The sequence below is a fragment of the Rhodothermales bacterium genome, assembly GCA_040221055.1.
Lineage (GTDB): Bacteria > Bacteroidota > Rhodothermia > Rhodothermales > UBA10348 > 1-14-0-65-60-17.
In genome coordinates, this window is sequence record JAVJVN010000004.1 from 288,047 (window position 1) to 345,031 (window position 56,985).

Here is a 56,985-nt window from a genome sequence, read left to right on the forward strand (position 1 = left end):
CCGAAAAGGGCGAAACCGAGTCCATCATCGACCTGAATGAAACCGAGCCCGCATCCGTGCGCATAGCCCGCGACCGGCTGCTCGTACTCGTGGACCGGCTCGCCACGCGGAAGGACGATGAGGACGCGGAATCGCGACTGGCCGATTCCGTGGAGCAAGCCTTCTCCGAGGGGGGTGGGCGCTGCCTCATCCTGCGCCCGGGCGAGCGGGAGGCCCGGGCGTACAGCCAGCATTTCGAGCGGGACGGACGCATTTTCGCGGAGCCCACGCCGCACCTGTTCTCCTTCAACTCCCCGGTCGGTGCCTGCCCGACCTGCCAGGGGTTCGGTCGCACCGCCGGACTGGACCCGGATCTTGTCATTCCCGACCCGGCCCTGTCCATCCGCCAGGGCGCCATTGCCCCGTTCCGTACCGAATCCTGGAGCCAGTACTTCCGCGCCCTCATCCGCGTGGCCGCCGACGAACGGATAAGCATAGACAAGCCATACCAGGATCTCACCGGGAAGGAACTGGACATCATCTGGAACGGCAAGGCCGACTATGCCGGCATCCACGGCTTCTTCGACTACCTCGAATCGAAGAAGTACAAGATGCACTACCGGATTTACCACGCCCGCTTCCGCGGATACACGTCGTGTCCCTCCTGCAAGGGATACCGGCTCAGGGACGATGCGCTCTTCGTGCGCGTGGCCGGCCACCACATCGGCCAGGTATGCGAACTCACCATAGAAGATGCGTCGCGCTTCTTCGCGGAACTCTCCCTGAACGACCATGAAATGGCCGTTGCCGGCCGGGTCCTGGATGAGCTCCGGCGGCGGCTCACGTACCTGGTCAAGGTGGGACTGGAGTACCTCTCGCTGGATCGCCTCTCCCAGAGTCTGTCCGGCGGGGAAAGCCAACGCATAAACCTGGCCACGTCGCTCGGCTCATCACTCGTAGGCAGCCTGTACGTGCTCGATGAGCCGTCCATCGGGCTGCATCCGCGCGATACGCACAGGCTGATCGACATCCTGGAGCATCTCCGGGACATCGGCAACACGGTTCTCGTGGTCGAACACGAGGAGGACATGATGCGCCGCGCTGACTGGATCGTGGACCTGGGACCGGGCGCAGGCCGCAACGGCGGTCATGTCGTGGCCCAGGGCCCACCCGTCGACGTGGAAGCACACCCCGATTCGTTGACCGGCGCCTACCTGAGCGGACGGAAGCGGATTCCCGTGCCCGCCGAGCGCCGCGCCATCAATCCGAAGGATGTCATCCGGCTGGAAAATGCCCGCCAGCACAACCTGAAACGGCTGGACGTGGAATTCCCGCTCGGCATGCTCGTGTGCGTGACGGGGGTTTCCGGGTCGGGCAAGTCCACGCTGGTCCACGATACGCTCTACAATGGACTCGCCAAGCTGAAAGGGGTGGCCGCGGGCGACGTCCAGGCCGGCCGGCACGACGCCATCCGCGGCCACCCCCTCATTGACACCGTCGAACTCGTGGACCAGACGCCCATCGGCCGATCACCACGGTCCAACCCGGCCACTTATGTGAAGGCCTTCGACGGCATCCGCAAGTTGTTCTCCGACACCTACCAGGCACGGATCCAGGGCTATGCGCCCGGGTATTTCTCGTTCAACGTGCCTGGAGGCCGGTGCGAGACGTGCCAGGGCGAGGGCGTGGTCACCATCGAGATGCAATTCCTGGCCGACCTGTACCTGGAATGCGAAGCCTGCAAGGGGCGTCGCTACCGACAGGATGTCCTGGAAATCCGCTACAAGGGCAAGTCGATTGCCGACGTCCTGGACATGACCGTGGACGATGCCGTGGACTTCTTTGAGGACGATGCGCCGACGCAACGCAAGTTGCAGGTCCTGGCCGACGTGGGCCTGGGCTACCTCAGTCTGGGGCAGCCCTCCAACACGCTGTCCGGCGGCGAAGCCCAACGGATAAAGCTGGCGTCGCACCTCGGAAAGACGACCCGGGAGCGCACACTGTATATTTTCGACGAGCCCACCACCGGTCTGCACATTGACGATATCCACACGCTGCTCCAGGCCTTCCAGGCGCTCATCCAGGAAGGGCACTCCGTGATCGTGATCGAACACAATATGGAAGTCGTCAAATGTGCGGATCATGTCATCGACATGGGTCCGGAAGGCGGCGTCCGCGGCGGATTCGTCGTGGCATCCGGAACCCCCGAGGACGTGGCCGGCGTGGCGGAGAGTCATACCGGTCGGTTCCTGAAAGCCCTTCTGGACGCATGAGCCGGCCACGCAAACGCATCGCCCTGTTCACCGGGGCATACAACCACATTGCCGACGGGGTCAGCCTGACGTTGAACCGGCTGGTGGGCTATCTCCTGGATCACGGAGCGGAGGTCCTGGTGTTCGCTCCGACGGGTGAAACGCCAGCCCTTGCCCATGCGGGCCGGATGGAAGCGCTGCCGTCCGTGGCCATGCCCGGCCGGCCGGAGTACCGCATTTCCCTGGGGCTGTCAACAGACAACCGCAGTGTGCTGGACGAATTCGACCCGACCATCGTGCATATTGCCACACCGGACATCGGTGGCCTGCAGGCGCTCGCGTGGGCTGAACGGCGCGGGTTGCCGGTCGTCGCATCGTACCATACCCATTTCAGCTCGTATCTCAACTTTTACCGGATGGCCGGATTGGAGCGGATGATGTGGGCCTATTTGCGGTGGTTCTACGGGCATTGCAGCCACGTCTATGTACCTACGTCCTCCATGGCCGATGTCCTGGTATCGCACGGCATCCGAAATGGCCTCGAACTGTGGCCGCGGGGCGTGGATACGGAGCTGTTCCATCCGGGCCGCCGATCGGCGGAGTTCCGCCGCAAACATGGCTTCCAGGACACCGATGTCGTCGTCAGCTTCATCAGTCGGCTGGTCATCGAGAAGGGACTGGATGTCTATGCGGATACGGTAGCGGCCCTGCGCGACGAAGGATGTCCGGTGCGGGCCCTGGTCGTGGGTGACGGTCCAGCGTGTGACATGCTGCGTGAGCGCCTGCCCCGTGCGGTTTTTGCCGGACACCTGCGCGGACCGGAGCTCGCTACGGCTTACGCCTCCTCCGACGTCTTCCTGTTTCCCTCTGAAACCGAGACCTTCGGCAATGTCACCCTCGAAGCCATGGCATCGGGCATTCCGACCGTGTGCGCCAATGCGACGGGCAGCAAGTCGTTGGTGGTGGACGGCGTGACCGGTTTCCTGGTGGAGCCGCGCGACAGCGAGGGCTTCACGACCGCGCTGCGTACGCTGGTCATGGATGCCGGGCGCCGTCAGGCCATGGGCGAGGCCGCCCATGCCGAGGCGCTTACCTATACCTGGCCGTTGATCCTGGGTCGGATCAATGCCTTCTACGATTCGGTGTTGCCATGAACATTCTGTTCGTCACCCACTCGTTTCCGCCTCCCGACCGCCCGCTGGACAATGTGGGCGGCATGCAACGCGTGGCGTTTGAGCTGGATGCGGCCCTCCGCCGGCAGGTTGCACGTGGCGACGCCTCCTTTTCCTACGAAACCCGCGCGCTGGTGAGTTCCTGGCGGTGGGTCCACGTAAAGGTGGTCCCGTTCCTTTTCGGCACATGGCGGTTGCTGGCCCGGCAGATCCGCCGGCGTGACGTGGACGTGGTCGTGTTCTCGAGCATGGTCACGGCCGCACTGGCCGTACCTCTTTCAGGACTTCTCCGGAAGCACGGCGTGGCCACAGCGGCCATTGTCCATGGCCAGGATGTCACAAAGCCTGTCCGCGCCTGGCAGGGCCTGGTGTCCCGGGTCTTCGAGGCGGTCGATGTGGTCATGCCTGTCAGCGGAGCCACCGGCGAGGCCTGTGTGGAACGCGGGTTGCCCCCGGAAAAGGTTGCCGTGGTCCACAACGGGGTGGACCTGGACCGGTTCAATGCCGTGCTGGACCGGTTGGCCGCGCGCGGCACACGGATTTCCGCGGACCGGGCCCGATTGAATGAATCCAGCGCGGAATCCACCGACGCCTCTCCCCTCCTCCTGTGCAGCGTCGGCCGGCAGGTGAAGCGCAAGGGGTTTGCGTGGTTCATCCGGAACGTCATGCCGGCCTTGCCTCCCCATGTCCACTATTGGCTCGGGGGCGATGGACCGGAGCACGACGACATCCAGGCCGCCATCCGCGAAACCGGACTCGAAGCGCGGGTTCGCCTGCTGGGCCGGCTCGACGAGGACGAACTCATTGATCTGTACCGTTGCAGCGATCTGTTCATCATGCCGAACATCCCGGTTCCGGGCGACATGGAAGGATTCGGCATTGTCATGCTGGAGGCCGGCCTGTCCGGACTGCCGACCGTGGCCGCACGCCTGGAAGGCATCCGGGAAGTGATCACACCCGGAGAGAACGGGTACTTCGTGGAATCCGGGGACGCCGCTGGATTCGCCGATCGTATTTCGGCGCTCGACGCCGATCGATCTGCGCTCGCCGATCTCTCGGAACGAACCGTTGGACACGTCCGGTCCACCTTCGGTTGGGATGCCGTGGCCGGAAACTACCTCGCCGTACTCTCCCGCGTCTCCAACCACTGAAGCAGGGCCGGCAGGAAAAACAGGGCCGCGGCCAACGTGGCCCCGATTCCGATGACGGCCAGCTGTCCGATGGACGACAGGCCCGGGTGGAAACTCAGGAGCAGCCCGGCGAATCCGACCATGGTGGTCAGTGATCCCATGGCCACGTGTTCTCCGGTGGACCGCAGCATGGCCCGGATGGACCCGGGTCCCAACTCCCGGTATCGGTGCACCAGATGCACGCCCGCATCGTTACCTATGCCCAGCACCGCGGGCAGCACGATCAGGTTGTAGAAGTTCAGCTGGGCACGCATCAACTCCATGATGAGCAGCATCCACAGCACCCCGACTACCAGGGGCAGCACGGCCAACAACGTCCATCGGACCGACCCGAAGTTGACGTACATGAGCAGCAGTACGATCAGGAAGGTGGCCAGAACCATCCACGGGGCCTCGCCGCGCATGAGCAGCAACATGTCGGCCGCCACGAGGGAGGTGGACCCGGCATGCCACGTGGTGCCGTCTTCACCCACCAGCGTACCCACGTCCTCGGCGAAGGCAATCGACTGACGGCCGTCGGACAGACCCACCGACGGATAGATGATGACGAAATTCCCCAGTTCACCGGTTTTCGACGTGAACTGCTTGCGCAGGAATTCCGGAACGTCCTCGAGCGCGATGGGCGCACGCGTCTGGGCCGCGGCATTCAATCTGTCCACGTCGTCCGACGCCTCGTCCTCGATGAACGGATCGGCCAGCATTTCCCGGATGGTTGCCAGCCGGGCCAGTCGTACGGCCTGTGCCTCGGGTGTCATCGGAAACCGGTCCTGGAGGGATTCCACGCGGCTGATGGTGGGCGACAGGGTATCCACGCGCATGCGCTCGTTCACGGCCGCCACGACACGCGGTACCTCATCGGGGTGGTCCACGACGACATACGCCGGATTGCGCTGGCGACGATCGTTGTAGACTTCGCGGATGATTTCCCGTCGGGCCTCGTATTCCTCGTAGCTCGGCTCCAGTTCACCGAAGCGGTACTCGAATCCGACCCGTCCGGAAAGCACGAGCGAGGCCACGACGGCCAGCAGGCTCAGCACCAGCACGGTCCGGTACGCGGGATACGGCGCACGCGACGCGGCAACGGCCGGTTTGTCGGGATTGCGCGCATCCATGTTGAGCAGCCGCAAGCGTTCGAACACGGTCAACATGGCCGGCAGCACCACCAGCATGGCCACGAGCGCGAAAATGATTCCGGTGCCCGCCATGAATCCGAACTGGGAGAATCCCTTGAAGTCGGCAACGACCAGGACGTACAGCGCCAGCGCAGTCGTCAAGGCACCGATGGTGATGGCCTGGCCCGTCGTGGCGAACGTCTGCTCCGCGGCATCCACCACGGAATTCCCGAGCGCCCGTTCCTCGGTGTACCGCGCATAGAAGTGGATTCCGAAGTCGATGCCGAGGCCGAACAGCACGAGCCCCAACGTGGAGGTCATCAAGTTCAATTCATCGTACGCCAGCCAGGCAATGCCAAACGTCCAGGACAGGCTCATGGCCAACGGCAAGCCGATGGCCAGCGCCATGATGGGCATTCGGAGGATTTGGGTGGCCAGCGTCCGGGCGGACCAGTGATGGCCCACCCGCGCTGTATAGGACTTGTACAGGAAATACAGGACAACCATCAGGAGGACGGCCCCGGCCCCCGATCCGAACGAACCCAGGACGTCCTTCTGGATGGTCTCGATCTCGATCATCTGCCGCATGAGCCGGCCCGCCGTGGTCACAGCCATGTCCGGGTGGTACGATGCCGGATCCAGTTCGGCTATTATGCGGTCCAGTCCGTTGTAGGCGTCCCGGATGAAAGCGATGTTTGAGGAGGCCTCGACCGGAAAGAACCGCAGCACCATGGTTGTACTGTCTTCTGAAACCGGGTATTCCCGCGACACGATCTCGTTGTAGATGGCCTGCAGCTCCTCGCCCACGGAATCCGGCTCCGCCTCCATGTCTTCATCGTCTTCCAGGTCGAAGTAGAAGGGATTGGCCTCCAGTTTGGCCTCCTCAATCCGGTCACCGAGCCATGTTTCGAGCATGTCCAGCTCGGCCGGCGTCGCGAAATACAGCGCGTTGTTCTTCAGGAACGTGACGTCTTTACGGTACTCCACCCGCTGGAAGAACGGCTCGTCGTACCCGGGTCCGCTCATGACGAGTACGCGCTCAATCAAATCCTCTGCGAACGCCTTGTTGGCCGCGAAGGACGGACTCTGGATGCCGATGGCCGCTTCGCTCTCGCCGCCCACGGTATCCCTCAGGCGTTGCAGGGCCACCGCGCTCGGATAGTCATCCGGAATGAGGTTGGCCAGATCCGTATCGATGGACAGCTTCATGGATGCGCGGACACCCAGGAACGTCAACCCGACGGAAAGGATGAGCACGAACGGTGCAAACCGGACGACCCCCCTGATGAATGGACGGAGCGCGTGGAACAGGCGATCCATCAAAAGGCGGCTCGGTTGACTCATGGGGTCTCGCGCTTCAATCGGATGTTGTCAAAATCGGCTTCGGCTTCGCTGCCGGTATTGTCGGAGTCGCCCCACAGACGGATGGAGATGGGTCGCTCCGGAGGCTCGTCGCCGAACACCGCCCGGTAATCTTCAACCACATTCCGCTCGACCCGCTGCCATTCGCCCATGGTCGAGGAAGACACCACAATCACCTTCAGTTTGCCGTAGGACACGACCGTTCCCTCGGGCAAGGCACTCGAATAGACATATTTGATGGTCTTCGGGCGCTTTACAATGAAGCCTTCAAACGAAAACACGACATAGATGCCTGCCGCGGAATCGTTCAGGCTTTCATTGTCCTCGCGAGCGCCGGGGGGCAGTTTGTTGGCCCGCCAGTCCCACGCCAGCACGGGATGCGTGGTCAGGTCCCAATCCATGTGGGGCTGCTCGTTCAGCAGGGTCAAATGGACCGCTTCACCCTTCGTGTACACGCGCAACACCCGGTTGCGTCCATCCTGGACGACCGTGAAGCGTTCGTTTTCCCGCATGAAGGCTTCGGTCAGGGGCTGCAGGGTCCGGTCGTGCAGGTAGCTCCAGCGTACCGGCAGGCCGCCCGTTTCGTACGATTCGAAATCGTCCAACATCCGGGCATCGGGGCGATTGGCTTGACCCTGCGCGGCACCGGGCCATACAGGCAACATCAGGCCAATCAGCAGGATTCGGAGCAGGGGCATGGTGTGGTGTTGGATCATGACGGCCCGAAGATCACAAATCGGGCCACAATGGCAGGAGCGTACGTACAGGTCACGCAGAGGCTCCCCGGCCGGGTTTGACCGGGTATCCGGGCGGTTCGGTGCGCGTCGGGTGTCCATGAAGCTGGACGATCACACAGCCGCCATGGGCAGCGGAATCGTCACACTCCGCAACGTAACCCGCACTGTGTCCGCGGCGTAACCATCTGGAATTCAACTTTCGAATATGTCATGCCGTGTTCCGAATCCGTAGGTTACGCGGCGACTCGCACCTGGAATCCCGCATGAACCCGAATACCTACGAAGCCCTCGAAGTCGGACAGTCGTACACCACGACGCGTCACTTGTCCGCCAAGGATGTACAGATCTACGCCGACTTGACGGGCGACGACAATCCCATCCATATCAACGCCGAGTACGCGGCCGGAACCCGTTTCGGTCAGCCCATTGTGCACGGTACCTTCCTGCTCGGCATCATATCGAAGGCACTTGGACGTGATTTTCCGGGTCCGGGCAGTGTGGCGGTATCCATATCGTGCCGGTTCCTTCGGCCCGTTCCCGTGGACTCCGAGATCACCGTGGAAGTCCGCGTGGCCGAGAAAATCGAGAAGTACCGGCACATCCGGATGAAGGTGTACATCTACCGCGACAAGAAGACGGTGCTCGGCGGTGAGGCGGTCCTCATCCCGCCCGGCGAAGGCGCCCTATAAGGCCCGGTCATTTCAGGGATTTGTAGAGCCGTCCGGCCGATACCATCGAATCCAGGTTCAACTGGTTGATGATGGCCATGGTCTCAGCCGTCGTACCCGGTGGCAATGTGGCCGGGACCACGTTCCGGAACGCTCCCGGCTGACGCACCGTGGCCAACTGCATCCGGTTCGGCTGGATGTTCAGGATGGCGGGGTCGGTCAGCGGCCGAAAATTGTTCGTGGACTGCGCGAAGATCGATTCATACGCCGGATACTGCTGCTGCGTGGTCACGCCGATGAACCGGTAGACCCGCCCCCCATGGTCAATGAAGTGGGCGCGGATGCCCAACACCTGGCCGTTTTCCTGTGTGGCATTGGCCACCACGACCCAGCCCGACAGTCCATTCGTCTGTCCGAGGCCCGCCTGCACGACCGTCAGGCCCTGCTGCTGGCGAAATGCATCGGACGCCGCCCGTGCGGAGGCATGCTCCGACTCGATGGTCATGACGAGATAGGCCTCCTGGCTCTCGGGGATCATGACCACCTGCGTGGGTTGGTTGATGACCTGGAAGCCGGACGGTACCGGAAACTGGAAGGCCAACTGCGGATGATGGAACCACCCGTCCCGGGAGAACCCCTGACGCGGATCCTCACCCCAGACGACCCCGTCCACTCGGCGGAGGTAGGGCTCGCGCACAATCTTGTTCGTCGGCATGGTGGCGGCCCATTCCCCGGCCATCCGCTGGATGGTCTGCTCGCGCTCACCCGGATCGGGGTGCGTGGACAGGAAGCTGGGGAGATCCTGACCGGCCTGCTCGCCGAGCCGACGGAGTGTACGGAAGAACTCGGATCCTTCCGATGCATCGTAGCCGAGGAAGCTGGCATATTCAACGCCCAGGTCATCCGATTCCCGCTCGTCGTCCCGGCCATAGGACAGGAACAGCAATTGCGTGGCACCGCTTCCCAGGTTGAGCACGTTTTCAGCGGCGTTTCCGCCGAACAGGGCCTGGCCACCGACGGCACCGGCCAACAGGGCGGCCTGCCCGAACATCTGGTTCATGGCCCGTTTGGATCCATGACGCCCCGCCACGTGCCCGATTTCGTGCCCCAACACGACGGCCAGCTGCGCCTCGTTCTCCAGATGCGCCATCAAGCCTCGCGTCACATACACGAACCCGCCCGGAAGTGCGAACGCATTCACGACCGGGGAATCCAGGACGCGGAACGTGAACGGCGTCGTGGCCCACTCCGGGTCGGCCCCGGGGCGGCGAAGGTGGCTGACTTCCAGCAGGGCCTGGCCCAGCGAGTCCACGTATCGGGCCATGTCCGGGTCGTCATACTCGCCGAATTGAGCCACGATCTGCGGATCGGCGTCCCGGCCGATGGCGATTTCCTCCTGCCAGGTATAGGCGTAGGCGCGACGGTTTCCGGTGACGGGGCTCGTGGAAACGGCACATCCCTCCAGAACAAGGACGGCAACGAGCAGCAGTGGGTAGATGGAGCGCATATACATGGCGGCGGTGGGATACCGAGTTGGATTCCTGTCGGCGGAAGGCCGATCCGGACTGAGTCAGGGCATTGAAACCGGCGGCCCGACGCGCCCTTCCGACTCCACTGTCATGGTCGTGCAGGGCCCTCCGGGAAAGTGGTCGTGAACGATTTCGCGTCGCGCTGCCGTAGTAATGCTCTGTCCAACGGCATCGGACTGCAAAATGTTCAAAAAAGCCCGTATACGGCCCGGATCGAGGTTGTCGAACACGTCGTCCAGCAACAGGACCGGCCGCTCATCCAGGGCCTCGTGCAGGTAATCGTACTGCGCCAGCTTGAGCGCCATGCCGAACGTCCGGTGCTGCCCCTGCGAGCCGTACCGCCGCACCAGATGCCCGTCCAGCAGCATGTCCAGTTCGTCCCGGTGTGGACCGGCCTGCGTGGACCCGCGCTGTCGCTCGGCCTGTGCGTTCCGCTCCAGCGCCTCCCGGAAAGCTTGCTCCACCTGTCCCGCAGCCCCTTCCTGCTCCGCCCGGAATTCCTTCTCCGCTTCCCCGCTGCCCAGACCCGGAAACGGAGCATAGGCCATGGACGGCCGCTCGGCGACCTCCGCTATCCGACCATACGCCGTCTCGAGGTGACGATTGAACGCCGCCACGAACCGGAGTCGGGCGTGCACCACCGGAACCCCGTATTTGATGAGCTCTTCCGTCCACGCATGCAGCATGTCAGCGTCGGCCGCCTGCCTGCGCCGCCTGCCGCTCAACAACAACTCGTTGCGCTGCTTGAGTATACGACGATACGCCACCAGGTTTTCCAGATACGTCGCGCTGGATTGGCAGAGCAGCGAGTCGAGGAAGCGGCGCCGCTCGTCCGGCCCCTCGGCCGTAATTCGCTGATCGTCCGGCGCGAACACAACGACCGGTACCCGTCCAACAAGATCCGTGAGCCGCTCGAGCGGCGCCCCGTTCACCTGTACCCGCTTGCCGCCATCCGGCTGATACGCCACGCGCACCCGCACTTCCTTTCCGGCATCGGATGTGAACCGCCCCTCCACTTCGTAGTGGCCGGCCCCCCGCTGCAGGACGTACCGGTCATTGTGCGTCAGAAAGCTCCGGCTCAGGCAGGCCACATGAACGGCTTCGAGCACATTCGTCTTCCCGGCCCCGTTGGGCCCCACCAGGAGGTTTATGCCCTCCCGGAAGGGGACCGTCGTGGACGTGTGCGCACGAAAGCCGTTCAGCCTGATTTCATTGATCTGCATGGATCATGAGGGGACATCAAATCGGTCCGCGTCCATCACCTTGGCCCAAGCCGCCACGAAATCCCGGACGAACTTCTCTCCGGCATCCGCCTGGGCATAGACTTCGGCCAGGGCCCGCAGCTGCGAATTGGAACCGAACACCAGGTCAACCCGCGTGCCCTTCCATTTCACGGCGCCGGTCTGCCGATCCCGACCCTCGAACTCGCGGGCGCCCTCAGACGTGGGGGTCCAGACCGTACCCATGTCCAGCAGGTTGACAAAGAAGTCGTTGGTGAGCGTACCCGGTCGCGACGTGAATACCCCGTGCTCGCGGCCGCCATGATTGGCGCCGAGCGCCCGCATACCGCCCACGAGGACCGTCATTTCCGGGGCCGTCAGCGTCAGGAGCTGGGCCTTGTCCACCAGCAGCTCCTCCGCGCGGACCGTGTAGGCGGCCTTCTCATAGTTCCGGAATCCATCGGCCAGGGGCTCCAGGACGTCGAACGACTCCACGTCCGTCTGCTCGGCCGTGGCGTCGGTCCGGCCCGGTGTGAACGGGACCTCCACGTCGAACCCGGCCTTCCGGGCGGCTTCTTCCACCGCGGCGCATCCACCGAGCACAATCAGATCGGCCATCGAGATCGCCGGGACTTCAGAGCGAATCCCCTCCAGCAGGGTCAGCACCCGCTTCAGTTGATCGGGTTGGTTGGCCTCCCAATCCACCTGCGGCTGCAGGCGGATACGGGCGCCATTGGCTCCGCCGCGCTTGTCCGAACCCCGGAAGGTAGAGGCCGACGACCAGGCGGTGTAGACCAATTCACGGATCGTGAGACCGGAGGCCAGGATTCTCTTCTTCAAGTCGGCAATCGCCTGGGCGCCCAGGGGCGCACCGGTCGGTGCCGGAATCGGGTCCTGCCAGATCAGATCCTCGGACGGGACATCGGGGCCCAGGTAACGGGACTTCGGTCCCATGTCCCGGTGCGTCAGCTTGAACCAGGCCCGCGCGAATGCATCGGCGAATTCCTCGGGGTTCTTGTGGAAGTGGCGCGAGATCTTTTCGTAGGCCGGATCCATCTTCATGGCCATGTCGGCCGTGGACATCATGATGGGCACCTTCTTGGTGGGATCCTCGGGGTCGGGTGCCATGTCCTCTTCCTTCAGACCGATCGGCTGCCACTGATGGGCGCCGGCCGGGCTCTTCGTGAGCTCCCAGTCATACCCGAAGAGCACATCGAAATAGGTCATGTCCCACTTCGTCGGTGTCGGGGTCCAGGCACCTTCCAGGCCACTGGTAATGGCATCCCGGCCTTTTCCGCTGCCGTACGTGCTCAGCCAGCCGAAGCCCTGGGCTTCCAGGGGGGCGGCCTCGGGCTCCGGTCCGACGTGCTTCACGTCGCCGGCGCCGTGGGTCTTCCCGAACGTGTGACCACCCGCCGTCAGGGCCACCGTTTCGTAATCATCCATGGCCATCCGCTTGAACGTCTCGCGGATGTCCTGGCCGGATTTCACCGGGTCAGGCTCCCCGTTCGGGCCTTCCGGGTTGACGTAGATGAGCCCCATCTGGACCGCGGCCAGCGGGTTATCCAGGTCGCGCTCGCCGCTGTAGCGTTTGTCGCCCAGCCACTCACTCTCCTTGCCCCAGTAAATGTCTTCCTCGGGCTCCCAGATGTCCTCGCGTCCGCCGGCGAAACCGAAGGTCTTCAGCCCCATGGACTCCAGCGCGACATTGCCGGCCAGGATGAGCAGATCGGCCCAGGAAAGGGCGTTGCCGTACTTCTGTTTGATGGGCCACAGCAAGCGCCGGGCCTTGTCCAGGTTGCCGTTGTCCGGCCAGCTGTTCAAGGGCGCGAACCGCTGCGATCCCGAACCGCTGCCACCGCGGCCATCCCCCGTCCGGTAGGTACCGGCGCTGTGCCACGCCATGCGGATGAACAGCCCGCCATAGTGCCCGTAGTCGGCCGGCCACCAGGGCTGCGAATCCGTCATGAGCGCATGCAGGTCCTTCTTGACGGCGTCCAGGTCGAGCTTCTTGAATGCCTCGGCATAGTCGAATGATGCTCCGAGCGGGTTCCCCTCAGACGTGTTCTGATGCAGGATTCTGAGATTCAGTTGGTTCGGCCACCAATCCTTGTTGGTGGTTCCGCTGAACCGATGCGTCGCCATGCCGCCCGTCACCGGGCATCCACCGTTTCCACCTGTGTTGCTGCCTGAATTGTTGCCTGTATTTCCACCTGTATTTCCACTCATGGGGAAGCCTCCGAAGCGCATTTGATCGTGTCTGTTGCGAATTGAATGCATGATCGCGCCGCCGGGCATGGTGGGCAAGAAAGGCCCTCATTTATTACGCAAGATTCACCCGAAAGCGTTCGCGGGCTGGATCGGCGGCGCGGAGAGCGTCAGAGCGCCGCCACCGCTTCGAGCTCGATCTGGTAGCCGTGGTGCAGGTCCCGGACGGGCACGATGGCGCGGGCCGGTCGGTGGTCTCCGAAAAATGCCGCATACTCCTCGTTCACGGCGCTCCAGAGGTCGATGTCCGACACGTACACGGTGACTTTCACGACGGAGGATCGCGTGCAGCCGGCTTCCTGGAGGATGGCTTCGAGGTTGAGCAGCACCCGGCGGGTCTGCTCCCGGATATCCGCCGCCTTCCAGGATGGATTGTCGGGATGGATGGGAAGCTGGCCCGATACGAAGAGCAGTCCGGCGTGGGATACGGCCTGGGCGTAGTGGCCCGCCGGGATGGGGGCGTTCGGCGTCTGATAGGATTTCATGCGCCCAATATAGGCCCCGGTTCGGTTCAGGACGTACTGAACAGGTCCGGCTGACGCGGGGCGGGGCTGTCGGCACCCTGTTCGAGCCCCAAGAGAGCGCGCTTCCGCCAGAGTCCACCGCCGTACCCGGTCAGGGAGCCGTCGCTGCCCACGACACGGTGGCACGGGATGAGGATGGACAGGCGGTTGTCCCCGTTGGCACGGGCGACGGCGCGGACCGCCGTGGGGCGTCCAATGGCGGCGGCCTGCTCGGCGTATGAGCGCGTTTTCCCGTACGGGATGGTCATCAACCCCTGCCAGACGGCTTCCTGGAACGCGGTACCTGCCATGTGGAGTGGTACATCGAACGCGGTCCGTCGGCCCTTGAAGTAGGCCTCCAGCTGCTCTTCAAGCCGGTCCGTGAGGTCCGTTCGCCCCGGCACGAACCGGGCCGTGAGGCGCCGCTCCACGGCGGCGAGCTGGGTTTCGAGCATGCGCCGGTCCACGAATTCCAGCAGGCAGACGCCCTGATCGGTGGTGCCGGCAAGGACCGGCCCCAGTGGCGTCGTGAAACGGCTCAGATGGACCAGCGTCACCGCACCGCTTTTTCCGGCCGGCCGGCCCGTCAATTTCTGCATGGCCTCCCGGAAGCCACTCAGGGATTCATATCCGTGATCATACGCGACCTGCGATTCCGGCTCCCCCGACTGCATGCGGCCGAGCGCCATGCCCAGACGCCGAAGCCGCAGGTAGCCCTGGAAGGTCATGCCATGGTGGGCCTTGAACCACCGCCTGAGGCGGGCCGGATCCACACCGGAAACGCGGATATCGGCGTCCTTCCAACGACGACCGGGGTCGGACTCCACCTCGTCGAGCACGTTCGTCATCCAGGCGGGCGTACTCCCCAGTGGTTTGAGTGGCTGGCACCGCTTGCACGGGCGGTATCCGGCCATCAGGGCCTCCCTCACCGTGCGGAAGTATTCCACGTTCTGCGGATGCGGCTTCCGGGCCGGGCACGTGGGCCGGCACAGGATGCCGGTGCTCGTGACCCCGACCACGAACACGCCTTCATAGGACGCATCCCGCGCCACAAGCGCCTGGTAGAGTTCGTCTTCGGGGGGCATTTGACGTTGCATGCTGTATCGTACGAACACCGGACCGAGTGCATCCACCGGAAAATGAACACGGATGTCGATTGGAATGTGTAGATTCCGGGGACGTACCGACCAAACCGGACCTGCCCGCCTGTTCAAACGAGCTACTACCTTTTCCACTCAACGCGAGGTGAACCATGGCTCGTTTCATTCCCATTCTCCTGGCAGGCATCCTGGTCTTGACGGCCGCGCTGCCGGTCCACGCGCAGCAGCCAACACAGCAGCCAACACAGCAACCCACGCTGAACGTCCCGTCCATCAAGGCACGTTCCGTCCTCTCCGATCCCGACCATACGGATGCCGCCCTCAATATGCGCGTGGCCATGCTGTTCCGGGACGAACTTCGGGTGCGGGGCATCCCGCATGACGGGCCCGGCCTGGATGTCCGCTTCCTGGCTCAGACACATACGACGGCGGCGGGGACCGTCGTCATGCTCAGCCTCGTTGAAGGGATGACCCTCAGCGAGCCCGTCCTGGATGCCGCCGCCAGGCACGAGATCTGGTATGCCGGCCGGGCCATTCCAGAGAATGCCGAAGAAGGAAAATTCGTACGCGAGTACATGACCCGCGAGGTCCTGGAAGGCCATGTGCAGGTCATGAATATCGTCCAGCATATCGTGACCGAAGCGGAACTGCCCGGCGTCGTGAGCAGCTACCTGGACAGCGTTACGCGTCGCCGGCGCTGAATGGAATGACCGACGTATTCCACTTCGATGATCATGAGTTGGACGTACCCAACCGCCGGCTGTCGCGCGATGGTCGCCCCGTCGAGCTGAATGCGCGGTATTTCGATGCGCTCGTCCTGCTCGTGCGTGCGCAGGGGCAACTCATCCCGAAGGACCGCTTCTTCGAGGAGGTCTGGGGCGAAGTGGTGGTCAGCGACAGCGCCCTGACACAGTGCATAAAGGACATCCGGAAGGCTCTCGGGGATGATTCGTCGAACCCCCGGTACGTACAGACCGTGCCGCGCCACGGGTATCGGTTCATGGCAGAGGTACGGGCGGGGGCGCCAGCTGCCAACGGCACCGTCCAGGTCCCGGCCGACGCCCCGACCGTCTCCGTGGCTGCCACCGAATTGTTCGCCGGTACGGTGGGAGGCGGTGTGGCCGGGATCTGCGGAGGGTTGCTGTACGGTTTCGCCCTCACGAACGCATCGGGCAGCGCGGAGCTCGGCACGCTGTCCATTCTCCTGGTCATGATGACCCTCACCGGGTTCCTGGGCGTTCTGGGCGGCTTCGGCGTCAGCATGGGCCTGGCCGTTTCCGGCTGGCTTGCCGCGCGGCAGCGGGCCGCGAGACCCTGGGCGTGGCGGATTGCGGGAGCCGCGCTTGGCGGGCTCCTGGTCGGGAGCACCACCAAACTGCTGGGATTGGATGCCTTCAACCTGCTCCTCGGCAGGACACCGGCTGGAATGACCGGTGGTATTGAGGGTGCCTGCCTCGGCGCAGCCCTCGCCGCAGGTGCATGGTTGGGTGGTGGATTCCAGGCGCGCAAACGATGGCACCCGGTCGCCGCGGGTGCGGCGACCGGGTGCGCGGCCGGCGTGCTTATTACGCTGGCTGGGGGGCGTCTGCTGGGGGGCAGCCTGCAACTGCTGGCCGATTCCTTCTCCCAGTCACGACTGGAACTGGATGCGCTTGGTCGATTCTTCGGGGAGCTTCAGTTCGGCACATTCTCCCAGGTCGCGCTGGGTGGCCTCGAGGGAGGACTGTTCGGCGCTGGTGTGATCGGCGCACTCGTCCTGGCCAGCGCGCTTACTCAGACGCATCGTCAGCGGCATGATTGAACAGTAGCGCCACGCCGGTGAACAGGACCACGAACATCGCATTCACGGCAATGATCTCCACGGGGCTGTAGCCCGGGGCACTGCGCTCCACCACGAGGGCCACGGCACCGATAAGGGCCGTCGCCCCGGCCATCGTAAAACCCGTCCTGGCCATGCCGCGCGGCTTCAGGCGACAGGCCGTCGCGCCCAGGAAGCCCAGCGCCAGGACGCCGAAGTAGGCGACGTTCAACAGGTTGTCCTCGTTGCCGACAATACCAACCGCGCCGTTTACCCAGATCATGAAGAATCCTGATCCCACAGCACCCACCGCTGCTATCCGGTACATGGTCTGTCCTGACGTGCGGAGGGCCAGTTCGAACGCCCCGCCGGCTCCGAGCAGCATGGCCCCCATGACCATGAAGTCGGATGCTGTCCAATTCACCTCCTCCGTAAACTGCATGGCAATCAGCGGCAAGAGCAACAGGAACGCAGCCCCTGACCAAGCTGCAATCCTGAACCTGTTCCACGCGGTGTTTTCGTGCTGGGTTGTTTCGCGCGTCGCGTTTTCGTGGGTTGCTTTCATGCCTGCACCTCCTTCGCCGCTGCGGCCCCAATCCGGGCGCGTGTAATGAAGAACCACGCCAGCCCGCCGATCACCAGTGCGAGGGGGAGCGCTCCGGGTTCATCTTCCACCGTAATCATATAGGTCAGGAGCAGCACGCCCACTGCTGTGATTGCCAGGGATATCACGCGTTGGGCCTTCAGCCCGCTTCCTGCTCCTTTTGTTGTTTCAGCCATGGTCTCGTCCGGTTGGTTATGAGTGACGCCGAAATATGGCGTACCGAACGCGTGAGGGACGTGAGCATGGTCTGATGTTTGCGTGAGATCTCTTTCTGCGGAGCCTCTTTCTGCGGGATCAGGCTCTTACGGTCACATTCCGCTCAATCCACCACCCCCAGAGCGGCAACAGCCACATCGACAGGCCCACGACGGCAATGGCAGTCGTGCCCGGAGGCGGTGGCGAAAACGGCTGGCTCGCCCAGATGAGGACGCACAGGCCGACCAGGCTCCACAGCGCCAGGTGACCCTGCCGGCCCGGCACGTCGACCACGCGAAAGAACACCACCAATGCGGCGACCAGGAGCAGGCCTTCCACCGCCAGCGTACCCGGTACGGAATGCCACAACCCGAGACCCGTCTCGACCCCGCCCGGCCACAGCGGGAGGTCCGGACCATGCGTGATCCAGTCCAGCACCCAATGGCTGACGAGGACCAGCGCCGACACCGACGCCACGCGGCGGGACCCGCCGGCCATGCGGACGACCCCCGCCAGGAGCACGCCCCAGACCACCACCATCAGGAGACTGTGGCTCCACGGATACCATGCGAAGTCCAACGCGGTGAATGCCGTATTTCCGGGATCCACCACTACCGTTTCCGCGCCCACCAACAGCAGCACCGGCCAGAGGATGTCAATGCCGAACGATGCACCGATCAGCAGCGGAAGCGGCGCTTCCCGCGCGACCGTCTTTGCACCGAGGGCGGCTGCAAGGTGTCCTACGAACATGTCACCCCTTTACTTTTTCAACAGCCTTCTAAAAGGCTTCGTCCTTCTTCTTCAGCAGGAACAGGCCTTCCTGGAGGCTGGTGACCAGGACCGTGCCGCTCTCGAAGAACGGGTACGTGCTCCACGCGCCGCTGAAACCGGGACCCTCGTGGTACGGCGACGTATCGAAATAGCCGACTTCCACGGGGTTCTCCGGGTCGGCAATATCCAGCACGTGCATGCCGTACCGGTAGTTCGCCTGGTACGCATATCCATCCTTCAGATACAGGTTGTGCGCGCTGGCCGGCATGGATCCCATGAACTGGGTCACGAGCACCGGGTCTTCCAGGTCCGTCAGATCCCAGATGAGCGTACGCGTGGTTTCCACATTCCCGCGGATGACATCCGATTCGTCATCCTGGTAGAAATACCGTTGATCGTCGGTCAGCCATCCCTGGTGGATGTAGGCGGCATTGGGTGAAGACGCCGTCGACAGGTGAACCGGGTTGGCCCGATCGGTGACGTCGGCGATCTCGAAGACCGATCCGTTCGAGTTCAGGCAGATTTCCCGGCCCGTGTAGCGCGTGTCCGGTCCGCGGTAGGTCACGCACTGGGAATCATGCGTGCCGCGTTCGCCCTTGACGCATCCCTCGAAAACCGGATTCAGCGGCTCCTCGATGTTCATCATGTAGAGTCCGCCGCCACACGTGCGGGGGTCCACGGCGTAAGCGTACCCGCTCTCCTCATTGATGATGACGTTGTGCGAACTGCCGAATCCGCGGTAATGCAGATCGGGCTCGAACAGGGCAGGGACGTCGGTCACGGAGCGCAGCCGGGTCAGGTCGAACACCTGCATGCCGTGATCCCCGGCGCCATCGGCCACGATGTAGGCATAGTTCCGGTAGGTCTTGATGTCACGCCAGAGCTGCGACGGTGGCGTTCCCCACGGCTTGGGCAGGTCGCCGATGAGTACGGGGTTGGACGGGTCGGTGATGTCGATGAACGACGTGCCGTCATTCCGGCCCACAAGCGCATATTCGCGACCGGTGTCGGGGTCGGTCCAGCCCCAGTTGTCGTTCGTGCGCACGCCGCGGGAGTGCTCCGGTGCACGCAGGATGGAGGTCGGGATGAAGGCCAGCAGTTCGACTTCATCACAATCGAACGGGCCGATCTTTCCGTCCTCACACTCCCGCTTTTCGCCCAGGATGGCACCCAACGCATCGGGCGGACTGACCAGCCATTCGCCGCCAGGCGCATCTTCCGAATAGACAATGACCGCTCCCGATTGATGATGCATGCCGGGCGCGACTACGGCCACCGCACCGGCGTCTGCCACAATCTGCCGCCCGAACGCGTCCCGTTCGACCGTATTCTCCAACTGGATGCGCCGTGGAGCGCCGACCGCCGAGCCCTTGTCATCCAACGTGTAGACGAACGTGGAGCCGATTTCGTACTCCCGGTCGGTCGGGGCGCCAATCCACAATTCGCTGTCCGCCACACCGATTCCACTGCCGAAGCGATCGCCGGTCTGGCCATTGTCGAGCGCAATCCGGCCGCTGGAACGCCAAGTCGCGGAAGCATTGGCCCGCGTGAACACGTGTACGGCACCCTGGCTCTCGTTCCATCCGGGTGCGCCCACATACAATCGGTTGCCGTTCTGGGCGATGGATGTCCCCAGATTGGCGGCCGACTCGGACGGGGCGTTCAAATGGCCGCGTTCCGTCCACGTGTCGCCCTGCAGGGCATATTCCGTGACCCGTCCGGCCACATCGTGGCCCTCTGCTTCGTTCATCCACCAGGGGGCGGCAATCAAGGCCCGCCCGTTCTCCAGGTGGATGACGTGGCCGAACCGGTCCGCTGCGGTCCCGCCTGCCGGCTGAAGGCGCACGCGCTCGGTCCACTGGCCGTCGGCACCCCGGTGGTAGGCGAAGACCGCACCCGGTTCCTGCACGGCTTCATCGCCACTCGTGCGGCGGGACGGCAGGGGGCCCGGAGCACCCACCAGGAGCCAATCGCCCTCGGCCGCCAGGGCAATGCCGAAATCCGTGCCACAATAGCCGTATTGGCCACATCCGGGGTCTTCCCCCTTCGTCCCGTTGCCGGACAGCGTGCCGGAATGGCTCCATGTGCTCCCGGTCTTCTCGAAAATGTGGATGGGGCCGCCCCGCTGTCCCGCGAACAGCGTGTTTCCAGTGCGTGCCAGGACCGACCCGAATCCGTCTGCCCGTTCGGCATTTGGAGCCGTCAGCCGCTGGGTCTGTACCCATTCCCCACCGGACTGCGTGTAGACGTAGACCGATCCCTCACGGAAATTGGTATTGGGCTCCCCGACCAGGAGTTCGCCGTCTTCGAGCACGACCGATACGCCGAATGAACCGGACTGGGCAAGGGCAGGAGCCACGAAGGCAATGCTGGCGGCCAACCCCGTGGCAATAACGGCGATCAAAGAAAACGATGTACGCATGGGAAATGTGAAACGCATGGCTTCAGAAGGCAGGTGGTGGAACGGGTGGAGTCCTGAAATCTCGACGCTGGTGGCAGCATTGTCAACTGAAATCAGTCCGGGACGTGCCGTACCCAGATGTCAGGGTACATGTCCCGGAATGGCACCCAGGTGTCCCGCTCCACGCGCGGGTGATTCCAGCGGGCAATATTGAGCGAGGTTTGCAGGTTCTTGAGCGCGGTATCGAAGGTGTTTTTCGTGCAGCCCGTCTCCAGCATGGCGGCCTTCCGCAGCGCTCCCGTTTCCCTGGGCTCTATTTCGACCTGCGCGAAAACAAACTGCGCAAGGTCGTTCAGGTCCGTTACCGGGACGTGGGCTTGCGGAAAGTGCACGTTTGCCAGATGGGTCATGTCCATGAGAACGGCCGTGCCGCATCCGATCTTGCCGTAGAAGACGTCGGTCGGATACTCGGTCGGGAGTTGATTCTTCCACGTCCACACGGCGCCCATCCGCTGGCCCCATCCCTTTTCACCGGGCTGCTTTTCGGGGAGGTCCACCTGGTCCCACAGCGAGGGCAGGCCCGACGCATCCTTGGCGAAAATCGAGCAGACCTTGACGTCCAGCACGAATTGCCGGGCTTCTTCAAGTGTTTTGATCATGGTTCCATCACGCTGAAAGGAAATCATACCACATGGATTCGTACAGATCCTGTTACGGAGGGAGAAGATATCCATGACGTGTCCTGGCCGCAATCCAACGGGTTTGTAACAATCCGTCAACCCACGCCGTACTTCGATTAGTTCTGCGAAAACAAAACTAATACCTGGTTTGGATCAGATCAGCGAATTGGAGGAACTCGTCCTGATGGCCGCGGCCGCCCTGGGAGACGATGCCTACGGGTTGGTTGTGCGCGACCTGCTGGACCGGGAAGGCCGCTCGGCGACGCTCGCAACCATCCACTCGGCGTTGTACCGCCTGGAGAACAAAGGGCTGCTCCGCTCCCGACTCGGCGGCGCGACGGAAGAACGGGGCGGACGCAGCAAGCGGATTTTCGAACCGACATCCACCGGATTCGCCACACTTCGTGACCGGCGCGCCCTCCGGAATGGCCTGTACCGATTGATACCGGGTATCTGACATGGCAACGCCGAACCCGAAACCACCCCGGCCCGCGCTGACTTTCCTGCGTGTGTTCTGCCGACCGGACCTGTTCGACGAACTGGCCGGTGATCTGGAAGAACAGTATCGATCGCGATACCGACGGATGGGCGCGCTGCCCGCCGGGCTGCTCCTGTGGAAAGACGTCCTGCTCTTCCTGCGCCCCTGGGTCATCCGTCGTGGCCCGTTCCCTGAACTCACACCGTATTCCAGCATCATGTGGAAAAACCACGTCCGCACCGCCGCGCGCCACATGAGGCGCCACAAAGTTGTTACCGGCATCAATATCCTGGGCCTCGGAATCGGGATTGCCACAGCACTGCTCGCCCTGTTGTTCATCCAGGACGAACGGGCCTTCGATGCCTTCCATGAACAAGCGGACCGGTTGTACCGTGTGCGGACCGACCTGCAGAATGCGGAAGGTCGTCAGTGGCGCTTTCCGGGCGTCGCATGGCCGGTGTCGCCCATCATCCGGGATGAGTACCCCACCGTGGAGCATATAGTCCGGATGCTGGACCATGACGACGAAGTCCGGCTGGGCAACGAGCGGTTCCACGAGCGCGTGTTTGTCGCCGAAGATGGCTTCTTCGAGCTGTTCAGCTTCGAAATGATCCAGGGATCCGCGTCCACCGCGCTGGCCGAACCCTACACCGCGGTCATCACACAGGCGGCGGCGCAGCGGTTGTTCGGGACGTCCGATGTGGTGGGAAGAACCATCATGCTGCAGGATTCGGTCGCCCATATCCTTACCGCGGTGGTTGCCGATCCTCCCCGGCGGTCGAGCATCGACTTCGATATCCTCGTCTCGTACAGCACGTGGGATGCCGGTAATACGGAAGCACCGGAGGATCACTGGTTGGATCTGAACATGTACGCCTTCCTGCTGGTCAGGGATGATGCGGATATTACGGCCCTGCGGACACGCCTCTCCGGACTGTACGAGGACCACGCCGGCAAAATGCTGGCCGACATCGGATACGAGGCCACGGCACGGCTCGAACCATTGCGTTCGGTGTATATGCGCTCGGAAGCCGGTAATCCCTTCGGACCGTCCAGTGACGTGCGCTACCTCTATCTGCTGGGATGCATCGGCGCACTCATGCTGCTCGTGGCCGTCATCAATTTCATCAATCTGGCGACAGCCCGTTCTGCTGAACGCGCCCGGGAAGTCGGCGTACGGAAGGCCGTCGGCGCCACGCGCAGCCCCATCATCCAGCAGTTCATGAGTGAAGCCCTGCTCATGGTGTTCGTCGCCCTCGGTCTGGGCTGGGGCATGGCGGCCCTGGGCCTCCCGTATTTCAATCATCTCACACAGAAGGCGCTGCCGGCGGGTGCGCTGGTGACTCCGGAGTTCATGGCGTTGGGACTGTTGGTCGGACTGGCCGTGGGTGTCCTGTCCGGCTTGTATCCGGCCATCGTGCTGTCCCGCCATCATCCGGCCCGGGTACTGAAAGGGGGCGGCCAGGGTCAGCCGGGCGGTCGCACGTTGCGCCGTACCCTCGTTGTGGGTCAGTACGGCCTGGCCTGCGTCCTTATGGTGTCCACGCTCGTGGGAGCCAAGCAGATTGATTTCATGCGGTCCACCGACACGGGATTCCAGCGGGAGAATGTGCTGGTCATCGATGCCTGGCGCGTTCCGTCCTGGACCCTGTTCGACGCCCTGCCTGTCCTTCGTAAGCGGCTGGGGGGACACCCGGGCGTGGAGTGGATGACCGGCACCAGTGCCGTACCCGGACGTGACGGCTGGCGCAGCATCCTGGTGTTTCCCGAGGGGCGCGAATCGGACGACGGCCTGACGCTCGAATTCATCGCATCCGATGCCGGATTCGTGCCGACGTTCGGGCTTCAGATGCTGGCCGGGCGCAATTTCGACCTGGATCGGCCGGCGGACGCCGACGAATCCATCCTCATCAATGCATCGGCCGTCTCCGCCATGGGCTACGAGTCACCCGAGGATGCGGTGGGACGCTTCGTCCGGGCGCCGAACCGGAATGCCCAGGGTACCATTGTGGGCGTGGTCGACGATTATCATCACCATGGCCTCCAGGAGCACATCCAGCCCATCATCTATGGCGTCAAGCCCCATCCGCGATTCGTGGCCATCCGGACCCGCGGGGAGGTGCCCGCGCTCGTGTCTGAAGCGGAGCGCGTGTGGTCGGACACCTTTCCCGGATATGACTTCGACTACTTCTTCCTGGATGAGGACTACGACCGGCAGTACATGACAGAAACCCGACTGACGCAGGTCTTCATGACATTCGCCGTGTTGTCCATTTTCGTGTCGTGCCTGGGACTGTTCGGATTGTCGGCCTACACCATTTCCCGCCGGACCAAGGAAATCGGCGTGCGGAAAGTGCTCGGGGCCACGCGATCCCAGATCGTGGGCACCGTTTCGCGTGAGTTCCTCCTCCTCGTGGTCGTCGCCTTCGCCCTCGCTGTGCCGGTTTCGTGGATCCTGGTGAACAGTTGGTTGGCCTCGTTCGCGAACAGGACCGACGTGGGTGCGGGCGTCTATGCCCTGACCGCAGTGCTTGCCGTTTCCGTCGCGCTCCTCACGGTCGGCTACCACGCACTGCGGGCCGCCAACCTGGATCCCGCGCGGTCATTGAAGTACGAATAACGGACTGCTGGACGGATGCCACCGCGATTTGCTCAATTGCCGCGCTCTACCATCAACGGTCGTTTCCCGGTCTTGACGGTCAGCGAGAACACGTCAGGACGGGCATAGTGACCCGCCGTGTCCAATTGCCAACGGGGTCCCTGGATTTCATCGTTGGTAATGGTTGCGTGGAGAATGGTTTCGCCCTCCGCGGGACCCGCCACGATCTTGCCGTCCGGATCCACGATCACGCTCAGGCCCGGATTGAGGATGTCACTGTTCCGGGGCAGGAAGGCGGACTTGAACGACAAGTCGTCCGGAATGTCGGACATGCGGACATGTTGGCACACACCAACAGTCAGGCACCGGCTTTCTTTCGCGAGGTGCCGCATGGTGGAAATCCATGGCTCTCCCCGGTCCCAGGTGGGAGCGCAGTGGATGTGCTGTCCCATGGCCGCAAGCGTATGGCGCGCCAGCGGCATGTAATTTTCCCAGCAGATGAGTCCGCCTACCTTGAACGCATTCATGTTGTACACGTCAAGGTCGCTGGACCTTGCCTGCGACCATACCAGCCGCTCCCCCGCCGTCGGAATGAGCTTACGGTGCTTGCCCAACAGCCGCCCGTCCGACCCCAGATAGACCATGGTATTGTAGAGCGACGAGCCGCTTTCCTCGGTATTGATCTCATTCACACCCATGACCACATTGATCTCATGGGTGGCAGCCGCCTCGGCCAGGCGGGTTATATGCGGGCCGGGCACCTCCACGGCATTCTCCAGCAGGCGGACGTACAGTTCGCGGAGTGCGTGGGTCTGTCCCGACGGAATGTACCAGACCCACAGCGGATAGGCCGGAATGAATGCTTCCGGAAACACGACCAGATGGGCTCCGTCGTGGGCGGCACGGGCAATCAACCCGATGGCTTTCTCCATGGTGGCCTCCAGATCCAGGAAAACCGGACTCGCCTGTACGGCCGCGACACGGAATGACGTAGACATGATGGATGGACCCGGGTTCGTGAACTGAAAAGACGTGGCATGCCGCTATATACGGCCTTTGGCCTCGATGAATTCAACGCATCTATTCGCGTACGAGCCCACCCCGGACGTGCTACGGTACGAATAGGTCGTTACGAACCCTGCGTTCGCGTGGAGCGCTCGGCCGCCCAACCGCCGAGGTAGCCCATCGGGATATACGCACCGACCAGGTCGAGAACCATGAACCACACCGGCCCGCCGAACATGACGACGGCAGCTATGCCGCCCAGCAGATAGAAGACACCGATTCCGAGGCCGAACTTCATCCGGCTTCCGGTTGCCAGTCGGGCCGCGACAAAGGCTCCGACCAGGGTGCCGAGCGCGTGGGCAAGGAACGGGAAGACGAAATGGGCCGGCGTGAACAGGTCCATGCTGGCCTTCAGGCCTTCGGCGGTGGACGTGTCGGCACCCGCAGGCAGCGGAATGATCATGGGGCCGAGTTCGACCAGTCCCATGTTCACGACACTGCCTGCTAGGACCCCGGCAACCACGGCCAGGACGTTTCGTGCTGTGGTTTTCATGGCCGGACCTACTTCTTCCGGCCGCCGACCACCAATAGGACCCCACCAACCACGATGGCGCCCACACCGGCCCAGACGGGGATATCAACCGACTCCTTTTCCTTGATGGACAGCTCGAGAGGACCCAGATTCCCTTCGTGGGTCTCTTCGGTGTAGGTCACGCTCCCGTAGACCAACCCCAGGATCCCCGCCAGGATGAGAATGCCTGCTACGACTCGGATGGTGTTCATGGTGTCAACCTCGTTGTTCCGGTGTGCCCGAAGGTACAACACCGCACCGCACTCATTGCAGGCACCCCCGCGCGTACCGCACATCCACCACAGCACCGAGTTGCGTCATCATGCTGAGCAGGCCCACCAGCAACCGGTTCACGAACACGAAATGATGCGATCCGATGGGTCGGCGATGCTTGAAGGCTTCGCGCCCGGTCAGGCGGGGCATGATTTCCTGGAAGCGGGCCAGCAGCTGCCCCGAACGGAAGTCGTACGTATCCTGCACATACATGCTCTGGATGATGCCTCCGAACACGTCCAGGATGTCCGTCAGATACGCGCGCTCTTCCTCTCCCAGGTCGGCCGGCATCATGTCGAGGGCCTCGTACGCCCGCAGTTGGGCGTCGGTGTCGCCGGCCATGCGGGCCCGGTAGAGGTCCAGCAGATGATCCCGGAAGTCACGCGGAAATACTTTGATGCATCCGAAATCCAGGATGCCCAGCGTGCCGTCCTCGCGGAACAGGAAATTGCCCGGATGCGGATCGGCATGGACGGCCAGATGGTCCGATGCCACCTGTTCGTGCACGGTATCCCACAGGAGTTGCCCGAAATGATTGCGTCGCTCCTGTGACGGCTCCGAAGCGAGGAATGCCTTCAGATGCTGCCCTTCCAGGAAGGTCATGGTCAGGACCCGCTCCGTGGTGTGCGCTTCCACCCAGCGCGGTGTCACGATCGCTGAGCCCGCGTACCGCGCGGCAAACTGTTCAATGTTGCGGCCCTCATTCAGGTAGTCCGTCTCTTCCATCATGCGCTCCCGGACTTCCTCTACATACGGGTCGACCAGGTCGGCGTCCACGAAGCGGCCGGCCAGGGCACGAGCCATCTTCAGGTCGGAATCCACGCTTTCGCGCACATTCGGGTACTGGACCTTGACCACGACATCCGTTCCGTCGTGCAACCGTGCGCGGTGCACCTGGCCCAGCGACGCCGCTGCCATGGCCGTCAGGTCGAACGCGGCGAAGGCTTCCGACGGGGGCATACCAAACGCCTGTGTCACCAGCCGGTGAACCAGGGCCGGTCCCATGGCCGGGACCTCGTAGTGCGCTTTCGACAGGATATCCGCGAACTGGCTCGGCAGCATGCCAGGCTCCATGCTGAGCCCCTGGGCCAGTTTCAGGGCCGTTCCCCGCAGCTTCGACAATTCGGTGAACAGGTCTTCCGCATTACGCGTGTGCAGGTCCGCGCGCGCCTCGTCCCGGTCCGTCCCGGTGGCGCGGCGCGACAGGTAGCGCGCATAGTTGGCCCCGACCTTGAGTCCGGTCTTGGCCGCAATCATGCCGCGTTCCCGCGCTCCACCCGGCGGTGAGCCGGAGCCTTCCCCTCCCTCCTCTTCCATCACGGTTTCCACCGGAGATAGCCCGCTTCCATCGCGTATCGCACCAGGTCCACCGTCTTCGCCGGAACCGGATTCGTCACCATGGCGGCCGCCCAGGCCAATGTCTTGTCGGCCAGTGCCGCCGACCGCTCACGGCCTTCCGATGCATCGGCCAGGGACGTGGAAAGGAGTTGGACCAGGACTTCGGCCACGGCGAATCGAGCGGGCGTTGAATCGGTCACGAACCGGTTCACGCCGGGCACATCCACCGCATCCAGTACCTCCTCCAACTGCGCACGCAACGCCTCGTGGAATTCAGAGCCGAATCCCGATGCATCCCGGTTGAAGCCGGATGCATCCACCCCCGCCCCCTCCAATCCGTCGAGCAGCATGAAGAAAAACGCGGTCAACCGCTCCTGGACGGGCCACGTGTCGGCCCCGTCCACAGAGGCCAGCATGGCGCCGGCAGACTGGACCAGCGCGGACCACGCCGGCGCGCCTGACGAAGACGAGGGAGTTGAAGATGTGGATTCCATGGGCCCGATTACGCCGCACGGATGCCGTTGTTTGCCAGCGGCTTCCAGAAGATCCACGTACGCGCCCTCCACCAGATCGGCCGCATCCACGCCGAGCTGCGCCATAAGCGCGTGGGCTTCGCGCACGCCTTCGTCGGGGGATTCCCCGTCCTTGAGCACGACCTCGAGCTCCAGGAATGAGCCCAGCCCTTCCACGTCGTCCAGATGAACCCGCGTCCGGCCTACCAGGAACAGGGTCCGCCGCTTGACGACGCGACCCGCCTGCCCGTACGCCTGGGTCAGTGCGGCGCGCATGACGGCCGGCTCGGTGGTCGTGGAGCGGAGATAGAACGATTCCTTGGGGCCAGCCGCGTCGGCTCGGCGGTAGTAGATGAGCTCGCCGTGGTCGGGGGCAAACGTGCGCAGCTTCAGCCGGCCGTTCGGGCACGGGAAGAACGTATCGTCCTGCGCTATGGCAATGGGACCCTCATCCGCCAGTGACGCTGCCCGTTCCGCGAGCGCATCCACACCCGGAATGCGGGCCTTGATCTCGATATTACTGGGCATGTGCGTTCCTGCTCCAAATCCGGTGTCGAATCGTCGAATGTACGCCGAAGTCGAGGACCAGCGACCGTTCAGTAGCGGTAAATCGCGGCTACACCGGTTTCTGTCGGTATCCGCTCACGGGGCAGGACGAACACCTGGCCGCCCTTCTTCAGGACCATGCTGGCCAAATCATCGAGCACGTCTTCCACTTCCGGGTCGGCCGGATTCTCGCGGAAGGCTTCTATCATGAGTGTGTCCACGCGGCCGAGCGTGGTCTCCCGAACCACATCCTCAATCCGGTCCGTGCCATTGCCCTTCGACGCGGCCTGCTTGAATTCGTCGACCATCTTCGTCCACTGCGCCGAAACGTGGGGCTCCATTACGCGCCATACATGTTCCTGCAACGCATCCTCCGTTTCGAACGATTCAGGATGGATGTCAATGCCGTCCTCCATCAGATTCGGGTTGCTGCTGATTTCGCGGAACACGTGTTGATGCTCAGGGAGGGCCGCAAGTATCAATGGTAAGCCCCCGGGTCGGGAATGATGCTCAACAATGCCTTTGTCCACGGCGCGGAAGAACCGCTCCGTGTCTATGCCCACCTGATCCTTCTTGCCGCCGTGCCCGTGTTGCATGGGCGCCTGGTAGTCGGCCGCTCCTCCGTAGGAGGCGACGGTCCGATGCGGATCGGTCAATTCAGCACCCAAGGCCTCGGTAAGCGTGGACGGAACGTCTTCGTGAAGATGAACCCTGGAAACGGCGTTGTGATTGCCTTCAAAAAGCGTGGCCTGTTTCCGGTCCAATCCTAGCACGTGGAATCGGTCTGCTGACTGGAAATGGCTAAGCAGCGGCTTGATATGGAATGAATTTGCCGCAATGGCAAGGTCGGGCACCGTGCGCGGGAGGCGAAAGACACGGAAAAAGCCTTCGGCTCCCAGGACAGCCAATCCGTCAAGCGTGTGATTCCAGAATTCGCCGTCTTCGGCCAACGCACGGAATTGATCCAGCAGGGCATCGTGTGATCCCCCGGAATATCTCTTCTGGAGCGATTTCTCCAGCTCCGACACAAGATTGACGTATCGGATGGGATCCTGCCTGTTGTCGGGATGATGACGATGCGTTCTCTGGTAGAGGGACAGGCACGGAGGGCTCCTGTCTGCCAGCAGTGCATCTATCGTACTCTTGTCAAATCTGTCCATTCTCATTGTCGCGTGCTTCTTCTTTCTGCTTTTCCCTCGAGCGTCGATGGTGTGGCCCTCAAGCCATGGCATGCGTGCGACTGGGTTCTGAAATACTCTGGACCACATCTCCCGTCCGGCGATCCTCCACATCAAGGGCAAGATCAGCCTGCGCAAGGATGCCGACGCAGGAGCCCTCGACGTTCTGGACGATCAGGCGGCGTACCTGATTCTCCTTCATCAATCGGGCAGCTTCCTTGATATCCATTTCTGGGCGTGCCGTGATCGTGGACTTGGTCATGGCATCGGCCGCCGTCTTTTCGAGCGGGTTCACGCCTAGGGCAACCAAGCGGACGGTTATGTCGCGGTCCGTGATCATGCCGAGGGGCTTCTTGGCATTCAGGTCTTCGACAACAGGAACGGCACCACAGTCACACTCCGCCATAATCCTGGATACGTCGTGCAGCTTCGTTTCAGGTGTGCAGCATTCCGGGTTCGGTGTCATCAGCTCTTCAATAATCATGGTCAATCGGTCTGTCTCTGGTTCGCGGTTACATGCGAATGCTAATACACAGTATTAACAGGTCACGGGACGTTTTGTTCAGATAATCGGCCAATTCAGGCATATTTGGCACATTTTACATGCGCCGGAGAATGCCGTTGCCCTTTCGCCCGGGAGTTACACCAACAACGCAACGCTCTTGACCTGGGCAAAGACCGGCGCACCGGGGTGCAGGTCGAGCTCTGCGGCAGACTTGCGGGTAATGCGCGACAAGAGGGGAACGGAGCCCAGTTTCACCCGCACGGTGACCTGGGCTCCGTCCTCGTTTCCGAGTTCTTCCACGGTGGCCGGAAAAATGTTGAGGATGCTGGTCCGGGACGGACGCTCCAACGTGAGGCTCACATCCCGCGCCAGGACTTGCAGCCGCACCGGACTTCCGAGCGGCAGGGGTTTCCCGGCGACGGCGAACCGCCCCCCGGGGAATTCGACGTACGTCAGGCCATACGTTTCGTCATGCGCCCCGACGACCGCGCTGATGACCGTCTCTGCGTCCGCCCCGCGCGCCAGGTCCAGGTCGAGTCGGGAAAACAGGTCGTGCACGCCGCCGGACGCTTTCATGCGACCATCCGCCATGAGCATCATGTGATCGGCCAGTCGCGCGACTTCCTGACGGGCGTGGCTCACATAAAGGACCGGTATGTCCAACTCCCGGTGTAGCGACTCCAGGTACGGCAGGACCTCCGCCTTGCGCGGCGCATCGAGCGCGGCCAGGGGCTCATCCAACAAGAGCAAGGACGGACTGACGGCCAGTGCGCGGGCCATGGCCACGCGCTGCTGCTCCCCTCCCGAAAGTTGGTCGGGCCGGCGCGCCAGGAGGTGGCCAATGCCCAACAGCGTGATGGCTTGATCCAGGGATACCCTGCGTCGCGATGCACCCAGTCGCTTCAGACCGTACTCCAGATTGCGGCGCACATCCAGATGCGCGAACAGGCTGGGCTCCTGGAAGACGTAGCCGATCGGACGCTCATGCGGGGCCAGGAACGTGTCCGGACCCTGCCACAGGGTCTCTCCCACTTTCAGGTAGCCGCCCGGGGCCGGCTCCAGGCCCGCAATGGCCCGGAGAAGGGTGGTTTTGCCGCACCCGGAGGGACCAAAGATGGCCGTGACGCCCCGCCCGGGGACCGTGAAATCCACTTCCAGCGAGAATTCCCCTCGATCAATCCGGAATCGCGCAACAATGCTCATGGCCGGACCACGCGGAATCGACGATTGAATCCATATACGGCCATCAGCAGCACGAACGACAGCAGCAGCAGCGTCCCGGAAATCCAGTGGGCCTGGATGTATTCCAGGGATTCCACGTGGTCGTAGATCGCAATCGAAATCACTTTCGTGCTGCCCGGTATGTTGCCCCCGATCATGAGCACCACTCCGAACTCGCCCAGGGTGTGTGCGAATCCCAGCACAGTCGCTGTCAGGAATCCCGGGCGGGCCAGCGGCACAGCGATGGAAAAGAACCGGTCCAGGGGGGATGCGCGCAGCGTCGCGGCCACTTCCATGGGCCGGCGCCCCACGGCCGCAAACGCATCCTGGAGGGGTTGGATGACGAATGGCATGGAATAGATGACGGATCCGATGACCAGGCCGGTGAACGTGAACGCCAGGGGCTGTCCGCCCAATGCTTCCATGAGCCCCCCGATGGGACCGCGAGGCCCCAGGGCGATCAGGAGATAGAACCCCAGTACGGTCGGCGGCAACACCAGGGGCAACGCCACGATCGATTCCACCAGGAACTTGAACCGCCACCGGGAGCGGGCCAGCCACCACGCCACCGGTGTGCCAACGAGCAACAGGATGACCGTGGTCACGGCCGCCAACCGCAGCGTAATGGCAAGCGCCGTCAGGTCATGTTCCGTCAACATCAATACCCGTAACCGTGGATGATATCCCGGGCCGCCGGGCTTCGGACAAAGTCCAGGAAGTCCCGCGCCACCTTGTTCTCCGTCAATAGTACGGCTTGCTGCGCAATGGGATCGTAGAGGGCCTGAGGCGGCTCCCATCGGGAGCCCGTTCTGCCAATGTCCGTGGCCACCCCCCCCGGACCCATCAGCTGGGATAGCGCCACGAATCCGAGCTCCGCATTCCCGCTGTACACGTATTGGTAGGCCTGCCCGATGTTTTCGCCGCGGACCATCCGGTCCTGCAACGCATCCCACACACCGCGCGCACGAAGGACCTGTTCCGCAGCCTTGCCGTAGGGCGCCAGCGTCGGATTGGCCAGCGCCAGGAACCGGAACCGGAAGGCGCCGGCGTCCCCTTCCGCGGGATTCAGCACCGCACCGTCCGCATCCACCAGGTCCGGATCCGGACTCCACAGGACCAACGTCCCGATAGCGTACGTGAATCGAGTGCCGGGCACTGCGCGTCCCTCCTCTTCCAGCAGGCGGGGGCGTTCCACGTCGGCGGCAAAGAATGCATCGAACGGCGCGCCATTCCGGATTTGCGCGTAGAGTTTTCCGGTCGACCCGGGCACGGGCGTCACCACGTGCCCCGTCTGCGCTTCGAAGGCATGTGCCAGGGCTTCAAGGGCGGGGGCGAAGTTGCTGGCCACGGCGACCCGGATGCCGGCCTCAGCCCCGGAATCCGCTCCGGCGGTAAACTCCGCCTCGAGCGGTGGCCGCATGGCCATCAGCCACACCAGCAGCGCGGCCGACCCGACGACCACGGCGCCGGCTATGAGCTTCTTTGTGCGCGATTCCATACCGGGGAATGTACGCAGGCCGCGCCATACCGCGCCCCCGTTCAGCCCCTATTCAGCCCCCAGGATCTCTGCCGGACGCGCCCGCTCGATGGCCCGGACCTGGATGGCAATCGTGAGCACGGTCATACCCGCCATCACGAGGAACGCGGCCACGAACGGCAGGACCGACATCTCCATGTGATACGCAAACAGGTTGCCCAGGAGGATGGTCAACACCTGGTAGCCAAGGGGAGCGCTGATGATGGCAGCAACGGTCAGCACGATGACGATCTTCCGGTTCAGGCGCTGGGCAATACCGAACGACCGGCCGCCGAGGACCTTGCGCACCCCGACTTCCTTGAGGCGATTCATGATGTTCTGCGCCGAAAGGGCGTAGACGCTCAAGCAGGATATGATGAGGGCCAGGACGGACACGAACAGGAAGATGGCCGTGAGTCCATCGCTGTCACGACGGAAGGATTCGAACATGTCTCCCTGCATGTACCAGTCGGCTGTGCGATCAACGAACGCGGATTCATAGGATGCGGCAATCCGGTCGGCGACGGCCTTCCGGGCGCCGGGCAGGGTCCGCGCAATCAGGTACCGATGCGTTCCGGGATCGGAAAGGCGCAGAATAGAGGGCTCGATGACGGAAAAGAAGTCTTCGAAGTGGAAGTCCGCCACGACACCTGCAATATGGTAGTCCGTCGAGTCCATCCGGATGGTGCGACCAACCGCAGACGCAGGATCGAATTCCGTGGTCCCGGCCGGAAATGCCTCCCGGACAAACGTGGCATTGACCAGGATCTGGTCGGGCGCGAAGGCCTTCCTGCCCCCGTCCGGAAGGACGCCCGCCACCAGCGCGATGTCCATCAGTGCCGGAAAGTCCGGAGAAATGCCGAATACGGTCGTCTTGAATTCCACTTCTCCGTCGCCCATACGCACGGATTCCTCGCTCCACATGCGCCCGAAGGCATGCTGCGACGTGGTCCAGGAATCCACCTCCGGCGTTGCGGATGCCGCCGACCGGAGTACGTCCAGCTCGGCCACGGATCCGGCTTCGAATACCACAATCTGCTTCGTGTCATAGCCCGCGGACCGGTCCGAATAGTAGTGCCCGTTCAGGATGAACGTGACGCCTGCTGCCAGGGACAGGAAGGCCAGCACGAATTGGAACCCCTGCAACGCCGTCGTGATCGGGCGCCGTTTGGTGGAGCGATCCATTCCCCGGAAGATGATGGTGGGCCGGAACGAGGACACAAACAGCGCCGGGTAGAGTCCTGACAGAACGCCGGTGCCCAGCACCAGCGCGATGAGGAATACCCAGAGTCGTCCATCGCTGAACAGGTCAAATTCCAGGTTCAGACCAGCTATGCCATTGAATGCCGGCAACACTAACTGCCACGCCAGCAGCAATCCGACCAGCAGGGCAAAAAAGCACAGCAGGATGTTCTCGGCCAGGAATTGAAACGCCACCTGGGAGCGCCGCGCACCCACCACCTTGCGCACACCGATTTCCCGCAGGCGTTTCGCGGCCTGCGCAATCGTGATGTTCATGCAGTTGAAACACGCAAGCAACAGCAGCAGCGCAGAAAGACCGCCGAGCACCACGATGGGTGCGGTCGGGAATTGACCCACAATGCTGTCCTCCACGTCCGCCCGGTGTCGTGTGAGTTGCTTCAGGTTGTCGAGCGCGAAGGCGTGCACTCGTGGGCTGACGTTGCCCATGGACGTACTGGCCAGCGCCGCATTGACGGGCGCCACGAGGGGGGTCAATTGGACCTCCACCTGGCGGGCGGCGTCGGCCGATCGGAGCTGCAGGAATGTGGCCGCACTGAACGCTGACCAATCGTCCGTGCGTTGGCCCGCAAAAGACATCAGCGCCCCGAACTTCAGGTCGGCATTCGAACGGAACGGGGCGGCTACACCCGTCACGGTGTAGTCACGCGGATCGCCGCTCCCGAACTGAAGGGTCACGGTACGACCCGTCGGATCCTCCGCTCCGAAAATCCGTGTGGCTTCCTCGGCGCTCAGGATGACGCCGCCCTCCTCCCGCAAGGCGGCATCCGATCCCGCCTGCAGCGGGAAAGAGAACATCGCGAAGAAGCCCTCGTCCACGAAGCGCACGTTCAGGCCGAGCTTCTCATCACGCAAAAGGACCTGGCCCCGGGTAGCGCCTATGCGCACGGCCCGGACCACGTCCGGCGACGATTCGGCAATGGCGGGGCCCAGCGGTGCAGGAGTGGTCCCGTACCACTGGAATGCAGGGTCGTCGTGGCGCGGGACGCCCGCCGACACGGAATCGATTGCCGCATCCACCGGCTCCACCCGGTGCACCATGAAAATCTCATCGGCATGTTCGTGATAGAAGTCTTCTGTCAGGAAGGCGGAAACCAACAGGAAGGTCACCAACGTCACGGCAATGGCCACGGACAGACTCACGATGTTGATGAGCGACGTTGCTTTGTTCTTCCTGAGATTCCGGGAGGCGGCGCGGAAGTAGCTGGAAAGCATGGAAAACTGATGGGAGAGTTCGTGTGTGACTTCGCGCCGGTCGCGGGTCTTCATCATGGCGACCGACCGGTACGCCGATTCGGTCTCGTGGAAGGCGCCGAGTTCGCCCACGGCCTGGCGGAACGCATCTTCCGCAGGGAGGCCGGAGTCCATGAGCCAGGCCACATGGTCGCGCAAGTGCTGCTCCAGTTCGTCCAGATCGCGGCCCTTGAACGCACGGCTGTACTTGAATTGATGGCGCCACGTCGAGACGGCCGTTTCAAGGTTGAATCCGGGTTTGCTCATCCGAATGCCACCTCGGGGCCCCACAGGTTTTCCCACATGGCGTTGACCCTCTTCCACTCCTTCTGCAGCGACGCGAGTTCATTTTTGCCCCGAGCCGTCAGCCGGTAGTACTTGCGATCCGGTCCGTCGTCAGACGCCTGCCAGAAACTTTCCACCCAGCCGTCGTGCTCCATCCGGTGGAGGATGGGATAGAACTTGCTGTTCGTCCACGGCACCTGATCGTCGTAGAGCTGCTTTGCCCGGTGGACCAGCTGGAACCCGTATTTGGGCCCATCGGCCAGGAGGGTCAGGATGAGCGGCTCGAGCGTCGCGCCGGCGAGTGATTTGGACAGCATGGTCGGTTGGGTCTGGTCTGGACCGGTTCGTTCGGCAGGTATAACAATTTTTGATATACCCCTGCACCATAGACGGTGTGCCGTTCGTTTTGTTGCTCAATCAGACCATGAACATCCGCACCAACATGATCGCAGCCACGACCCCCAGAAGAAGCAGCACGAACCGGGCGGCACTCCACGGTGTTGCCGTGGCAACGGGATCATCGGGATCCCATTCGTTCATGTCCTCGCGTGAACCCTCCAAAAGATCCGCCTCGTCCAGCAACTCCCGGGCACGTTCGACGACGTCATCCAGCGCCAGCAGGTCAACACCCTGACTCCGCTGCATCATGGGATGCATGCCGCCGGCATCGTCCGCGCTGAAAAAGGATGCAATGCCTTCGTCCAGCAAATACTCCCGTGCTATTTCAGCGTCATGACGCGACGAGAATGTGGCGATCACGGCCGTTTCCTGGGTCGACAGGTCCTGGTTCATGGCATTCCGGGGTCTGGTGTACCGGCCAGAATAGGCCATCGGGCCTGTCAGCGCAATATCCTCTTGCCTATTCGCGATTTCGCCCGAACACGCGGACCACCACCAGCAGTAAGCAAGCCAGGCACAACCCGACGGCCGCCATGCCCACCACGGAGCCCGCGGCTTGATTGGCCTGGATGCCGAAAGCGGCCCAGGCAACCACAGCCACAAACACGGCATCCCTGAATCGGAAAAAGACGCTGCCGGCCACGGCGGCAACCACCGCCAACTTCAACAGGGTCCATGTCGGTTCGGAGAACACGGCATTGTTCCATCCCGCGGCGCTCTGCAGGATACTGATGTTGGCCACCGTCGCAACGCAGATCCAGGCCAGGTAGAGGCTCACGGGAACGCGGAAGGACATCGTAAACAGCCAATCCGGCTCAGCTCCTTTCCTCACGGCGTCATACATGACCACGAGCGTCGCCAGCAAACCCAGCATGATGGCCATGCTCAACCACAGGTATTCATGGTGCCAGGCGACAATCCATGCCGCGTTCAGCACACCATTCAGCATGAACGCGCCATCCATGCGCCGCAGCCGCTCATCGTGCCGGAACCGGGGCAGCGCCTGAACGACGACCAGCAACAGGAGACCAAGATAGATGATGCTCCAGATGGCGAACGTGAAGCCGGCGGGCGTGAACATCGATGCGTACGCATCGGAAACGGCACCGGTCGTATTCCCGCCAATCGGCAGGATGTTGGCAAGCGCATTCACGCTCACCATCAAGACATAAGCTGCGGCTACGCCAGCGACCCGCAGCAGTCGATTGTGCTTCACGCTCATCCTTGTTTTTCCTTTCCTGTGTCCAATGTTCTTTCGAATTACGCAGCCAGCACCCGGAGTGCGGCGACCAACTTGTCCAGATCCGGCGGCAGGTTGTAGAGCGCCGGTGTGACACGGATGCAGTCCCCCGCGGCCACCCCCGAGCGGGCCACGGTAAAGATGCCGAAGTCGTCCACCAATTTCCGGACGAGCGCGCGATTCTGCTCGGCATCCCCCTCGCCATGCAGCCGGAAGCTGGTGATGGCGCCCACGAGTTCGGGATCGTCGGGCGTCAGGACCTCCACGCCGGCAATGGTGCGCGCTTCGCGCACCCACCGGTCGCGGAGGTAGCGGATGCGTGCATGCTTGCGCTCCCAGCCAATGGATTCCTGGAAATCCAGCGCATTTGGGACGGTCAGGATGGTGGCAAAGTTCATGGTACCGGTGTGCAGGCGGCTGTCAATCCGGTCCAGCCGGCCGGTGTCGCCGTGGGCCCGGTCAATGCCGCCCAGGCCTGACGCGCGGATGTACATGGCACCCACGCCGATGGGCGCGCCAATCCACTTGTGCAGGTTCATGCCGACATAATCCGCACCGAACCCGGCCACGTCCAGCGGAACTTGCCCCCAGGAATGCGCGGCATCCACGACCACATCCACGCCACGTGCACGGGCCAGCGCCGTGATGTCCCGGATCGGATGGATGAGGCCGGTCTTGTTGTTCGCGTGCGTGAGCAACAGCAGACGGGTCCGGGGGTGCGTGTCCAGGGCCTCTGTGTAGGCATCCAGGATCTGTTGTTTGGATTCGACCGGTTCCGGAAAGTCAAAGGTCGCCACGTGCGCCCCCCTGCGGGCGGCCAGTGCATTCATGGCCTGCTGCATGGCCGGGTAGTCCAGATCGGCGTACATGACGGTTTCGCCGGGCTGCAATCGGTTGTATTGGCCGATGAGGGCCTGCAGGGCCTCGGTCGCATTCCGGGAAAACGCGATTTCCCCCGGGGACACCTTCAGCGCGGCCGCGACCCGTTCGCGGACGGCTGCCGCCTCCTGGCCGAACTGCGTGCGGGCGTAGAAGGAGCTCTCCCGGTTCACGCGTTCGGTGTGGCGTTGGAACGCTTCCAGGACGGGCGTGGCCATCATGCCCCAATACCCGCCTTCCAGGTTCGTGATCTGGTCGGTGATTCCGTATTGGGCGGCTACGTCTTCCCAGTAGTCCTCTTCCGATCCCGAAGGCATCCGGGGTCGGGCTGGAAGGGGAGATGCGGCGTTGGACGGTGTGGGCAGCGCGAGCGCCGCCGTTGCAAGACCGGCGTTGCGGAGGAACTGTCGGCGGGTGGTCATGTCGCGAATGGGATGCGTTGGCAATCGACATGATACGGATGCGGAATCAGCCGGTCGCGATCTGGAAGACCTCCCGGAGCAACCATGCCGTGAAGTAGGCCAGTGTGGCCGCCGTTCCGCCCGTGAGCAAGGTTCGCAGACCCGAAACCAACACCGGCTTTTCCATGGCGATACTCTTGAGCATGCCCACCGTCAGGAACATGAGGCCGGCCAGGATGGAACTGAGCGTGAACTGAACGGTCGGGCCGATGTGCGGAAGGAGGAACGGGATCAACGGAACGGCTCCAACCGCGACGAATGCGCCGAACGTGACCCCTGCCGAGACCCAGGGCACCTGCGTCGTCTTGCCAAGACCGTGTTCTTCGGCAACCATGGCCTCAAGCCAGGTATTTTCGTCGGAGGTAATCGTGTCCACCACGCGCTCGAGCAATTCCCCATCGAACCCCTTGGCCCGGTAGATCTGCCGGATCTCCTCGCGTTCGCCCTCGGGAATTTCCCGGATATGGCGCTTCTCGGTCTGCACGATGCTTTCCAGGAAGTCCTGGCCCGCCTTTCCTGACTCATAGTTGCTGATGGCCATGCTGAAGCCGTCGGCTATCAGATTCGCAAAGCCCAGGATCAAGGCCACGGACGACGGAAATCCGGCTCCAACCGACCCGGAAACGACGGCAAATGTCGTTATGCATCCGTCAATACCGCCCAGGACCGCATCCGAAATGTACTGCCGCCGTCCGCCCCGGGACAGCCGCTCCCGGACCGCGTCCGGGTGGTGTTCGCCTGCAAGGTCTTCCGTCCTGTGACGCTTCATGGTGACTGTACCTGCCGGATGCACAGCCAAGGTAATCGATGTCACGTCATGCGCAAACCGTCAGTCCGAACCCGATACGTCCCGCACGGTTGCCACAGTTGTCCGGAACGGTCATGGAGCATTATTCTTCCGCATGCATCAAACACACGGCGCACCCTCATGAGGAATCCATTCAATGCATGGACCCGCTTGCCCCTCATCTGCCTGGGACTGGCAAGTATTGGCCTGGCCGGATGTGGCCCCGAACAGCCCGAGCAGTCGGCGGAGCCCACACTCCAATGGGCCGAAATGCAGGATGCGTCGACCCGTGTCCTGTCGATTACCGGACTTTCCGGGCCTGAGGCCGTGCGGTACGATCCCGATCAGGACGTGTATTTCATCGCGAACTTCAACGGCGATTCGGGAAGCCGGGACGGCAATGGTTTCATAAGCCGCGTCCGCGCCGAAGACGGCCATGTGGAGACACAGCAGTTCATGGTGGGCACGGAACAGGCGCCGCTGCACGCGCCCCGCGGTATGATGCTGGTGGACAACACGTTGTGGGTGGCCGACATCGACGGCATACACGGGTTCAACCGGACGGATGGCAGCCATGTGGCCTTCATCGATTTCAGCGCCTTCGAACCCGGCTTCCTGAATGATGTGGCGGCCGGACCGGACGGCACATTGTACGTGAGCGATACGGGTCGCTCACGGATCTATCGGGTGGACGGAGATACGGTTTCCATCGCCGTCGAAGGTGAAGCCATTGGTCCGCCGAACGGAATCACCTGGGCGCCCGGTGAACCCTACCTGCGCATTGCTCCCTGGGCGGGCGGCGGCGGGATCATCCGTGGATGGAACCCTTCCGATGGCACGGTCACGGAATTGACGGCCAGCATCGGGGATCGCGTGGATGGCATTGAGGTCATGGGCACCACCGTCGTGGCGGCCGTGCAGTCCGACTCGAGCATCTATGCCGTCCACGACGGCCAGATCTTCCGGGCCATCCAGGTGGAAGGCCGGCCGGCCGACATCGCCATCGACACCCGCCGTTCGCGGGTAGCCGTCCCATACATTGCCCTAAATCGTGTGGACATCTGGGCGCTACCGCAGACCCCGTAGAGAGGCTGACTCAGAAGACCCATCCGAACTTCACCGACGCCTCTGGATTCAGCCGGGGCGGACGGAATTCCTGACCATCCACGAGGATATCCGCGTCCCCAGCAACCCGGACGCTGAGCCCGGTCCACGGACTCAGGTAGATATTTCGGGTCAAATAATGCACGTAGCCGATTCCGCCGTTCAGCAGAGAGCTGTCATACTCCGCTCTTTCACGACGCGCATCCGACTGGATGCTTCCCATCCAGTACACCAATCCCCCGCCGAACCATATTCCGTTGCCATCCGGAAACACATCCACCAGCACTGCGAAGGCGTCGATGTCGTTGTTGGTGAACCCGTCCTGCACCACGAACTCCGGCATGTGAACCAAGGCATGCAGCGCGCGGAGTCGGAGTGGCCCTTTCGCTGCCCATGCGGCGCCGAAATACCCCCCTGTCGCATAGGGGAGGACGTCAATCTCAACGCCGAACGCAATCGGTCCGGGCACGGACTCCGATCGCAATGTTTGCTGGCCATGGACGTCCGCTGCAAAAGGGCCAGCCATCATCAACAGGGCGGTCATGCATGTCGAAATGGTCAGTTTCATGGTTCCGGGCGGCTTTGAACCCCTGCTACCTCGGCCTGTCGTCACCGTTCCAGGCATTTGACATACAACCATTCGGTTGTATATTAGGGCATGACGATTTCCCCCGACACGCAGACAGACCGCATTTTCCACGCGCTGGCCGACCGGACGCGACGCGATATCCTCATGCGTTCGCTCTCGGGCGAGCATTCCATATCCGAGCTCGCGAGTGCCTATGACATGAGTTTCGCGGCCGTCCAGAAGCATGTGTCCGTGCTTCACCAGGCCGGGCTCATCACCAAGCGCCGGAAGGGCCGCGAGGCCCTGGCCAGCGGAAACGCCGAGACCATCCGGACGGCCGCGGACCTGCTGCTCGAACTCGAGGGAATCTGGCGCGGGCGTGTCGCCCGCATAGACGCATTGCTGGAAAAAAACCCGAACCCATCATGCCTGTAATTGACGTATCCCATGACGCAGAGGCCCTCACGCTGACCATTGTCGCCGAGTTTGCCGCATCTCCCGAACGAATCTGGGCGCTGTATGCGGATCCGCGGCAGCTGGAGAAAGTCTGGGGCCCGCCCTCGCACCCCGCCACCTTCGTCGACCACGAACTCAAGGTGGGGAGCCGCACGACCTACTACATGACCGGTCCCGAAGGCGAGAAATACCACGGATTCTGGGACATCACCGCCGTTGACGAGCCCCGGGAATTCTCGTTCAAGGACGGCTTCGCCGACGCGGATTTCAATCCCGATCCCAACATGCCGACGGCAACGTGTGTGTATACGCTGGAGCCCATCGAGACCGGAACGCGCGCCACCTACGTCAGCACCTACGCCACGAAGGAAGGCCTGGAAACCGTGCTGGCCATGGGTGTCGTGGAAGGCGCCACGTCGGCCATCAATCAGATCGACGACCTGTTGGCGGGCTGACCGGACCGACCTGCATCACGACCCCGACGACCCGAGCTCTTCGGCAAGCCCGATGAGCAGTCCCTCGGGTCCGCGGATGTAGCAGAGTTTGTACGCGTCCTCATACCGGACCACCTCGCCCACCAACGCTGCCCCAACGGCGCTGAGCCGATGGAGCGTGGCGTCGAGATCGACGACCGTGAACATCACCCGCAGGTAACCGAGGGCGTTGACCGGGGCATTCCGGTGATCGGCCACAACAGGCGGGTGCAGGAATCGGGAGAGCTCCAGCCGACTGTGTCCGTCCGGTGTGACCATCATGGCGATTTCCACCTGCTGGTTGTCCAATCCGGTGACCCGACCGGCCCACTCCCCTTCGATCATGGCGCGGCCTTGCAGGGTCAGGCCCAGTTCGGAGAAGAATTCGATGGCGGCATCGAGGGACTCGACCACGATACCCACATTGTCCATGCGTTTGATGCTCATACCCTGCCTCAGAACCGGTCCCGATTGCCGACGCCGTCCAGGCGTGTGTTGACGATGTTGTTGAGGGTCGATCCGAACCGGTAGCGGAAGCCGAAACTGAGTCCGGCCTCGAAATTGGTCTCGAGCTGTCGACGACGCAGGAGGACCTCTTCCAGATCCGCATCGCCCTTCGGAAGATTGATCTGGTCATGGATGAGTTCCAGCGATCCGCCGACCTCAACGGACAGGCCCCTCGCAATGCGCACATCCAGTTCGGCGCCGAACTGGAGACTGTACCGGGATGGATCGTGCAGATACTGGGATGCGTCGATCTCCATTTCGATCTCGCCCCAGGGCTGGATGACTTCGTAACCCGCATTCAGGATATGTTGAGGCAGCATCTCCCGGATTTCGTTGTAGATGGTCGTGTCCCGGTAGGCAATGTGCGACGTGCCCAACCTGTACGTCACCGTCAATTGTCGTCTATTCGCTTCCCGGTACGGGTACACGCTCCATTCCACGGCGCCCATGAAGCGGTAGCGCCAGTCGACATTCGAAAACGTGGACGTCAACACGTCGCCATAGCCGCCGACGGACCAGTGTGGAGACAGACTCCGGACTCCGTAACTCGTGAATCCATTCCGGTGCGACGTACTCTCGATGATATCGTCGCCCCGCTCGAACCGGTCATAATTGTAGTTGAAGAATGGCCGGAACTGAAGCTTCCAATCCTCGGTCACGCGGCTGACGTAGACGCCGTATCGCGTATCGAACGACCGCTGCTGCGATTCGAAGTCCGCACTCCCGTCCGCATACATTTCGACCGTCCAGAAATTCCACGGGTCCACCATGTCCAGCGTTGGAAGGACAGCCGCTTCGGCGGCCGGCAGGACGTCGAGACGAATCCGGTCCCGCGTGAGGGTCTGCATGACGTACGGGACGAGGGCTGCTTCCAGGGTCCGCAGGAACTCCTCCCGCTCCTCGGCTTGCGTGGCATCGGCGCTCGTCGTGAAAGAGGTGGAAAACGCCAGGCCTTCGAAGGCGCCCAACCCGATGAGGTCGAACGTCTGCGCCTCTCCACCGGAACCGGTGTTCTCCTCGGTAACAATCACATGAACATGGGCGGCCTCGCGGTCGCGCACGTGGTCAACGTAGTCCAACTCCTGCCGGATGAAATCCTGGTTGCAGAAACCGCAGTCCAGGAAGAGGGCAAGGCGGGCTGGCGGGGCCGTTTCCAGCTCCTGCGCCGTTGCCGGGCGGACCGCATCGCCCAGCCATAACAAGATGACCAGGAATCCGGGCATGGTCGAGCGCATCCTTCCTTCAAACATTCGATTCTTTCCGTTTTTGTCCGAATGAATGGTACGAATGGCGGACGTACGGATGCGAACAGCGCTGGGCTCGCACCGCCCGGAGGTTACCTGGTGTCGTGCATGCATCAATAGTGATACCGGGCCTGAAGAAAATCCACCCTGTTCTGCATGACGACATAAACGATGCGGTGCTCCTGGGTCAAGCGGCGTGACCAAACCCCGGAGCCCATGAATTTCAGCGGCTCGGGCTTACCCAGTCCGTCAAAGGGGTCGCGCATGACGTCTTCGATGATCTTCAGACACTTGAGTGCAATTTTTCTGTCGTGCCTTACCCAGTATTCCAGGTCTTCACGAAACTCAGGCATGAAGCACGAATCCCGCCCGGTTGGACGACTAGCCATTCAATCCCAGGGCTGTTTTCAGGTCCTCAATGGATTCGGAAGAGCCTTCATTCTTGCGCGATCGCGCCAGGGCAGAAAGGAGACGATCGGCGTTTTTTGGGGAGCGCATCAGGTGGGCTGTTTCAATAAGCCCCGCCAATTCATCGGCAGGAATCATGGCCATGTTTTCCTTGCCACGACGGCGAATCATGATGGGTTCACGATTTGCTTCCGCCTGATCCCAAAGCTTGGCGAAGTTCGCTCGGGCTTCGGTGTATGTTACGTCGATTGACATCTGGATATACCTGTACTGGTTTACTGTACAGATAATAGGCCAGCCCACCGTAAGTTCCTGCTACGAATGCACGGCCACCAGATTACTTGATGGGCCGCGCCGTCACGCCCTCGAAGGTCATCTGGACGGGGCGAATGGTGCCGTCGTCTTCGAAGTACATCCGGTCGATGGCGGTCACGCGATGGTCGCGGTCTTCATTGGGGATGGGTCGCCGATGATACACGATGTACCACTCATCCGTCCCCGGTACGTTCATGACTGAATGATGCCCGGCTCCCGTCGCAATGGATGCGTCCTGCTCGAGAATGACGCCCACGCGCTCAAAGGGACCCAATGGCGAGTCGGAAATGGCATAGGCCACGCGGTAGTCATCCTGACCCCAGCCCCCTTCGGACCACATGAAGTAATAGTGGCCGTGGCGCTTCAGCATGAACGGTCCTTCCACATAGCCCTCCGGCGTGATCTCCCTGAAGGTGGGGCCATCCTCGAACGGGACAAATCCCGTGAAGTCCGCATTCAGCTTGGCGACGTTGGCGTGCCGCCATCCCCCGTAGTACATGTAGTAATCGTCCCCGTCACGGAAAACGAACTGGTCAATGGGTTGCGCGCCGTTGTGGAACGCATCGATCAGCGGACGGCCCAGGTGGTCCTTGAATGGACCTCCGGGCGTGTCGGCCACGGCAACGCCAATCCCACCCTCTTCGTCATCACTCTGGATATCGTTGGCCGCGAAAAAGAAGTAGTACTTGCCGTCCTTTTCAATGGCTGAGGGCGCCCACATGGCCCGCCAGGCCCATTCCACCGCCGTTGTATCCAGGATGCGCTCGTGCTTTTCCCACGTCACCAGATCCTTGGACGAGAAGGCATCGAAGAACACCTGCTTCTCGTACCGGGCAGAATACGTGGGATACACCCAGTACGTATCGCCAAACACCAGACCCTCAGGGTCGGCATACCACCCTTCCACAATCGGATTTCCGGAGGTCGCGGTGGGCGATTCTTCGGGCGCTTCCGGCGCTGCGCACGCCGCCATCATGCAGACGGACGCCAGAAGAGCGAAGGATGGGCGGCAGAGGCTCGCATGTATGACTTTAATATTATATAGCATCAAGTTTAATTACATATAGTGCGATGGCCGCCATGAATTCAAACCATTCTACTCACCAGCACGGTTCAATGCGTCGGCCTTCGCGGCATGCTCCCGGGCGCAGGGTTCGTCGCTGACCGCTGTACACACCTCGGCCAGCGCCTCGTGCACGGAGACGGCCTCCGGGTAGTACTCGGCCGCAAGCAAAAGGACCTGCTTCGCCTTCTGCGGTTGGCCAACGTCCGCGTAGAAGAACGACAGCATTTCGAGCAGGTCGCGTTCCATGGGAAGCGGATATCCCAAGCCGGCCTCCCGCGCCTGCGACTGGGCCCGAATGAGCGCCAGGATGGTATCGGCAGGCGTCTCCGGATCGTTGTAGAGCGACGGCTTCTTCAGCTCCCAGAAATCGTAGAGGTCCACGATCGCGTCGCGCATGCCCATGAGCGGAACGGATCCGTGGATGTCGTCCGGGTAGAACTTCCAGGAGAACGAGAGGCCGCTGGAATTGCGATCCTGGGCCTCCACGAAGGCGATGGCGGAGCGCATCCCCAAACTGAAGTCGGTTGTGTCGGTGCGGACCGTCTCAAAGGTCAGTGTATCCGAGAATCGGATAATTTCGTTCGACAGGGCAACGAACAGGCCGTGTCCGGACAGCGGCAGGCTGGCCAGAACGGGCAGAGCCTGCTCCAGCCAGCGCCCATCGTCCCAATCCAGACTCGGGTCCAGGGCGACATAGTTCGTGAACAGGCCAGGCTCCTCCAGGAGCGTATGGATCGTGAACAGGCCTGCGTAGGAGTGCCCCATCAGGACCCGGTGCGCGGACGTGGCGTAGGTCGCGTCAATATGGGGGATGAGCTCCGCGGACAGGAATGAGCGGAATCGGTCCGCGCCACCCGATGCGTCCACCGGCGCCCCGTTCCTGGAGGCGACTTCGGTGGGAGTCAGGTCCCGCGTGCGGTTGTCCGCGTTCGAAATGGCCACGACAATCATTTCCGGAAGCCTGAAATAATTGTAATAGGCCTGGATGGATGCGAGGCCGACCAGATGGCTTTCCCCATCCAGCAGATAGATCACCGGATAGGTCGCGTCATCCTCGACTGAATAGCCCTCCGGAAGATGGATCCAATAGGGCCGGTCCTCTCCCAGGATGTCGGAATACAGATGCCCCGGCGTTCCGATCTGGATGAGCGGCGCCGACGGGTTCTGGGCCTGTACCTGCCCCTGCGCAAGGGCAAACGGCGTCGAGAGAATGAGAAGCGAGCAAACGGAGACGGCGGCCAGGGAAGGGCGCATGGGGTACCACGGTGCATTTGGGATTACGCAAGGTAGGCACCCCAGTCGCCGCGAAGTTGCTGTCTTACTCCATCGGCTCGGTCGATGGGGCTGTGATGTCGAGGATCAGCCGCACCTGGTCTTCTACCAGATCGTCCGCCGCTCCGTCATAGTTGATTTCCCAGTCGCGGCGATTGATGATGAAATCAGCGGTCGCCGTGACGGTGTTGTCCAGGACCTGGATGTTGGCGGGGAACGTGACGCCGTTCGTGACGCCATGCATGGTCAGGTTACCGGTCACGAGATGCGTGGCGCCTGCCGAATCCACCGGGGCAAACCGGTCCGCCACGAATTGAGCCACCGGATACAACTCTACATCGAAGAAGTCATCGGTTTTCAGGTGACTGGTCAGTCTTTCGGTATCGGACCAGATAGTCCGCGTATCGATCGTCACATCCACGCCGGTCAGCTCATTTCCCTGCCGGGTAACCGAGCCCTCGAACATGCCGAATCCACCGTCGTGCGCACGCGTGACCTTGGCTGCACGCCATTTGATGCTGCTCATGGAAGTATCGATGGCAACGGCTACGCCACTGGCACCGGCAATGGCCATGGCGTCGTCGAGCTTGGCTTCCGGAGCATCGCCCACGTCTCCGCATGCCATGAGGGTCGCGGAAAGCAGGATGACGGGAAACAGATTCAGGTTCAAGTTTTTTGCGCGCATGTAGGGAAGACGAGGATTGAAGATTGGGATCCGGAAGATACGACCAGGGCGGATGGTCCGGGGGCCTACTTGACATACTTTCGCGACTGAGGTATAATTACCTAACTCAATTAGGTATTCCATGCTGAACCGCGAACTCAACGCTGCCACAACCCGGCCGGCCGTGTTGGCCATACTCGCAGAAGGCGAGAATTATGGCTACGAAATCATCCAACGTGTGCTTGAGCTCAGCGACCACCAGATTGTCTGGTCGGAAGGAGCGCTCTACCCCATGCTCCACCGTCTCGAGAAGGATGGACTCATCGAATCGGAATGGCGCCAATCGGATTCCGGTCGGAAGCGAAAGTATTACCGCTTGAAAGCGGACGGCAAGAAGCAACTGGCTGAAGACCAACGCCAGTGGTCCCTCGCAAACGCCCTGTTGACCAGACTATGGAATCCAAGCTATGCGTGACATTGACTACCAATTGCAGGAATGGCGGAAAGCGTTCCTGGAAAACGCCCTGTATTCAGACAGCGACATCCTCGAACTGGAGTCCCATCTTCTGGAAGCGTTTGATCGCGGAGTAGCGCAGGGTGCAGACCCGGACGTGGCCTTCAAACAGGCTGTGAAGCGGGTAGGCTCGGAATCCTCCGTACGGCCAACGTTCGACGCGGAGCGCAGCACTGAGCGAATCTGGGTGCGGTGGATCCGTTCATACGCTCCGGAACGGCGGGGCTTCTCGTCAGAAGTGGCCCGACACGCTTATACCGCACTCCGTGTATACAGCATTTGTTTTGGGATTTTTGCTGCCTTTTGGGCTGCTGCGGTCCTGTTGTCCATCTACCGGAGCCCGGTCGTTCATGGACTCAACCCCGAAGCGTATTTCTATGTGCAGGGACCCTGGCTGCACCTCTCGATTGCCCTCTTATCCGTGTTCAACCTGCTGGCCTTCGTGTCCAGGCCCGGTCGAACGGAAACCCTGTACCGGGGTATCCTGATTGCGTGGGTCCTGTTCATTCTGGCGTTTGATCTGAGTCAGGTCGTCCGGGTTGCCACATGGGGCAGCCCCTTTGACGCTTTCTTCTGGGACTTCAACCTGGCGATCGGACCCGTGGTATGGCTGATTACGCGCGTCAAGAAGCCCACAACTACTCAGGTGCACCAGTCAATTATTCTGAACCAATCCAATCAGCAAGTCTCTGTCTGATTCGAGTCAGGCGCTCTATTCCTATCTCACCCGTAGAGCCCACAAGCATTTTATCTCCAACCACGGCCAACCTCCCTACCCGAATCACGCTTGGGCTTTTGAGTCCTGAATGGCCAAAATCTGCGTCCCCTTCTCCAATCAGCTCGTCAAAGTCAGCTATGTATTGCCTCAACTGAGAGGACACCATACAAACGAGCCAGTCATCGTAGGGTCCCGGTATCTGGCCGAGCAGGAGCGCAGGTCGCAGTTTTCCTTCGGACAGGTCAGTCTGTGGAAAGCGGAAGAGCACTATTTGGCCCGGGCGCTTCAATCGAAGGTCTCCCTCAGATCAGCCTCAGAATATTGGGGTCCATCGTCGCGCTCCATCCCGCGCATTGCAAGGGTCAAAGACAAACCCGCCCAGTCCCGTTCGTCTTGCTGCGCTTCCTCCTGTTCTGACTTGGACAAGAGATACTCTACGAACGCCAGGACCTCCGACTGCATTCTCTCCGGAAGACGCTGTACATACTGCTGAATTCTGTCCGAAACCGCCATGAGAGACCCCTGCGAACGATTGAATTGGAAAACCCCAAGTGTATTGTACCCACAATTGATCAATTCGGTTCACACAGCCATCCCTTCAACGAAGAATGGTCAACGGTCGGGTTGTCGTGGTGCCACCAGGCAGTTCGGCGACCAGGAAGTAGGAGCCGCCGGCGAGGCCGGAGAGGTCAACGGCGAAGGTATCGGTGCCGGGGCCCAGGTGGCGCGCCGGGAAGGTGCGGACGTTGCGGCCGAGGGCGTCATGGAGCGTGAGCGCGAGGCGGCCGGAGGAGGCGAGAGACACAGTGACCGTCGCGTAGGCGGCAACGGGGTTGGGGTGGATGGCCAGCGTACCTTCCAGCGGCACGTCCGGGCGCTCCCGGACCTCCGTACCCACTGAAGCCGGCCGGAAAAACCACGCGAGCATTTCGTCCTGATGCGCACGCCACGAGCCCCAGGAGTGGCCTTCGTTCCACGCATTGCCGACGGCGTCCATGCCGGCGGCTTGCATGGCATTGAGGGCAGCAGGGGTAATCCGGCTGATGGAGCCCTCATACGTGCCCCAGTCCAGGTACCAGCGCTGGCCGGGTACGGGCTGGGCAATGACATCGTTGATCAGGGCCTGGTCGTCCACCCACCAGGACGGGGAGAACGGGCCGCACAGACCGAACACCTCGGGGTGTTCGAAGCACAGGCGCGTGGAAATGAGGCCGCCGAGCGACGCGCCGGTCACGGCCGTGCGCCCCGGCTCGTCGGTGACGTTCCAGTTGGCGCGGACCCAGGGCATGAGCTCCGTGACCACCATGTCCACGAAGGCCGCGGACCGGGTGGTCCAATATTCCTGCTCCCGGTTCACCGGATCCACGAAGACCACCACAACGGGCGCCACGCTTTCCAACGCAATCAGGTTGTCCAGGATCGTCGGCATGGACGCCAGCGAGACGTACTCCCCGCCATCGTGGTACACGACCACCGGGTATGGAGGGACGCTGGCGTCGTACGAGGCAGGCACGTACACCTGCACGCGACGGGAGTTGCCCATGCCGGTGCTGGCAAACGTGTGGGATGTGAGCGTGCCACGGGGCACGGTCGGGTCGGGCACGATTTCCGGCGGCTGGACGTAGGCGGGCATGGCCAGTTCCGAATTCGGGCCGAAGCCGCCACTGACCCGGAGCGGATTCCTCGGGTCCAGGATCCAGCTGGATCCGTTTCGCACCAGCTTGTAGTCCAACCGGGCATCCGACGGGAACGTCTCCGTGCGATACCACAGTGTCGTGGACCCGAGTCGCGTCATGGGCCAGGCGTTGGCGTTCCACGAGTTGAAGTCACCGGCAACGGCCATGCTGGTGGCCGAGCCCGACCACAGGAATACTGCGACGGTGTCGGAATCGAAGTACGGGACGGTGGGCGCGGCGGTGAGGAACGAATCGACCCGCGCCTGCTGCCCGGTAGCCGGGGTCGCCAGGACGCTCTCCGTGAACGCATCGAACGTCTGTGCAGAGGCCGGGGCCGCCGCAAGCATCAACAGAAAAAGGAGGAGCAGCCGTTTCATGAGCGTTGACACCGCCGGCTTTTCACTCAGCGGCATCCGCATTGTTTTTCTGCCTGTAATCGAAGACTCCGCCGAACAGCAGTCCGAACACGATACCCAACGCGATATTGTCAAAAACGATGCCCACAAACAGGCCAACAATCAATCCCGAAGCAAGGCCTTTTCTTTCCGTAACCATGTGATCAAATGGTGAGTGGTGATTAAGTGTGCTGAATTTGACCATAGGTAGATGACGGTATGGATCGAGATCGTGATCAGTCCGATGATGAGCATCCATACCCAGTCGTGCATACCGCTCAGGTCACCGAACGAACACCTGACGATGCCCCAATGGCGTGCCCCACAGGGAGAGCGTATCGCCCTCTACCTTGTAGTAACTCGCATACATGAAATCAATGTCGACCTCGGGAAGGCGTTCTTCCCGGCTGCCCGGGCCGAAGTGATATGTCAGGAACCGGTCTTCGCTGACTCCGAAAAACGCACCACCGTTCATGGTGCACGTTGGCACACCGTTCCGGCACGAACCCAGCGTACTGAAACGTCTGTCCGCCCGGAAGTCCAGGTCAAAGAAGCCACTCGGGACGACCTGTCCCGTCTCCTCTGTTTCCACGCGATCCCGCGTCCAGCTTCCGGTCAGGCCGGCCTCAACGTGATCTCTCGTAAACATGGAGCGAAGGGTGAATCCGCCCGATGCGGAACGGAACTCAATGCGGTGATCCCCACCATACACCTGGAACGTGTCCGGCTTGAGATCGATGCCTCCGGGACAGTCCGGGTAGTCGACCAGCCCGGTCACACCCACGTATCCATCCCCGAGATGCTCCATCTCCGCAATGAAAAACTTGCAGCCATCCATGCCCCCGAACGTGTCTGAATCCAGAACGGTTATCAGCGATGCGCGGGAATATTCTGAAAGGTCCCCGGAACGGAAAATCGTTTCGTTCTGCCAGATGTACTCGGTAGAATCGGCCAGGACACTGAAAAAGTGCTCCGTATCGGCAATCGGCACGTCAGGCTCCGTGACCTCCAGCAGCTCGGCGCCGTCGCAACCAAGACCGGCCAGTGAAAAAAGGGCCGCAAAAAAAAGGGAGGATCGTGATGTACGCATGTTTGCCACCTATTGTGCAGGAATCGGATTCCCGAAACCATCCGTTCCGCGGAGCTGCTCGGTATCCCAGATCAGATCGCACGTGGAATACTTGACGGTTCCGATCCGGATACGGGCGAATTCCATGGCGCCTACTCCGGTCCAGCCAAAATTCCAGATGAGATCGCCCCGGCGCGTCACATAGCTCTTGCGCGTTGCCGAGGACGCGGTACCGATGGTTGTCCCACCCTCTTTTATGAACTGGAGCGTTTCCTCGATAATCTCCTCTCCATTCGACGTCGCCATCGGAATGGGAACGGTATCCTGGGCTGCCGTGACGGACGGGAGCAGGCTGATCAGCACGATGCAGGTCAATGCTTTCATGGCTGGAAAGTAATCGTTTCAGACCGGTTTTGTTGGGAGCGACCTACAACCTCACCCTGTACAGGGAGGTGCTGGTGGTTACGAACAGCTCATCGTTGTTCGTGCCTCCCCACGTCATGGAATGCACACGTTCGTCCAGCTTGATGCGTTTGATTTCGGCTCCGTGTTCATCAAGCACAATGATTTCCCCTTCGGCGACATACACGTTGCCTTGGCGGTCGTACACATTGCTGTACTCACCGCGTTTCACGAACGGCGTCATATCCGAGAGCATGCCCTTCTCATCCACCTGAAAACGGTAGGTGGTCTTGTCGTCTTCATGGGTCACATAGACCGGTTCGCGCTGGCTTGGCGTAACGCCCATGAGCGATACCGAGCGCCCGAGATCGAACGTGTACGGAATGATGGTCACGCCGTCGGGCGCAAGGAAGCTGGTCTCGGCCAGGCTCGTGGCCACCTCCCTGAAATCATCCCTCCATCGGTGGGTGGGGTGGATGACCCGTTCCACACGCTGCACCCTATTCGTTTCCACGATTTTCAGGGGTTGCATGTCATCCACACGGTCAAAATTCATGGCATAGGCCACAATGGCCCAGCCGCCATTTCCCCAGCCACTGTAATAGGGCTGGTCGTCCGGCAGGGTCTCGATGGTCGGTGGATGGTTGTCATCCTCGAAGCCCGGCTGCGGATCGTAGCGGCTGATTACAATCAGATTGTCCTGGGTGTCAACGGCCAGCGATATCGGCTTGTACGGGTAATCGGCATAGATGGAAATCGTGTTGGTCTCCACCGACCAACGGTACACACGCTTTCCGTGGAAGTCGCAGAAGTACACGTTTCCCTGACGGTCCGAAACAGCGCCGGTCGCGAATTCATACCCGAAGCCCAGTTGCTCGGCAGAACGGTTCGGCGCCGGCGTGCGGTCCGCTTCCTCCTCTCCGGTTACGGTCAGCCTGGCAAAATCCCCCGGATACGCAATCAGGTTTCTGTCCATGTCAAACACCGTGCGCTCCGGCAAGGGCAACACCTGCGTCCAGCTGCGCATATTGCGGAAATCGATACCCTGACTGTTGGCTACCTTCACACCCCACGGCCGGGGCGTGTTCACACGGATGGTCCGGTACATCCAGAAATTGGCGAACATCAGGTCACGGGATTCGGCGATATCCAGGGTCTGGGCCTCTGTACCCTCCGGGTCTTCCTCCTCGAACTGGAAGGCATGGAATTTCCAGTTGGCGACACGGTTCAGGCGCGCTTCCTGACGCACATGGTGCTCGATGGACATGGCATAGACCTTCCCGGGGGTGGAGGTGTCGCTGATATACAGGCCGGTGCTGGCATACGTGTTGGCCGTCCAAATATCCTTAAGCGTCCCTCCGCCATGGTTGGTCACCCAGAGGCTCCAGTACTGATTGTCCCAGGCCCTGTCCATCTCCTGGACATACCCCGACGGCTCGCCCGGCTTGGCCATGTTGCCATGTCCCCCAACGAATTTCACATCGTTGATCAGGGAGTGTTCATTGGCCATCCACTTCAGCCCAACCGCACGGCTGTTGAATGCGCCTGTATTGATACCGATTCCATTGACGATATCCCCTCCTCCGGCCGATGACTCCACCATGGGAACGGGGGACCCGAACCCGCTGAAATTGCGCTCGCCTTCATCCAGCACCAACTGTGTGGCATAGGGATGCAGGCCGATCAATGCATTGCCTTCCTTCAGCTTGAGGGTCTCCGTGACCCGATACCAACCCGTTGGCAGATACACATTCTTGTGCCTGGCAAGGGCTGCCTGGATGGCCTGCGTATCATCCGTTTTGCCGTCACCCACCGCGCCATGATCCCTGACATTCACCCACGAATCCATGGGCGGCAGGTGCGGAATGACCTTGTCCAGTTTTCCGGGGACGCGATCGATGGCTTCCATATCGATGACGGTATCATAGTCGGAATCATCAGCCAGGTCATCCATGACCAGGCCATGGACGAAGTTGTTTATCCGGTAGGTATCCGCTATTCCATCAATGCCGGTGCCGCTCGGTGAGAAGTACACGGGCACATCCACATTCCTGAACAGGATGTTCAGCAGGTTGATCTGGTTGGTCGCTTCGTTTTCAACCCCAACCATCACCCCCGTCCCCACGTTTTCAAACAGGCTGTTTTCCATAAACAACCGGTCCGAAACGCCCTCTTGAAGCTCCACTCCCACCGGCGCATCCTTCACGTGCATGGAAACAATGGCCATACCGGTATTCCGGCTCAAGACGGCCGCCTTTCGTTGGCCCTCGAAATACAGATCGATCATCATCATGGGCCAACCCGGAGACGTCCGGCCCGTGGAAATCCCGTACTCACCTCCATGGAATTTCAGGTTTTCGATTTCATTGCCCAGGTTGTAGATGCCGGCGTAGCCATCGCCAATATGGAAGTCGCAATGGCTCACAAAACTGTGCTGGGCAAAACGGGTGCGAAGCGCAATGGCTTTCGGGTTGCCTTTTTCTATCCGGAAATCAACATTTGAAATGGCACTGTAGAAGGTCCCTGGATTGGCATCCATGGGCTCCTGGCCTTCTTCTACCAGATTGCTGGTGAACCAGAACATGTAGTTGTTTTCATCCTGGTAGCCAGGAGTGTTCTCACCCAGAATGAATTCCGGACGGTTTTCCCCGTATCCAATAATGCGTATGGCCTTGGGGACATGGATGGTCCGGCTGATGCGGTATTTCCCTTCAGGGATGAACAGAATTCCGAAATTCCTTTCCTTCTTCAGCCTGTTTATGGCAGCCTGAAGCGCATCGGATACGTCGTGCGTGCCATCGGCCACGATGTCAAAGTTGTCGGAAGTGAAAAAATGAGCTTCCGGGTCATCCGGCACCTGCGTGTAAACGGATTGCGCTTTTATGGTCAGCGAGGAACAGAAAAGGACGGCCAAGCACACGATGATTCGCTTCATGTCAAACAGTCCCCCGGTGGCTATCCAGAACGCGGAATTCGAACAGGTCCGGACGGTGATAGTGACCGGCCACATCCAGGGTCATCCCTTCCTCTCGGACGCGACCCAGGTCCAGCTCCGCAAGGAGGATGGCCTCCTCTTCGTACACGGGCTCCCGCACGTATTTCCCGTCCGGTCCGATGATGGCGCTTCCCCCACGCAGGACCCACTGCTGAGGATCGGAAACTTTGGCGGGATGCAGTTCCAGCTCGGCAGGGAGCGCGGAGGCGCGCATGAGTGCGCCGGCGGCGAGTACGAAACAGCGGCCCTCGAACGCATAGTGCCGGCTGGCCAACTGATGCATGTCGTGAACGGTCGGCCATACCGCCACATGGATGTCCTCGCCCGCCTGGTGCATAGCCTGGCGCGCCAGGGGCATCCAATGCTCCCAACACACCAGGCCCCCAATGCGTCCTGCCGGCGTTGTGGTCGCCCGAAGCCCGTCTGCATCGCCCCCACCCCAGATCATCCTCTCCGTGTAGGTTGGAACCAGCTTGCGGTGGTGGTTCAGCAGTGCACCGTCGGGGCCGTAGGTCAGCAACGTGTTGTAGAGCGTTCCTCGACCCGGCCCCTGTTCGACGCGCTCGCTGACACCGATGACCAGCGTTATCTCCGACGCACGAGCGATTTCCTGCAGTCGCATGCCGGATGGGCCGTCCACGACGACGCTGTTTTCGGCTATCCGCCGGTACGCCTCCTTGACGGGGGCATGGTCCCAGAGCGCCGCATCGCGGGCCACGTCCAGCCACGCCGGATATCCGGGGATCCACGTCTCGGGGAATACGACCAGTTGTGCGCCTGCGGATGCCGCCTTCGCGGCGAGAGCGTTGGTGCGCTCCAGAGCCGATGCGAGGTCGGAGGCAACCTCCGCTTGTACGATGGCAACCGTGACGAAGGCCATTTCGATGCTGTTGAAATGAGATGCGCCACAAAGTAACCGGTCTCAGCTCAGGACGCCAGAACTGCGAGCCCGCAGAATGCGCTTGTTATCCGCATTTCAATCCTGATCTTCCGGTACTTGGGCTTCGTGCCATACAGCGAATACCCAAACAGCCTCTCCCTCAATCCGATAGAAGAACCTGTCCGGAAAAACTATTACTTCGCGAACCGACGGGTCCGGATACTCCGGAACGAGACGACCGGATTGCGGAAAAGCTTCCAGACGGCTCAGACTCTTTATGACTTTGTCTCTGAAAGCGATTGCCGCGGTCGGTCGGTCACTCCGAATGTAGTCAAGAGCAGCGAGCCATTGCGCCTCGGCTTGCGGAGTAAAGAGCACGTTCATCTGTCGCTACGTAGCAACTCATCTGCTTTGCGAAAGACCTCCTCCATA

57 protein-coding genes (2 of these 57 only partly in view) are annotated in these 56,985 nt (G+C 61.9%); 14 read left to right on the plus strand and 43 right to left on the minus strand.

Annotated elements, in window-relative coordinates; translation table 11 throughout:
- The 3 genes in view from uvrA to RIE53_01800 are tightly spaced (each overlapping or abutting the next) and all read left to right on the plus strand, a layout consistent with a single transcriptional unit that may run on beyond the window.
- Window positions 1-2,252, plus strand: the 3' portion of a protein-coding gene (uvrA, locus tag RIE53_01790) for an excinuclease ABC subunit UvrA (protein ID MEQ9103409.1). 604 nt of this gene lie to the left of the window's left edge; the window shows 2,252 of its 2,856 coding nt (coding positions 605-2,856); the start codon falls outside the window, past its left edge; the stop codon is at window positions 2,250-2,252.
- On the plus strand, window positions 2,249-3,385 hold the full coding sequence (locus RIE53_01795; protein MEQ9103410.1) for a glycosyltransferase family 1 protein: 1,137 nt from the start codon (window positions 2,249-2,251) through the stop codon (window positions 3,383-3,385). The genes uvrA and RIE53_01795 overlap by 4 nt, the downstream gene beginning before the upstream one ends.
- The gene (locus RIE53_01800; protein MEQ9103411.1) at window positions 3,382-4,554 is read left to right on the plus strand and encodes a glycosyltransferase family 4 protein; all 1,173 of its coding nucleotides are present in this window, start codon (window positions 3,382-3,384) and stop codon (window positions 4,552-4,554) included. The genes RIE53_01795 and RIE53_01800 overlap by 4 nt, the downstream gene beginning before the upstream one ends.
- Here RIE53_01800 and RIE53_01805 read toward each other — a convergent pair.
- Entirely contained in the window at window positions 4,518-7,049 is a 2,532-nt protein-coding gene (locus tag RIE53_01805; GenBank protein ID MEQ9103412.1) for an MMPL family transporter, read from the minus strand. The genes RIE53_01800 and RIE53_01805 overlap by 37 nt on opposite strands.
- On the minus strand, window positions 7,046-7,765 hold the full coding sequence (locus RIE53_01810; GenBank protein ID MEQ9103413.1) for a DUF3047 domain-containing protein: 720 nt from the start codon (window positions 7,763-7,765) through the stop codon (window positions 7,046-7,048). Before RIE53_01810 ends, RIE53_01805 begins: the two co-directional genes overlap by 4 nt.
- A 302-nt stretch (window positions 7,766-8,067) precedes the next feature.
- Here RIE53_01810 and RIE53_01815 point away from each other — a divergent pair, with 302 nt between their 5' ends.
- Window positions 8,068-8,493, plus strand: a complete 426-nt coding sequence (locus RIE53_01815) for a MaoC family dehydratase (GenBank protein ID MEQ9103414.1) — start codon at window positions 8,068-8,070, stop codon at window positions 8,491-8,493.
- Between the two features lie 7 nt (window positions 8,494-8,500).
- Here the strand turns inward: RIE53_01815 and RIE53_01820 are convergent, their stop codons facing one another.
- From RIE53_01820 to RIE53_01840, 5 genes are all read right to left on the minus strand, one after another.
- A complete protein-coding gene (locus tag RIE53_01820) occupies window positions 8,501-9,985 on the minus strand; it encodes a M48 family metalloprotease (GenBank protein MEQ9103415.1) in 1,485 nt (494 codons plus the stop codon).
- A 57-nt stretch (window positions 9,986-10,042) separates the two neighbouring features.
- The gene (locus tag RIE53_01825) at window positions 10,043-11,224 is read right to left on the minus strand and encodes a DNA replication/repair protein RecF (GenBank protein ID MEQ9103416.1); all 1,182 of its coding nucleotides are present in this window, start codon (window positions 11,222-11,224) and stop codon (window positions 10,043-10,045) included.
- 3 nt (window positions 11,225-11,227) lie between these two features.
- Window positions 11,228-13,450, minus strand: a complete 2,223-nt coding sequence (gene katG / locus RIE53_01830; protein ID MEQ9103417.1) for a catalase/peroxidase HPI — start codon at window positions 13,448-13,450, stop codon at window positions 11,228-11,230.
- Window positions 13,451-13,599: 149 nt separating this feature from the next.
- A complete protein-coding gene (locus RIE53_01835; GenBank protein MEQ9103418.1) occupies window positions 13,600-13,974 on the minus strand; it encodes a Rid family detoxifying hydrolase in 375 nt (124 codons plus the stop codon).
- 26 nt (window positions 13,975-14,000) lie between these two features.
- Window positions 14,001-15,089: a methylated-DNA--[protein]-cysteine S-methyltransferase gene (locus tag RIE53_01840; GenBank protein MEQ9103419.1), complete on the minus strand. Its 1,089-nt coding sequence runs from the start codon at window positions 15,087-15,089 to the stop codon at window positions 14,001-14,003.
- A gap of 155 nt (window positions 15,090-15,244) precedes the next feature.
- On the opposite strand from RIE53_01840, the gene RIE53_01845 reads away from it, so the two are divergent.
- On the plus strand, window positions 15,245-15,793 hold the full coding sequence (locus RIE53_01845) for a hypothetical protein (protein MEQ9103420.1): 549 nt from the start codon (window positions 15,245-15,247) through the stop codon (window positions 15,791-15,793).
- A 5-nt stretch (window positions 15,794-15,798) separates the two neighbouring features.
- The gene (locus RIE53_01850) at window positions 15,799-16,893 is read left to right on the plus strand and encodes a transcriptional regulator (GenBank protein ID MEQ9103421.1); all 1,095 of its coding nucleotides are present in this window, start codon (window positions 15,799-15,801) and stop codon (window positions 16,891-16,893) included.
- Here RIE53_01850 and RIE53_01855 read toward each other — a convergent pair.
- The 5 genes from RIE53_01855 to RIE53_01875 form a co-directional block, all read right to left on the minus strand.
- A complete protein-coding gene (locus RIE53_01855) occupies window positions 16,862-17,455 on the minus strand; it encodes a hypothetical protein (GenBank protein ID MEQ9103422.1) in 594 nt (197 codons plus the stop codon). The two genes, RIE53_01850 and RIE53_01855, sit on opposite strands and share 32 nt — an antisense overlap.
- Window positions 17,452-17,670, minus strand: a complete 219-nt coding sequence (locus RIE53_01860) for a hypothetical protein (GenBank protein MEQ9103423.1) — start codon at window positions 17,668-17,670, stop codon at window positions 17,452-17,454. Before RIE53_01860 ends, RIE53_01855 begins: the two co-directional genes overlap by 4 nt.
- 118 nt (window positions 17,671-17,788) lie before the next feature.
- A complete protein-coding gene (locus RIE53_01865; GenBank protein ID MEQ9103424.1) occupies window positions 17,789-18,439 on the minus strand; it encodes a hypothetical protein in 651 nt (216 codons plus the stop codon).
- A gap of 28 nt (window positions 18,440-18,467) precedes the next feature.
- Window positions 18,468-20,900: a choice-of-anchor B family protein gene (locus RIE53_01870; protein ID MEQ9103425.1), complete on the minus strand. Its 2,433-nt coding sequence runs from the start codon at window positions 20,898-20,900 to the stop codon at window positions 18,468-18,470.
- Between the two features lie 74 nt (window positions 20,901-20,974).
- Complete coding sequence (locus RIE53_01875; GenBank protein ID MEQ9103426.1) at window positions 20,975-21,520, minus strand: hypothetical protein; 546 nt, start codon at window positions 21,518-21,520, stop codon at window positions 20,975-20,977.
- A 169-nt stretch (window positions 21,521-21,689) separates the two neighbouring features.
- Here RIE53_01875 and RIE53_01880 point away from each other — a divergent pair, with 169 nt between their 5' ends.
- Both RIE53_01880 and RIE53_01885 read left to right on the plus strand, forming a co-directional pair.
- Window positions 21,690-21,998, plus strand: coding sequence for a hypothetical protein (locus RIE53_01880; GenBank protein ID MEQ9103427.1), 309 nt, complete (start codon window positions 21,690-21,692; stop codon window positions 21,996-21,998).
- A 1-nt stretch (window position 21,999) separates the two neighbouring features.
- Entirely contained in the window at window positions 22,000-24,639 is a 2,640-nt protein-coding gene (locus RIE53_01885; protein MEQ9103428.1) for an FtsX-like permease family protein, read from the plus strand.
- 32 nt (window positions 24,640-24,671) lie between these two features.
- On the opposite strand, the gene RIE53_01890 is transcribed toward RIE53_01885, so the two are convergent.
- The 16 genes from RIE53_01890 to RIE53_01965 all read right to left on the minus strand — a co-directional run bounded on the left by RIE53_01890 (window position 24,672) and on the right by RIE53_01965 (window position 39,809).
- Window positions 24,672-25,616, minus strand: coding sequence for a carbon-nitrogen hydrolase family protein (locus tag RIE53_01890; GenBank protein MEQ9103429.1), 945 nt, complete (start codon window positions 25,614-25,616; stop codon window positions 24,672-24,674).
- 131 nt (window positions 25,617-25,747) lie between these two features.
- Complete coding sequence (locus tag RIE53_01895; GenBank protein ID MEQ9103430.1) at window positions 25,748-26,176, minus strand: hypothetical protein; 429 nt, start codon at window positions 26,174-26,176, stop codon at window positions 25,748-25,750.
- Window positions 26,177-26,184: 8 nt separating this feature from the next.
- On the minus strand, window positions 26,185-26,406 hold the full coding sequence (locus RIE53_01900; GenBank protein MEQ9103431.1) for a hypothetical protein: 222 nt from the start codon (window positions 26,404-26,406) through the stop codon (window positions 26,185-26,187).
- A gap of 52 nt (window positions 26,407-26,458) precedes the next feature.
- A complete protein-coding gene (locus RIE53_01905; GenBank protein ID MEQ9103432.1) occupies window positions 26,459-27,784 on the minus strand; it encodes an AarF/ABC1/UbiB kinase family protein in 1,326 nt (441 codons plus the stop codon).
- A complete protein-coding gene (locus RIE53_01910) occupies window positions 27,784-28,845 on the minus strand; it encodes a class IV adenylate cyclase (protein MEQ9103433.1) in 1,062 nt (353 codons plus the stop codon). The genes RIE53_01905 and RIE53_01910 overlap by 1 nt, the downstream gene beginning before the upstream one ends.
- 68 nt (window positions 28,846-28,913) lie before the next feature.
- Entirely contained in the window at window positions 28,914-30,023 is a 1,110-nt protein-coding gene (locus RIE53_01915) for a hypothetical protein (protein MEQ9103434.1), read from the minus strand.
- 58 nt (window positions 30,024-30,081) lie between these two features.
- Entirely contained in the window at window positions 30,082-30,525 is a 444-nt protein-coding gene (locus tag RIE53_01920) for a CBS domain-containing protein (GenBank protein MEQ9103435.1), read from the minus strand.
- Window positions 30,526-30,681: 156 nt separating this feature from the next.
- On the minus strand, window positions 30,682-31,749 hold the full coding sequence (gene modC, locus RIE53_01925) for a molybdenum ABC transporter ATP-binding protein (GenBank protein ID MEQ9103436.1): 1,068 nt from the start codon (window positions 31,747-31,749) through the stop codon (window positions 30,682-30,684).
- Window positions 31,746-32,426, minus strand: a complete 681-nt coding sequence (modB, locus tag RIE53_01930) for a molybdate ABC transporter permease subunit (GenBank protein MEQ9103437.1) — start codon at window positions 32,424-32,426, stop codon at window positions 31,746-31,748. The genes modC and modB overlap by 4 nt, the downstream gene beginning before the upstream one ends.
- Window positions 32,426-33,265 (minus strand): molybdate ABC transporter substrate-binding protein, encoded by an 840-nt coding sequence (gene modA, locus RIE53_01935; protein ID MEQ9103438.1) that lies wholly within the window; start codon window positions 33,263-33,265, stop codon window positions 32,426-32,428. Before modA ends, modB begins: the two co-directional genes overlap by 1 nt.
- Window positions 33,266-33,313: 48 nt before the next feature.
- A complete protein-coding gene (locus tag RIE53_01940) occupies window positions 33,314-36,043 on the minus strand; it encodes an FtsX-like permease family protein (GenBank protein ID MEQ9103439.1) in 2,730 nt (909 codons plus the stop codon).
- Window positions 36,040-36,378 carry a helix-turn-helix transcriptional regulator gene (locus RIE53_01945; protein ID MEQ9103440.1) on the minus strand — a complete coding sequence of 113 codons (339 nt, stop codon included), beginning with the start codon at window positions 36,376-36,378 and terminating at the stop codon, window positions 36,040-36,042. The genes RIE53_01940 and RIE53_01945 overlap by 4 nt, the downstream gene beginning before the upstream one ends.
- A 100-nt stretch (window positions 36,379-36,478) precedes the next feature.
- Entirely contained in the window at window positions 36,479-36,853 is a 375-nt protein-coding gene (locus tag RIE53_01950; GenBank protein MEQ9103441.1) for a hypothetical protein, read from the minus strand.
- 67 nt (window positions 36,854-36,920) lie between these two features.
- Window positions 36,921-37,676, minus strand: a complete 756-nt coding sequence (locus RIE53_01955) for a hypothetical protein (protein ID MEQ9103442.1) — start codon at window positions 37,674-37,676, stop codon at window positions 36,921-36,923.
- 44 nt (window positions 37,677-37,720) lie between these two features.
- On the minus strand, window positions 37,721-39,001 hold the full coding sequence (locus RIE53_01960; protein ID MEQ9103443.1) for an aminotransferase class V-fold PLP-dependent enzyme: 1,281 nt from the start codon (window positions 38,999-39,001) through the stop codon (window positions 37,721-37,723).
- Between the two features lie 46 nt (window positions 39,002-39,047).
- Entirely contained in the window at window positions 39,048-39,809 is a 762-nt protein-coding gene (locus RIE53_01965) for a VIT1/CCC1 transporter family protein (protein MEQ9103444.1), read from the minus strand.
- Window positions 39,810-39,968: 159 nt separating this feature from the next.
- Between RIE53_01965 and RIE53_01970 the strand changes: the two genes are divergently transcribed.
- The gene (locus tag RIE53_01970; protein ID MEQ9103445.1) at window positions 39,969-40,913 is read left to right on the plus strand and encodes a hypothetical protein; all 945 of its coding nucleotides are present in this window, start codon (window positions 39,969-39,971) and stop codon (window positions 40,911-40,913) included.
- 10 nt (window positions 40,914-40,923) lie between these two features.
- On the opposite strand, the gene RIE53_01975 is transcribed toward RIE53_01970, so the two are convergent.
- Complete coding sequence (locus tag RIE53_01975; protein ID MEQ9103446.1) at window positions 40,924-41,499, minus strand: hypothetical protein; 576 nt, start codon at window positions 41,497-41,499, stop codon at window positions 40,924-40,926.
- A 90-nt stretch (window positions 41,500-41,589) separates the two neighbouring features.
- On the opposite strand from RIE53_01975, the gene RIE53_01980 reads away from it, so the two are divergent.
- Both RIE53_01980 and RIE53_01985 read left to right on the plus strand, forming a co-directional pair.
- Window positions 41,590-41,934: a metalloregulator ArsR/SmtB family transcription factor gene (locus RIE53_01980; protein ID MEQ9103447.1), complete on the plus strand. Its 345-nt coding sequence runs from the start codon at window positions 41,590-41,592 to the stop codon at window positions 41,932-41,934.
- Complete coding sequence (locus RIE53_01985) at window positions 41,925-42,410, plus strand: SRPBCC domain-containing protein (GenBank protein ID MEQ9103448.1); 486 nt, start codon at window positions 41,925-41,927, stop codon at window positions 42,408-42,410. Before RIE53_01980 ends, RIE53_01985 begins: the two co-directional genes overlap by 10 nt.
- Before the next feature lie 15 nt (window positions 42,411-42,425).
- Here the strand turns inward: RIE53_01985 and RIE53_01990 are convergent, their stop codons facing one another.
- The 7 genes from RIE53_01990 to RIE53_02020 all read right to left on the minus strand — a co-directional run bounded on the left by RIE53_01990 (window position 42,426) and on the right by RIE53_02020 (window position 47,925).
- Window positions 42,426-42,875: a VOC family protein gene (locus RIE53_01990; protein MEQ9103449.1), complete on the minus strand. Its 450-nt coding sequence runs from the start codon at window positions 42,873-42,875 to the stop codon at window positions 42,426-42,428.
- Window positions 42,876-42,883: 8 nt separating this feature from the next.
- A complete protein-coding gene (locus tag RIE53_01995) occupies window positions 42,884-44,158 on the minus strand; it encodes a hypothetical protein (protein ID MEQ9103450.1) in 1,275 nt (424 codons plus the stop codon).
- Window positions 44,159-44,292: 134 nt separating this feature from the next.
- Window positions 44,293-44,532, minus strand: a complete 240-nt coding sequence (locus RIE53_02000) for a Txe/YoeB family addiction module toxin (protein ID MEQ9103451.1) — start codon at window positions 44,530-44,532, stop codon at window positions 44,293-44,295.
- A 28-nt stretch (window positions 44,533-44,560) separates the two neighbouring features.
- Window positions 44,561-44,842 (minus strand): type II toxin-antitoxin system prevent-host-death family antitoxin, encoded by a 282-nt coding sequence (locus RIE53_02005; protein MEQ9103452.1) that lies wholly within the window; start codon window positions 44,840-44,842, stop codon window positions 44,561-44,563.
- Window positions 44,843-44,924: 82 nt separating this feature from the next.
- Window positions 44,925-45,878, minus strand: a complete 954-nt coding sequence (locus tag RIE53_02010) for a glycoside hydrolase family 43 protein (protein MEQ9103453.1) — start codon at window positions 45,876-45,878, stop codon at window positions 44,925-44,927.
- 120 nt (window positions 45,879-45,998) lie between these two features.
- Window positions 45,999-47,222, minus strand: a complete 1,224-nt coding sequence (locus RIE53_02015; protein ID MEQ9103454.1) for an alpha/beta hydrolase-fold protein — start codon at window positions 47,220-47,222, stop codon at window positions 45,999-46,001.
- 64 nt (window positions 47,223-47,286) lie between these two features.
- A complete protein-coding gene (locus RIE53_02020; protein MEQ9103455.1) occupies window positions 47,287-47,925 on the minus strand; it encodes a YceI family protein in 639 nt (212 codons plus the stop codon).
- 121 nt (window positions 47,926-48,046) lie between these two features.
- Between RIE53_02020 and RIE53_02025 the strand changes: the two genes are divergently transcribed.
- Both RIE53_02025 and RIE53_02030 read left to right on the plus strand, forming a co-directional pair.
- Complete coding sequence (locus RIE53_02025) at window positions 48,047-48,379, plus strand: helix-turn-helix transcriptional regulator (GenBank protein ID MEQ9103456.1); 333 nt, start codon at window positions 48,047-48,049, stop codon at window positions 48,377-48,379.
- Window positions 48,372-49,115 (plus strand): hypothetical protein, encoded by a 744-nt coding sequence (locus RIE53_02030; protein ID MEQ9103457.1) that lies wholly within the window; start codon window positions 48,372-48,374, stop codon window positions 49,113-49,115. Before RIE53_02025 ends, RIE53_02030 begins: the two co-directional genes overlap by 8 nt.
- Here RIE53_02030 and RIE53_02035 read toward each other — a convergent pair.
- A complete protein-coding gene (locus tag RIE53_02035) occupies window positions 49,078-49,404 on the minus strand; it encodes a type II toxin-antitoxin system PemK/MazF family toxin (protein ID MEQ9103458.1) in 327 nt (108 codons plus the stop codon). The genes RIE53_02030 and RIE53_02035 overlap by 38 nt on opposite strands.
- Before the next feature lie 330 nt (window positions 49,405-49,734).
- The gene (locus RIE53_02040) at window positions 49,735-51,189 is read right to left on the minus strand and encodes an alpha/beta hydrolase-fold protein (protein ID MEQ9103459.1); all 1,455 of its coding nucleotides are present in this window, start codon (window positions 51,187-51,189) and stop codon (window positions 49,735-49,737) included.
- Here RIE53_02040 and RIE53_02045 point away from each other — a divergent pair.
- Entirely contained in the window at window positions 51,188-51,382 is a 195-nt protein-coding gene (locus RIE53_02045; protein ID MEQ9103460.1) for a hypothetical protein, read from the plus strand. The two genes, RIE53_02040 and RIE53_02045, sit on opposite strands and share 2 nt — an antisense overlap.
- 108 nt (window positions 51,383-51,490) lie before the next feature.
- Here the strand turns inward: RIE53_02045 and RIE53_02050 are convergent, their stop codons facing one another.
- The 5 genes from RIE53_02050 to RIE53_02070 all read right to left on the minus strand — a co-directional run.
- Window positions 51,491-52,297 carry a hypothetical protein gene (locus tag RIE53_02050; protein ID MEQ9103461.1) on the minus strand — a complete coding sequence of 269 codons (807 nt, stop codon included), beginning with the start codon at window positions 52,295-52,297 and terminating at the stop codon, window positions 51,491-51,493.
- A gap of 9 nt (window positions 52,298-52,306) precedes the next feature.
- The gene (locus tag RIE53_02055; GenBank protein ID MEQ9103462.1) at window positions 52,307-52,660 is read right to left on the minus strand and encodes a hypothetical protein; all 354 of its coding nucleotides are present in this window, start codon (window positions 52,658-52,660) and stop codon (window positions 52,307-52,309) included.
- Between the two features lie 43 nt (window positions 52,661-52,703).
- Window positions 52,704-55,613, minus strand: a complete 2,910-nt coding sequence (locus RIE53_02060) for a glycosyl hydrolase family 28-related protein (GenBank protein ID MEQ9103463.1) — start codon at window positions 55,611-55,613, stop codon at window positions 52,704-52,706.
- Between the two features lies 1 nt (window position 55,614).
- The gene (locus tag RIE53_02065; GenBank protein ID MEQ9103464.1) at window positions 55,615-56,553 is read right to left on the minus strand and encodes a carbon-nitrogen hydrolase family protein; all 939 of its coding nucleotides are present in this window, start codon (window positions 56,551-56,553) and stop codon (window positions 55,615-55,617) included.
- A 380-nt stretch (window positions 56,554-56,933) separates the two neighbouring features.
- A protein-coding gene (locus tag RIE53_02070; GenBank protein MEQ9103465.1) for a type II toxin-antitoxin system Phd/YefM family antitoxin crosses the window boundary here: on the minus strand, window positions 56,934-56,985 show its end. Its footprint extends 227 nt past the window's final position; 52 of the gene's 279 nt are visible here — the last part of the coding sequence; its start codon lies off the right edge, out of view; the stop codon is at window positions 56,934-56,936.

Coding starts and splice junctions, on each gene's coding strand:
- RIE53_01795 (MEQ9103410.1), top strand. CDS start 2,249: ATGAGCCGGCCACGCAAACGCATCGCCCTGTTCACCGGGGCATACAAC.
- RIE53_01800 (MEQ9103411.1), top strand. CDS start 3,382: ATGAACATTCTGTTCGTCACCCACTCGTTTCCGCCTCCCGACCGCCCG.
- RIE53_01805 (MEQ9103412.1), bottom strand. CDS start 7,049: ATGAGTCAACCGAGCCGCCTTTTGATGGATCGCCTGTTCCACGCGCTC.
- RIE53_01810 (MEQ9103413.1), bottom strand. CDS start 7,765: ATGCCCCTGCTCCGAATCCTGCTGATTGGCCTGATGTTGCCTGTATGG.
- RIE53_01815 (MEQ9103414.1), top strand. CDS start 8,068: ATGAACCCGAATACCTACGAAGCCCTCGAAGTCGGACAGTCGTACACC.
- RIE53_01820 (MEQ9103415.1), bottom strand. CDS start 9,985: ATGTATATGCGCTCCATCTACCCACTGCTGCTCGTTGCCGTCCTTGTT.
- RIE53_01825 (MEQ9103416.1), bottom strand. CDS start 11,224: ATGCAGATCAATGAAATCAGGCTGAACGGCTTTCGTGCGCACACGTCC.
- katG (MEQ9103417.1), bottom strand. CDS start 13,450: ATGAGTGGAAATACAGGTGGAAATACAGGCAACAATTCAGGCAGCAAC.
- RIE53_01835 (MEQ9103418.1), bottom strand. CDS start 13,974: ATGAAATCCTATCAGACGCCGAACGCCCCCATCCCGGCGGGCCACTAC.
- RIE53_01840 (MEQ9103419.1), bottom strand. CDS start 15,089: ATGCAACGTCAAATGCCCCCCGAAGACGAACTCTACCAGGCGCTTGTG.
- RIE53_01845 (MEQ9103420.1), top strand. CDS start 15,245: ATGGCTCGTTTCATTCCCATTCTCCTGGCAGGCATCCTGGTCTTGACG.
- RIE53_01850 (MEQ9103421.1), top strand. CDS start 15,799: ATGACCGACGTATTCCACTTCGATGATCATGAGTTGGACGTACCCAAC.
- RIE53_01855 (MEQ9103422.1), bottom strand. CDS start 17,455: ATGAAAGCAACCCACGAAAACGCGACGCGCGAAACAACCCAGCACGAA.
- RIE53_01860 (MEQ9103423.1), bottom strand. CDS start 17,670: ATGGCTGAAACAACAAAAGGAGCAGGAAGCGGGCTGAAGGCCCAACGC.
- RIE53_01865 (MEQ9103424.1), bottom strand. CDS start 18,439: ATGTTCGTAGGACACCTTGCAGCCGCCCTCGGTGCAAAGACGGTCGCG.
- RIE53_01870 (MEQ9103425.1), bottom strand. CDS start 20,900: ATGCGTTTCACATTTCCCATGCGTACATCGTTTTCTTTGATCGCCGTT.
- RIE53_01875 (MEQ9103426.1), bottom strand. CDS start 21,520: ATGATCAAAACACTTGAAGAAGCCCGGCAATTCGTGCTGGACGTCAAG.
- RIE53_01885 (MEQ9103428.1), top strand. CDS start 22,000: ATGGCAACGCCGAACCCGAAACCACCCCGGCCCGCGCTGACTTTCCTG.
- RIE53_01890 (MEQ9103429.1), bottom strand. CDS start 25,616: ATGTCTACGTCATTCCGTGTCGCGGCCGTACAGGCGAGTCCGGTTTTC.
- RIE53_01895 (MEQ9103430.1), bottom strand. CDS start 26,176: ATGAAAACCACAGCACGAAACGTCCTGGCCGTGGTTGCCGGGGTCCTA.
- RIE53_01900 (MEQ9103431.1), bottom strand. CDS start 26,406: ATGAACACCATCCGAGTCGTAGCAGGCATTCTCATCCTGGCGGGGATC.
- RIE53_01905 (MEQ9103432.1), bottom strand. CDS start 27,784: ATGGAAGAGGAGGGAGGGGAAGGCTCCGGCTCACCGCCGGGTGGAGCG.
- RIE53_01910 (MEQ9103433.1), bottom strand. CDS start 28,845: ATGCCCAGTAATATCGAGATCAAGGCCCGCATTCCGGGTGTGGATGCG.
- RIE53_01915 (MEQ9103434.1), bottom strand. CDS start 30,023: ATGGACAGATTTGACAAGAGTACGATAGATGCACTGCTGGCAGACAGG.
- RIE53_01920 (MEQ9103435.1), bottom strand. CDS start 30,525: ATGATTATTGAAGAGCTGATGACACCGAACCCGGAATGCTGCACACCT.
- modC (MEQ9103436.1), bottom strand. CDS start 31,749: ATGAGCATTGTTGCGCGATTCCGGATTGATCGAGGGGAATTCTCGCTG.
- modB (MEQ9103437.1), bottom strand. CDS start 32,426: ATGTTGACGGAACATGACCTGACGGCGCTTGCCATTACGCTGCGGTTG.
- modA (MEQ9103438.1), bottom strand. CDS start 33,265: ATGGAATCGCGCACAAAGAAGCTCATAGCCGGCGCCGTGGTCGTCGGG.
- RIE53_01940 (MEQ9103439.1), bottom strand. CDS start 36,043: ATGAGCAAACCCGGATTCAACCTTGAAACGGCCGTCTCGACGTGGCGC.
- RIE53_01945 (MEQ9103440.1), bottom strand. CDS start 36,378: ATGCTGTCCAAATCACTCGCCGGCGCGACGCTCGAGCCGCTCATCCTG.
- RIE53_01950 (MEQ9103441.1), bottom strand. CDS start 36,853: ATGAACCAGGACCTGTCGACCCAGGAAACGGCCGTGATCGCCACATTC.
- RIE53_01960 (MEQ9103443.1), bottom strand. CDS start 39,001: ATGACCACCCGCCGACAGTTCCTCCGCAACGCCGGTCTTGCAACGGCG.
- RIE53_01965 (MEQ9103444.1), bottom strand. CDS start 39,809: ATGAAGCGTCACAGGACGGAAGACCTTGCAGGCGAACACCACCCGGAC.
- RIE53_01970 (MEQ9103445.1), top strand. CDS start 39,969: ATGAGGAATCCATTCAATGCATGGACCCGCTTGCCCCTCATCTGCCTG.
- RIE53_01975 (MEQ9103446.1), bottom strand. CDS start 41,499: ATGAAACTGACCATTTCGACATGCATGACCGCCCTGTTGATGATGGCT.
- RIE53_01980 (MEQ9103447.1), top strand. CDS start 41,590: ATGACGATTTCCCCCGACACGCAGACAGACCGCATTTTCCACGCGCTG.
- RIE53_01985 (MEQ9103448.1), top strand. CDS start 41,925: ATGCCTGTAATTGACGTATCCCATGACGCAGAGGCCCTCACGCTGACC.
- RIE53_01990 (MEQ9103449.1), bottom strand. CDS start 42,875: ATGAGCATCAAACGCATGGACAATGTGGGTATCGTGGTCGAGTCCCTC.
- RIE53_01995 (MEQ9103450.1), bottom strand. CDS start 44,158: ATGCCCGGATTCCTGGTCATCTTGTTATGGCTGGGCGATGCGGTCCGC.
- RIE53_02000 (MEQ9103451.1), bottom strand. CDS start 44,532: ATGCCTGAGTTTCGTGAAGACCTGGAATACTGGGTAAGGCACGACAGA.
- RIE53_02005 (MEQ9103452.1), bottom strand. CDS start 44,842: ATGTCAATCGACGTAACATACACCGAAGCCCGAGCGAACTTCGCCAAG.
- RIE53_02010 (MEQ9103453.1), bottom strand. CDS start 45,878: ATGATGGCGGCGTGCGCAGCGCCGGAAGCGCCCGAAGAATCGCCCACC.
- RIE53_02015 (MEQ9103454.1), bottom strand. CDS start 47,222: ATGCGCCCTTCCCTGGCCGCCGTCTCCGTTTGCTCGCTTCTCATTCTC.
- RIE53_02020 (MEQ9103455.1), bottom strand. CDS start 47,925: ATGCGCGCAAAAAACTTGAACCTGAATCTGTTTCCCGTCATCCTGCTT.
- RIE53_02025 (MEQ9103456.1), top strand. CDS start 48,047: ATGCTGAACCGCGAACTCAACGCTGCCACAACCCGGCCGGCCGTGTTG.
- RIE53_02030 (MEQ9103457.1), top strand. CDS start 48,372: ATGCGTGACATTGACTACCAATTGCAGGAATGGCGGAAAGCGTTCCTG.
- RIE53_02045 (MEQ9103460.1), top strand. CDS start 51,188: ATGAGCGTTGACACCGCCGGCTTTTCACTCAGCGGCATCCGCATTGTT.
- RIE53_02040 (MEQ9103459.1), bottom strand. CDS start 51,189: ATGAAACGGCTGCTCCTCCTTTTTCTGTTGATGCTTGCGGCGGCCCCG.
- RIE53_02050 (MEQ9103461.1), bottom strand. CDS start 52,297: ATGCGTACATCACGATCCTCCCTTTTTTTTGCGGCCCTTTTTTCACTG.
- RIE53_02055 (MEQ9103462.1), bottom strand. CDS start 52,660: ATGAAAGCATTGACCTGCATCGTGCTGATCAGCCTGCTCCCGTCCGTC.
- RIE53_02060 (MEQ9103463.1), bottom strand. CDS start 55,613: ATGAAGCGAATCATCGTGTGCTTGGCCGTCCTTTTCTGTTCCTCGCTG.
- RIE53_02065 (MEQ9103464.1), bottom strand. CDS start 56,553: ATGGCCTTCGTCACGGTTGCCATCGTACAAGCGGAGGTTGCCTCCGAC.